At 43.9% G+C, this 57,671-nt stretch carries 59 protein-coding genes (1 of these 59 running past the window's edge); 10 read left to right on the top strand and 49 right to left on the bottom strand.

Annotated elements, in window-relative coordinates:
* Positions 1 to 641 carry the 3' portion of an alanine/glycine:cation symporter family protein gene (locus D5281_RS10730; RefSeq protein WP_160560154.1) on the top strand. Its footprint begins 685 nt before the window's first position, so only the last 641 of its 1,326 coding nucleotides appear in the window; the start codon falls outside the window, past its left edge; its stop codon occupies positions 639 to 641.
* Positions 642 to 774: 133 nt separating this feature from the next.
* On the top strand, positions 775 to 2,046 hold the full coding sequence (locus tag D5281_RS10725) for an MATE family efflux transporter (protein ID WP_160560153.1): 1,272 nt from the start codon (positions 775 to 777) through the stop codon (positions 2,044 to 2,046).
* 127 nt (positions 2,047 to 2,173) lie between these two features.
* Here D5281_RS10725 and D5281_RS10720 read toward each other — a convergent pair whose 3' ends face one another.
* The gene (locus tag D5281_RS10720) at positions 2,174 to 3,184 is read right to left on the bottom strand and encodes a biotin--[acetyl-CoA-carboxylase] ligase (protein WP_160560152.1); all 1,011 of its coding nucleotides are present in this window, start codon (positions 3,182 to 3,184) and stop codon (positions 2,174 to 2,176) included.
* 350 nt (positions 3,185 to 3,534) lie between these two features.
* Here D5281_RS10720 and D5281_RS10715 point away from each other — a divergent pair, with 350 nt between their 5' ends.
* Together D5281_RS10715 and D5281_RS10710 are read left to right on the top strand one after the other, a co-directional pair.
* Positions 3,535 to 4,269, top strand: a complete 735-nt coding sequence (locus D5281_RS10715; RefSeq protein ID WP_160560151.1) for a peptidoglycan DD-metalloendopeptidase family protein — start codon at positions 3,535 to 3,537, stop codon at positions 4,267 to 4,269.
* Between the two features lie 102 nt (positions 4,270 to 4,371).
* Positions 4,372 to 4,836: a bactofilin family protein gene (locus D5281_RS10710; RefSeq protein ID WP_160560150.1), complete on the top strand. Its 465-nt coding sequence runs from the start codon at positions 4,372 to 4,374 to the stop codon at positions 4,834 to 4,836.
* A gap of 118 nt (positions 4,837 to 4,954) precedes the next feature.
* On the opposite strand, the gene malQ (D5281_RS10705) is transcribed toward D5281_RS10710, so the two are convergent.
* The 8 genes from malQ (D5281_RS10705) to D5281_RS10675 all read right to left on the bottom strand — a co-directional run bounded on the left by malQ (D5281_RS10705) (position 4,955) and on the right by D5281_RS10675 (position 11,685).
* Positions 4,955 to 6,457, bottom strand: a complete 1,503-nt coding sequence (gene malQ / locus D5281_RS10705; RefSeq protein WP_160560149.1) for a 4-alpha-glucanotransferase — start codon at positions 6,455 to 6,457, stop codon at positions 4,955 to 4,957.
* 109 nt (positions 6,458 to 6,566) lie between these two features.
* Complete coding sequence (locus D5281_RS10700; protein ID WP_160560148.1) at positions 6,567 to 6,899, bottom strand: branched-chain amino acid transporter permease; 333 nt, start codon at positions 6,897 to 6,899, stop codon at positions 6,567 to 6,569.
* The gene (locus tag D5281_RS26550; protein WP_330584945.1) at positions 6,892 to 7,245 is read right to left on the bottom strand and encodes an ABC transporter permease family protein; all 354 of its coding nucleotides are present in this window, start codon (positions 7,243 to 7,245) and stop codon (positions 6,892 to 6,894) included. Before D5281_RS26550 ends, D5281_RS10700 begins: the two co-directional genes overlap by 8 nt.
* Positions 7,238 to 7,603 (bottom strand): AzlC family ABC transporter permease, encoded by a 366-nt coding sequence (locus tag D5281_RS26545; protein WP_330584944.1) that lies wholly within the window; start codon positions 7,601 to 7,603, stop codon positions 7,238 to 7,240. Before D5281_RS26545 ends, D5281_RS26550 begins: the two co-directional genes overlap by 8 nt.
* A gap of 276 nt (positions 7,604 to 7,879) precedes the next feature.
* Complete coding sequence (locus tag D5281_RS10690) at positions 7,880 to 8,545, bottom strand: flavodoxin family protein (RefSeq protein WP_160560147.1); 666 nt, start codon at positions 8,543 to 8,545, stop codon at positions 7,880 to 7,882.
* A 402-nt stretch (positions 8,546 to 8,947) separates the two neighbouring features.
* Positions 8,948 to 9,391 carry an immunoglobulin-like domain-containing protein gene (locus tag D5281_RS10685; protein ID WP_160560146.1) on the bottom strand — a complete coding sequence of 148 codons (444 nt, stop codon included), beginning with the start codon at positions 9,389 to 9,391 and terminating at the stop codon, positions 8,948 to 8,950.
* A gap of 157 nt (positions 9,392 to 9,548) precedes the next feature.
* Positions 9,549 to 11,315: an aspartate--tRNA ligase gene (aspS, locus tag D5281_RS10680; protein ID WP_160560145.1), complete on the bottom strand. Its 1,767-nt coding sequence runs from the start codon at positions 11,313 to 11,315 to the stop codon at positions 9,549 to 9,551.
* Positions 11,316 to 11,334: 19 nt separating this feature from the next.
* Positions 11,335 to 11,685, bottom strand: coding sequence for an Hpt domain-containing protein (locus tag D5281_RS10675; protein WP_160560144.1), 351 nt, complete (start codon positions 11,683 to 11,685; stop codon positions 11,335 to 11,337).
* Between the two features lie 548 nt (positions 11,686 to 12,233).
* Here D5281_RS10675 and D5281_RS10670 point away from each other — a divergent pair.
* Both D5281_RS10670 and D5281_RS10665 read left to right on the top strand, forming a co-directional pair.
* Positions 12,234 to 12,713, top strand: a complete 480-nt coding sequence (locus D5281_RS10670) for an RNA polymerase sigma factor (protein WP_160560143.1) — start codon at positions 12,234 to 12,236, stop codon at positions 12,711 to 12,713.
* 44 nt (positions 12,714 to 12,757) lie between these two features.
* A complete protein-coding gene (locus D5281_RS10665) occupies positions 12,758 to 13,285 on the top strand; it encodes a cell division protein FtsX (protein WP_160560142.1) in 528 nt (175 codons plus the stop codon).
* Between the two features lie 100 nt (positions 13,286 to 13,385).
* Here the strand turns inward: D5281_RS10665 and D5281_RS10660 are convergent, their stop codons facing one another.
* From D5281_RS10660 to D5281_RS10625, 8 genes are all read right to left on the bottom strand, one after another.
* Positions 13,386 to 14,693: an O-acetylhomoserine aminocarboxypropyltransferase/cysteine synthase family protein gene (locus tag D5281_RS10660; RefSeq protein WP_160560141.1), complete on the bottom strand. Its 1,308-nt coding sequence runs from the start codon at positions 14,691 to 14,693 to the stop codon at positions 13,386 to 13,388.
* A gap of 195 nt (positions 14,694 to 14,888) precedes the next feature.
* Positions 14,889 to 15,509, bottom strand: coding sequence for a hypothetical protein (locus tag D5281_RS10655; protein ID WP_160560140.1), 621 nt, complete (start codon positions 15,507 to 15,509; stop codon positions 14,889 to 14,891).
* Between the two features lie 32 nt (positions 15,510 to 15,541).
* A complete protein-coding gene (locus D5281_RS10650; RefSeq protein WP_160560139.1) occupies positions 15,542 to 16,876 on the bottom strand; it encodes an ABC transporter permease in 1,335 nt (444 codons plus the stop codon).
* Entirely contained in the window at positions 16,873 to 17,784 is a 912-nt protein-coding gene (locus D5281_RS10645) for an ABC transporter ATP-binding protein (protein WP_160560138.1), read from the bottom strand. Before D5281_RS10645 ends, D5281_RS10650 begins: the two co-directional genes overlap by 4 nt.
* Positions 17,785 to 18,067: 283 nt before the next feature.
* A complete protein-coding gene (locus D5281_RS10640) occupies positions 18,068 to 18,502 on the bottom strand; it encodes an RrF2 family transcriptional regulator (protein ID WP_160560137.1) in 435 nt (144 codons plus the stop codon).
* A gap of 25 nt (positions 18,503 to 18,527) precedes the next feature.
* Entirely contained in the window at positions 18,528 to 19,271 is a 744-nt protein-coding gene (locus D5281_RS10635) for a DUF554 domain-containing protein (RefSeq protein ID WP_277935296.1), read from the bottom strand.
* Entirely contained in the window at positions 19,256 to 19,849 is a 594-nt protein-coding gene (locus D5281_RS10630) for a hydrolase (RefSeq protein ID WP_160560136.1), read from the bottom strand. Before D5281_RS10630 ends, D5281_RS10635 begins: the two co-directional genes overlap by 16 nt.
* Positions 19,850 to 19,876: 27 nt before the next feature.
* Positions 19,877 to 20,128 (bottom strand): kinase to dihydroxyacetone kinase, encoded by a 252-nt coding sequence (locus D5281_RS10625; protein WP_160560135.1) that lies wholly within the window; start codon positions 20,126 to 20,128, stop codon positions 19,877 to 19,879.
* 212 nt (positions 20,129 to 20,340) lie between these two features.
* Between D5281_RS10625 and D5281_RS10620 the strand changes: the two genes are divergently transcribed.
* Entirely contained in the window at positions 20,341 to 22,899 is a 2,559-nt protein-coding gene (locus tag D5281_RS10620; RefSeq protein WP_160560134.1) for an MBL fold metallo-hydrolase, read from the top strand.
* 7 nt (positions 22,900 to 22,906) lie between these two features.
* Here the strand turns inward: D5281_RS10620 and D5281_RS10615 are convergent, their stop codons facing one another.
* The 13 genes from D5281_RS10615 to D5281_RS10555 form a co-directional block, all read right to left on the bottom strand.
* Positions 22,907 to 23,572: an NAD(P)H-dependent oxidoreductase gene (locus D5281_RS10615; RefSeq protein WP_160560133.1), complete on the bottom strand. Its 666-nt coding sequence runs from the start codon at positions 23,570 to 23,572 to the stop codon at positions 22,907 to 22,909.
* A 79-nt stretch (positions 23,573 to 23,651) separates the two neighbouring features.
* Complete coding sequence (locus tag D5281_RS10610) at positions 23,652 to 25,103, bottom strand: DUF6034 family protein (protein WP_160560132.1); 1,452 nt, start codon at positions 25,101 to 25,103, stop codon at positions 23,652 to 23,654.
* 117 nt (positions 25,104 to 25,220) lie between these two features.
* On the bottom strand, positions 25,221 to 26,597 hold the full coding sequence (locus D5281_RS10605; RefSeq protein WP_160560131.1) for a sensor histidine kinase: 1,377 nt from the start codon (positions 26,595 to 26,597) through the stop codon (positions 25,221 to 25,223).
* 52 nt (positions 26,598 to 26,649) lie between these two features.
* Positions 26,650 to 27,345: a winged helix-turn-helix domain-containing protein gene (locus D5281_RS10600; RefSeq protein WP_277935295.1), complete on the bottom strand. Its 696-nt coding sequence runs from the start codon at positions 27,343 to 27,345 to the stop codon at positions 26,650 to 26,652.
* Between the two features lie 281 nt (positions 27,346 to 27,626).
* Entirely contained in the window at positions 27,627 to 28,685 is a 1,059-nt protein-coding gene (locus D5281_RS10595) for a type IV pilus twitching motility protein PilT (RefSeq protein WP_160560129.1), read from the bottom strand.
* A 99-nt stretch (positions 28,686 to 28,784) separates the two neighbouring features.
* On the bottom strand, positions 28,785 to 29,192 hold the full coding sequence (locus D5281_RS10590) for a hypothetical protein (RefSeq protein WP_160560128.1): 408 nt from the start codon (positions 29,190 to 29,192) through the stop codon (positions 28,785 to 28,787).
* Positions 29,185 to 29,643 (bottom strand): hypothetical protein, encoded by a 459-nt coding sequence (locus tag D5281_RS10585; RefSeq protein ID WP_160560127.1) that lies wholly within the window; start codon positions 29,641 to 29,643, stop codon positions 29,185 to 29,187. Before D5281_RS10585 ends, D5281_RS10590 begins: the two co-directional genes overlap by 8 nt.
* Positions 29,640 to 30,119: a DUF4860 domain-containing protein gene (locus D5281_RS10580; protein ID WP_160560126.1), complete on the bottom strand. Its 480-nt coding sequence runs from the start codon at positions 30,117 to 30,119 to the stop codon at positions 29,640 to 29,642. Before D5281_RS10580 ends, D5281_RS10585 begins: the two co-directional genes overlap by 4 nt.
* Positions 30,116 to 30,436 carry a hypothetical protein gene (locus tag D5281_RS10575; RefSeq protein ID WP_330584942.1) on the bottom strand — a complete coding sequence of 107 codons (321 nt, stop codon included), beginning with the start codon at positions 30,434 to 30,436 and terminating at the stop codon, positions 30,116 to 30,118. The genes D5281_RS10580 and D5281_RS10575 overlap by 4 nt, the downstream gene beginning before the upstream one ends.
* Before the next feature lie 88 nt (positions 30,437 to 30,524).
* The gene (locus tag D5281_RS10570) at positions 30,525 to 31,565 is read right to left on the bottom strand and encodes a type II secretion system F family protein (RefSeq protein ID WP_160560125.1); all 1,041 of its coding nucleotides are present in this window, start codon (positions 31,563 to 31,565) and stop codon (positions 30,525 to 30,527) included.
* 56 nt (positions 31,566 to 31,621) lie between these two features.
* Positions 31,622 to 32,536, bottom strand: coding sequence for a transglutaminase-like domain-containing protein (locus tag D5281_RS10565; protein WP_160560124.1), 915 nt, complete (start codon positions 32,534 to 32,536; stop codon positions 31,622 to 31,624).
* 355 nt (positions 32,537 to 32,891) lie between these two features.
* Positions 32,892 to 35,555 (bottom strand): valine--tRNA ligase, encoded by a 2,664-nt coding sequence (locus tag D5281_RS10560; protein WP_160560123.1) that lies wholly within the window; start codon positions 35,553 to 35,555, stop codon positions 32,892 to 32,894.
* 516 nt (positions 35,556 to 36,071) lie between these two features.
* Positions 36,072 to 37,223: an MFS transporter gene (locus tag D5281_RS10555; protein ID WP_160560122.1), complete on the bottom strand. Its 1,152-nt coding sequence runs from the start codon at positions 37,221 to 37,223 to the stop codon at positions 36,072 to 36,074.
* A 240-nt stretch (positions 37,224 to 37,463) separates the two neighbouring features.
* On the opposite strand from D5281_RS10555, the gene D5281_RS10550 reads away from it, so the two are divergent.
* Positions 37,464 to 37,613, top strand: a complete 150-nt coding sequence (locus tag D5281_RS10550; protein ID WP_160560121.1) for a hypothetical protein — start codon at positions 37,464 to 37,466, stop codon at positions 37,611 to 37,613.
* Between the two features lie 203 nt (positions 37,614 to 37,816).
* Here the strand turns inward: D5281_RS10550 and D5281_RS10545 are convergent, their stop codons facing one another.
* From D5281_RS10545 to tig, 12 genes are all read right to left on the bottom strand, one after another.
* Positions 37,817 to 38,698, bottom strand: a complete 882-nt coding sequence (locus D5281_RS10545; protein ID WP_160560120.1) for an aldose 1-epimerase family protein — start codon at positions 38,696 to 38,698, stop codon at positions 37,817 to 37,819.
* Positions 38,699 to 38,719: 21 nt separating this feature from the next.
* Entirely contained in the window at positions 38,720 to 39,178 is a 459-nt protein-coding gene (locus tag D5281_RS10540) for an HIT family protein (protein ID WP_330584941.1), read from the bottom strand.
* A 52-nt stretch (positions 39,179 to 39,230) separates the two neighbouring features.
* Positions 39,231 to 39,821: an HdeD family acid-resistance protein gene (locus D5281_RS10535; protein ID WP_160560119.1), complete on the bottom strand. Its 591-nt coding sequence runs from the start codon at positions 39,819 to 39,821 to the stop codon at positions 39,231 to 39,233.
* Between the two features lie 128 nt (positions 39,822 to 39,949).
* Positions 39,950 to 40,453, bottom strand: a complete 504-nt coding sequence (locus D5281_RS10530) for a VanZ family protein (protein ID WP_330584940.1) — start codon at positions 40,451 to 40,453, stop codon at positions 39,950 to 39,952.
* Complete coding sequence (gene truA, locus D5281_RS10525; RefSeq protein ID WP_330584939.1) at positions 40,453 to 41,220, bottom strand: tRNA pseudouridine(38-40) synthase TruA; 768 nt, start codon at positions 41,218 to 41,220, stop codon at positions 40,453 to 40,455. The genes D5281_RS10530 and truA overlap by 1 nt, the downstream gene beginning before the upstream one ends.
* A 1-nt stretch (position 41,221) precedes the next feature.
* Positions 41,222 to 42,289, bottom strand: a complete 1,068-nt coding sequence (locus D5281_RS10520) for a D-isomer specific 2-hydroxyacid dehydrogenase family protein (protein ID WP_330584938.1) — start codon at positions 42,287 to 42,289, stop codon at positions 41,222 to 41,224.
* Positions 42,279 to 43,505, bottom strand: coding sequence for a sporulation integral membrane protein YtvI (gene ytvI, locus D5281_RS10515; RefSeq protein ID WP_330584937.1), 1,227 nt, complete (start codon positions 43,503 to 43,505; stop codon positions 42,279 to 42,281). Before ytvI ends, D5281_RS10520 begins: the two co-directional genes overlap by 11 nt.
* 43 nt (positions 43,506 to 43,548) lie before the next feature.
* On the bottom strand, positions 43,549 to 44,172 hold the full coding sequence (gene yihA, locus D5281_RS10510) for a ribosome biogenesis GTP-binding protein YihA/YsxC (RefSeq protein ID WP_160560117.1): 624 nt from the start codon (positions 44,170 to 44,172) through the stop codon (positions 43,549 to 43,551).
* Between the two features lie 95 nt (positions 44,173 to 44,267).
* Positions 44,268 to 46,661: an endopeptidase La gene (gene lon, locus D5281_RS10505; protein WP_277935294.1), complete on the bottom strand. Its 2,394-nt coding sequence runs from the start codon at positions 46,659 to 46,661 to the stop codon at positions 44,268 to 44,270.
* Between the two features lie 145 nt (positions 46,662 to 46,806).
* Positions 46,807 to 48,063: an ATP-dependent Clp protease ATP-binding subunit ClpX gene (clpX, locus tag D5281_RS10500; protein ID WP_160560116.1), complete on the bottom strand. Its 1,257-nt coding sequence runs from the start codon at positions 48,061 to 48,063 to the stop codon at positions 46,807 to 46,809.
* Between the two features lie 58 nt (positions 48,064 to 48,121).
* The gene (gene clpP / locus D5281_RS10495; protein ID WP_160560115.1) at positions 48,122 to 48,715 is read right to left on the bottom strand and encodes an ATP-dependent Clp endopeptidase proteolytic subunit ClpP; all 594 of its coding nucleotides are present in this window, start codon (positions 48,713 to 48,715) and stop codon (positions 48,122 to 48,124) included.
* A 157-nt stretch (positions 48,716 to 48,872) separates the two neighbouring features.
* A complete protein-coding gene (gene tig / locus D5281_RS10490) occupies positions 48,873 to 50,159 on the bottom strand; it encodes a trigger factor (RefSeq protein WP_160560114.1) in 1,287 nt (428 codons plus the stop codon).
* 436 nt (positions 50,160 to 50,595) lie between these two features.
* Between tig and D5281_RS10485 the strand changes: the two genes are divergently transcribed.
* Positions 50,596 to 51,162 (top strand): ECF transporter S component, encoded by a 567-nt coding sequence (locus D5281_RS10485; protein ID WP_160560113.1) that lies wholly within the window; start codon positions 50,596 to 50,598, stop codon positions 51,160 to 51,162.
* 66 nt (positions 51,163 to 51,228) lie between these two features.
* Here D5281_RS10485 and D5281_RS10480 read toward each other — a convergent pair whose 3' ends face one another.
* The 4 genes from D5281_RS10480 to D5281_RS10465 all read right to left on the bottom strand — a co-directional run bounded on the left by D5281_RS10480 (position 51,229) and on the right by D5281_RS10465 (position 53,328).
* On the bottom strand, positions 51,229 to 51,429 hold the full coding sequence (locus tag D5281_RS10480) for an alpha/beta-type small acid-soluble spore protein (RefSeq protein ID WP_120471362.1): 201 nt from the start codon (positions 51,427 to 51,429) through the stop codon (positions 51,229 to 51,231).
* A 193-nt stretch (positions 51,430 to 51,622) separates the two neighbouring features.
* Entirely contained in the window at positions 51,623 to 52,126 is a 504-nt protein-coding gene (locus tag D5281_RS10475; RefSeq protein ID WP_160560112.1) for a GreA/GreB family elongation factor, read from the bottom strand.
* 80 nt (positions 52,127 to 52,206) lie between these two features.
* Complete coding sequence (locus D5281_RS10470) at positions 52,207 to 52,647, bottom strand: CBS domain-containing protein (RefSeq protein ID WP_160560111.1); 441 nt, start codon at positions 52,645 to 52,647, stop codon at positions 52,207 to 52,209.
* Between the two features lie 123 nt (positions 52,648 to 52,770).
* On the bottom strand, positions 52,771 to 53,328 hold the full coding sequence (locus D5281_RS10465) for a DJ-1 family glyoxalase III (protein ID WP_160560110.1): 558 nt from the start codon (positions 53,326 to 53,328) through the stop codon (positions 52,771 to 52,773).
* Positions 53,329 to 53,586: 258 nt separating this feature from the next.
* Between D5281_RS10465 and D5281_RS10460 the strand changes: the two genes are divergently transcribed.
* Positions 53,587 to 54,078: a CYTH domain-containing protein gene (locus D5281_RS10460; protein ID WP_160560109.1), complete on the top strand. Its 492-nt coding sequence runs from the start codon at positions 53,587 to 53,589 to the stop codon at positions 54,076 to 54,078.
* On the opposite strand, the gene malQ (D5281_RS10455) is transcribed toward D5281_RS10460, so the two are convergent.
* The 3 genes from malQ (D5281_RS10455) to D5281_RS25610 all read right to left on the bottom strand — a co-directional run.
* Positions 54,079 to 55,554, bottom strand: coding sequence for a 4-alpha-glucanotransferase (gene malQ, locus D5281_RS10455; protein WP_160560108.1), 1,476 nt, complete (start codon positions 55,552 to 55,554; stop codon positions 54,079 to 54,081). It abuts the gene before it with no gap.
* Positions 55,555 to 55,765: 211 nt separating this feature from the next.
* Complete coding sequence (locus D5281_RS10450; RefSeq protein ID WP_160560107.1) at positions 55,766 to 57,076, bottom strand: alpha-amylase family glycosyl hydrolase; 1,311 nt, start codon at positions 57,074 to 57,076, stop codon at positions 55,766 to 55,768.
* Between the two features lie 396 nt (positions 57,077 to 57,472).
* The coding region (locus D5281_RS25610; protein WP_277935293.1) for a hypothetical protein at positions 57,473 to 57,671 on the bottom strand (199 nt) is incomplete at its 5' end.

Raw genomic sequence — 57,671 nt, 5'->3', positions numbered from 1 at the left:
ACCGTGAAGCCTTTTTACCTGCCATACATCTTATTCTTTCTCATGCCTTAGCACCCAGGGCGGCCATTGGCGGCGCAGCAGGCTCCTCCCTTATGCTCACGGCCCGCTATGGCATTGCAAGAGGTCTTTTTACAAATGAAGCCGGAATCGGCACTGCCGCAATCACTGCCGCCGCATCCGAAACCAGCCACCCTGCCTGTCAGGCCTACGTCTCCATGACCGCTGTATTTTGGGATACTGTGGTAATGTGTCTTTTAAGCGGTCTGGTTATCGTGACAAACATGCTTCTTCACCCTGAATCCACCCTAAATGTAAATGAAGCAGGGCTTACCGATGCTGCCTTTTCTTACCTTCCCTTTTTTGGAAATACATTTTTATCCCTCTGCCTAATCGCCTTCGCCATCACCACCCTGATTGGCTGGTCCTATCTGGGCGAACAGGCCTACTGCTACTTGACCGGCAACAAGGGAATCTTTCTATACAAAGTAGCCTATATTGTAATGATTTACATAGGCGCCGTCCTTCCCTTAAACCTGGTATGGGAATGCACAGATTTAATCAACGCCTTCATGGTCCTTCCCAATGTAGCGGCATTATTCCTTTTGCAAAAATACTTGTGTTATCAGGTACCGGACTCGTAACAGTCCGGCCCGGTACCAACCGCAAAATTCTTTTCATCCCCTTGCTTCTTTTCTGCACATCCACTATAATACTGTATCAAACACCTCAGGGTGAGAAATATTTTGCAGATGCTGCAGGAACAGGAGATTCATCATGAGAAAGAAATACATGGGATATATTTTCCCATCCATGCTTTCCTTTTTGTTAACAGGTATATATTCCATCGTTGATGGTATTTTCGTAGGCAGGGCCATGGGAGATCCGGGTCTTGCCGCTATTAATATTGCCTGGCCTTTGGTTGCCCTTATCATTTCTTTAGGTACGGGAATCGGCATGGGCGCTGCGGTAATCGTTTCCCTGAATAACGGCGCTGGAGATGAAAAAAAAGCAGCAAAGTCAGACGGCAATGCTCTTTTTCTGCTCTTTACAGGCTCTCTTATACTGACACTTGCTCTTTGGCTGTTTGGCACACCGTTTCTTTGGCTGCTTGGGGCAAAGGATGCGCTTCTTCCCCTGGCGCGTACCTACCTTCGGTTAATCCTTTTGGGCGGCATAATCCAGGTATTTGCCTCCGGCATGGTGCCCCTTATGCGTAATCGGGGGGCGTCCTTTTATGCCATGTGCGCCATGGCGCTTGGTTGCATTTCCAACATCTTGCTTGACTATTTCTTTGTGCTGGTCTTAGATCTTAAGCTTATGGGCGCTGCACTGGCTACCGTCCTTGGGCAGGTACTCACGCTGATTTTGTGCATTGCTTTTTATGTCAAAAAGAAAAACCGCATTGCTTTTAGCAATATACGTCCCGATAAAAGAACGATCCTTTCCATACTGAAAGTGGCCTTATCCCCCTTTGGGCTGACCTACCTGCCCTCCGTCACCATTATCTTTATGAATCTACAGGCTTTAAAATACGGAGGTGAAGAAGCAGTCAGCGCTTACGCGGTACTGGCTTACATAATCTCCTTTATGGAGCTTTTAGTTCAGGGAATCGGCGATGGCAGCCAGCCCTTACTTTCCTTAAGCCAGGGCAAAGGTGATAAGCAAAGCCTTAAGCTCTATACCAAATGGACTTTTTCTCTGGGGATAGGATTTGGCCTTATGGGCGCTATTATTTTTGTGCTGGTAAGGAATCTTTTGCCTGCTTTTTACGGCACTTCCCCCGGGGCCGGCGCCTACATCATTTATGCCACTCCCGCTTTTGCGCTGGTTATGGCCCTTTACGGACTGACCAAGCCCGCAGTTTCTTATTTTTATGCAACCCACCGGGTGGTGCGCTCCAGCCTTTTGGTATATGGAGAAATTGCCCTTACCCTGCTTTTCATCTTTGTATTGCCACTTTTCATGGGACTTGACGGCGTCTGGTATACCATTCCTTCCGTTCAGGCGATTCTGGGAATTTGCTGTATCCTCTTTTTAAGGAAATAAACCTGCCATTTTGTTTTTTGTTGCCGCGCTTTGCGAAGCTTGCTTATCTTAATAACAAATTCAGACAGGATGCACATCTAGCTGTGCATCCTGTCTGAACTTTAAAATTAGATTTGGGATAAAATTTTCATTCTACCTTAACACTAATCTCTCCGCTGGAGAGCTTCTCTACCACACCATCCTCATACTGAACCTCCAAACGGCATTCATCATCTATTCCAATCGCCCTGGCAAATTCTCGCTCCGGTCCCTTTTCCGCCTTCTCAGACACTCCTTCCGGTACAAGAATACGGACTTTTTTTCCAATGACAAAAGAACGTTTCCGGTATTCTTCCAGATAATCCTTTCCCGGAAATGCCTGGTAATATTTCATGAAATTCACCAAAAATTCTACTGCCAGCCGGTTTCGCAGATTTTCTCTTGAAAGATCATTGGTAAATACCGCCCCTGCTACATCCTTAAGCTCCGTTGGAAACCCTTCCGCCGGCTCATAAAGATTGATTCCGATCCCCACAATCACGTATTCCAGCTTGCCTTCCTCTAAGGACGCGGAACCTTCCGTTAAAATCCCCGATATCTTTTTGCCCCGCATCCATAAGTCATTGACCCATTTAATCTGCACCGCTTCTCCGGCAACCTTTTCAATTGCCTGGGCGGCAGCTACTGCGGTCAGCGTAGTCAGCATCGTGCCTCCCTCCGGCGTTGCGTCCGGGTGAAGCAGCAGGCTTAAGTAAATGCCCGTCCCCTCCGGCGAATAGAAGGAACGTCCTCTGCGGCCTCTCCCGGCGCTCTGCTCCTCCGCCAGCAAAACCATATCCTGCTTTTTCCCTGCCGTAACATACTGCTTTAATACATTGTTTGTAGAATCTACCATTTTTCCTACCCGGATTTCCAACGGAATCCCATTTTCCCTCAGCTTCTGTGCAATAAAAGCAGCAGAAAGCATATCCGGCGCTTTTTTAAGGGTATATCCTTTATTGTTTATGGCCTCAATACCATAACCATCTTTTTGCAGGGATTTGACTGCTTTCCAGACGCTGGCCCTGGTTACGGAAAGCAAATCTGCGATTTCCTGACCGGAAAAAAAATCCCCCCGATGATTTTCTAACAATAACAGCACCTCATCCTTTACGACCATACCTGACCCTCCATACAGCCAATTACCCTCTGGTTGAATCAGCCGCTTGAATTTGCTTACAACTTATACTCTCCCTCTAAAAGTATAACGAAATTTTAATACAATGTAAAGTTTTTCAGACAATTAAATTTTTCACGTTAATATTCGAATATTAGTCGAAATTCACAGATAATATATTCTGTTTTGTCAAACTTTGAATACTTTTAGATTATTTTTCATTTTTTTGGGTTCGAAATCTGACTTCACAATCTTGTCAAAAAGGTGTATAATCGTAAGGAATATTTACTTGTGGGCTGTGCCTGCGGTACTGAACAATAAACCGCCGTAAAACGGCAGAATGGAAATCAATTATGAAACAGCAAAGACATAAGCGCAGGGAATCTTTTTCTGTACTCCTTATCTCTAATGTGGATAGGAGCAGCAAGCAATTCAATATTTCCCTTACCTTCATTCGCCTGATTTTCTTCCTGATACTCCTTATTCTGGCTGTGATCGGGTTGCTGACTTTTTTGTTCCTTTCCGGAAACAAAGAGCTGAGCGCACTTCGTGCGCAATTAGATTCCCAGGCGAAACTGGTAGTACAATTGAATACCGAAAAGGATACCCTTGACAATGAAATCCAGGCACTGCGGGCAGAAAACAACGATCTGCGGCAGGTGTCAAAAATTATTACAACGAAAAGAGAAGAGGCTGCAGCGCAGGAAGCCCCTGCCAGCAATCCACTTCCCACACTTTTTCCTTCTTCAGGCTCAGGCATCCTGATTGAAACTTATTCTGAAGATCGCCCTTACCTTTCAATCAACACCCACTCAGAGGGTAAAATTGTTGCGACAGGTGACGGTACGGTTGTTACAGTCGGCTCTGACGATACCTATCCGCTCATCCTTGAAATAGAACACGAGAATGGCTACATGACACGCTATATGTGCGGCCAGGACGTGCAAGTTCAAACTGAGGAAGGAGCACAGGTGCTGGCCGGAGATCTTTTATGCACCGTTACCACAGATGATACCCAATTGGACTATCAAATCTTCTTAAACGGAGATGCAATAGATCCGCTTAGTATCATCGACGCAAAAGGATAAAAGGTGGAAACTGTGAAAAAGAAATAAATTTCTTAAACTTTTTCACAGAAAAATTTGTGCTGGCGCCCAAATTTGCAAGCGTTGGCAGAATGGAGGAATACTATGTTAGGAAAAAGCAAGAAGGCATCTTCCTCAGAAGATGCTCGGACAAACGTAAACACAATTATTGGGGAAGGCGCAGTCTTTGACGGCAACTTAAGCGCACCGGAAACCATCCGTATAGACGGAATTATTAATGGTAATTGTACATGTGAAAAGAAACTGATTCTTGGTGCTAATGGACAAATTAAAGGAAACATTTATGCTCAGGATTTAGTCATCTCCGGAAAGGTGGATGGTGACATTTCCGCTACTGGAAAATTAGAGCTTCTTTCCACAGGAAAAATAAACGGCAATATTATTGCAAGGTCTCTTGTGATTGATGAGAATGCTAGTTTTGATGGCAGATGTACCATGGCTGTGTCACTGCCGGATCATGCTTCTAATGATAATCCTGCCACTGAAGAAAAGACAGATGAAAAAACAAATGAAAAAGAAACATCTGAGCGTGAACATAGAAAACATTAAAAACACAACGGCGAATCGTTTGTTTTGCAGCATAACATATTTTGTAATGAGAATCATGATACTTTGTAAAACAACTAAGCAAAGATGGGGCTGCCAATCAGGCAGCCCCATCTTTGTCTTAAATGCATCGTCCATAAGTCACTGTTAATTTCTTTATCTCCTCTAACAGTTGGTCCGTAATTTCTCCTTCCCGCAAGCGCCACTTCCAGTTCTTCCCTAAAGTTGATGGGGTGTTCATCCTTGCCTTATTTGTATACCCCAGATAATCCTGGATTGGAATAATACACGTATTCGCCACACTGCGCATAGCCAGGCAAATCATCTCTTTATAAATCATGTTATCCGCAACCTGATCGTTATGAATGTACTCCCTAACCATCCGCCGTTCTTTGGCAGTAATCTTTTTAAACCAGGAACACAGGGTTTCATTGTCGTGGGTTCCTGTATATACCACACAGTTCCTGTCATAATTATGGGGAAGATAATCGCTGGCGCTTCCCGTATCTCTGCTGTCAAAGGCAAATTCAAGCACCTTCATGTTGGGAAATCCGCTTTCCCTTACAAGCCAGCGCACGGAATCTGTTATGAAACCAAGATCCTCTGCTATAATATTCTTCTGGCCAATCCTTGCACGAACCGTATGGAACAAATCCATTCCCGGCCCCTTTTCCCAATGTCCGCGCTCAGCCGTGGTATCTCCATAGGGAATAGAATAATACTCGTCAAAGCCTCTGAAATGATCAATCCTCACCACATCATACAACTCAAAACAGACGCTAAGCCGCCTGATCCACCAATCATACCCCTGATTTTTATGGTAATCCCAGCGGTATAAAGGATTTCCCCACAACTGCCCTGTTCTTGCAAAAGCATCCGGCGGACAGCCTGCAACCGCCAACGGCATGTTTTCCTCATCTAACTGAAAAAGCGCAGGACTTGCCCATGTGTCCGCACTGTCAAAAGCAACATAAATCGGAATATCCCCAATGATGCTGATCCCCTGTTCGTTCGCATAGGCTTTCAGCTCTATCCACTGCTGCCTGAATTTAAACTGAATATATTTATAAAACTCAATATCAAAGTATAATTCCTTCCGGTAATAATCCAGAGCATTGTTCCATCTGAATCTGATATCCTCCGCCCACTCAACCCAGCTTTTTCCTCCAAAGCAGTCCTTCATCGCCATAAACAGCGCATAATCGTCAAGCCACCAGCTATGCTCCTCACAAAACCGCCGGAATTCCGGATTTTCAAAAATTTTACTCCGCTCATACGCTTTTCTAAGAAGCTTAAAACGTTCCTTATACAGCTTTCCATAATCTACAGATGCAGGTCTGCTTCCAAAATCCACACTGTCACACTCGTCCTTATCAAGCACCCCTTCCTCAATCAGCGCCTCTAAACTGATAAAATAAGGATTCCCGGCGAAAGTGGAAAAAGACTGATAAGGTGAATCCCCATAGCTTGTAGGCCCCAGAGGCAAAATCTGCCAGTAGCTTTGTCCCGCCGCCTTTAGTTGATCAACAAATGTATAAGCGCTTTTTGAAAAACATCCAATCCCATACTTTGAAGGCAGACTGCTGACTGGAAGCAGTATGCCACTTGCCCTTCTTTCCCCCATAATATCCTCCTTTGCCCTATGGGCATAGCCTGTAAACATAGCCTGCAGGCATTCATTTTCTACAGCAACATGTTCTTTTCATACTAAAACAATTCCTACTTGGAATAACTCATACGCGAAATACCACCTGCACAAGCAGCATATAGATAATCGTGCCAAGTGCAATGCTAAGCAGCGTATTCCTTTTCCATAAATGCAACAATACGACCGCTCCTACCCCGAGAATTTCAGGCAGGCCATGTGGCGCCGCTAAAAGCTGTACACCGCGAAGGCAATATACAACCAGCATCCCGATAATTGCATAGGGCAACACCTCCGACAGATATTGAATAAAAGCAGATGTCTTTTTCTTTCCTCCAAAAACAAGAAAAGGCAATCCGCGCAAAAGCAAAGTGACCAGAGCGGTCACTACCACTACTAACCTGGAATGTATGCTATGCATTTGTATCACCGCCTTTTTCCTTTTCGTCCTGCTTACTGACAAGTCTTCCTCTCAAAACCGTAAGCGTTATTGTGATGGTAAGCATGGAAGGAATCAGAAAGCCTTCTGCACCAAAAATCAAAAGGCAGATGAAAGATGCTCCTATGCCAATTAAGGCACTTAAATGGTTAGAGGTTCCCTTCCACTGCTCAATCAATACCACAATAAACAGAGCCGTCATGGAAAACTCAATCCCTGCTGTATTAAAAGTAAGCAGACTTCCTATCAGGGAACCGGCCACACTGCCTGTAATCCAATAGCTTTGGTTTAACAAAGAAACGAAAAAAAAGTACCGATTCTTATCCACCCCCCTCCGGCACATCCCCACTACAGACAAGAGAATAGGTTTCATCCGTAAGTGCAAAGACAAGGTAAGGCTTTTTCGCACCTGTCTCCTTATACCTATCTATCATAGAAATACCATAAAAAAGATGCCTTGCATTAACCATTAAAGTCATTAATGCTGTTGCAAGCAGCGAAGCACCGCCTGCAAGCAAATCAACTGCAACATATTGCATAGAACCGGCATAAATGAAAAGACTCATACAAAAAGCCCACCCTGCGCCGTATCCTTTAGCCTCGAGAAGTATTCCAAATCCCATTCCCAATACCAGATAACCTGCCATCACGGGAAGGGAACGTTTAAATGCATATCTGATGTTCATCTGCCACTTTTACCCTGCCGTATTTATCATATTAATTTCTATGCTTCCAGCGGCCCACCTCTTTGGGCACAGGCACAAATTATAATGTGTAAAATTATTTTTCACATTATTAATTATAAGAATAGCATACTAAAGATAAATATACAAATCTAAAATTACACTTATTTTTGTAACCTGTAAAGGGATGACATACCACTTAACATGTCATCCCTGCCTATCATAATCTATTTATCTGTACAATCACTATGGCTAATCATTGCAATCGTAAATCTCCCATTAGCATATCGCATACAAAGATTTCGAAGTCTGCACAATTATTTCCACATACTTTCTTACTTCTTCTTCAATTTTCCTCCAATCATACTCCTGCACAGGAAAAATCCCTTTTTTATCCAAAACTCTCTCCACCGGCAGCGAAATCCCCGTATTCCACTCTGAGCTAAAAGGAACCGTCCGCATCTGAACCGTATCCAATGCATTGGAAATTGTGTCGTTTACCATCTCCTTATAGCTCTTAAGAGCTCTCTCATCCCCACCTCCGTGGGAAATAAGACCTGCCAGTGTACCGCAAAGCTCTGACTGATAAGTATGATCTCTCCACCAATGTATGAAAGTAATCTGTTCCATTTTTTCAAGAAGCGCACACAGCTTAGCCGGTATAGGGGCATAGTGGGGCGACACAAAAAAAATATAATCGGCCTTTGTCATTTCTTCATAAATATGATTAAAATCTGCATCATGTGCACACCTTTTTTTCTTATAGCACCCTCCGCATCCCGTACAAGGAGAAAAAATGTATTCTCTTAAATCCAATATTTGGCATGAAATTCTTTTTTTAGCCATCCATTTAGATATGATTTGACATATACGATAAGACGTACTTCTATCCTGGCTTCCCATCATGTTAGAAGCTGATATGCATATCGCTTTTTTATCTTTCACTTTTGTTCATAGCCCCTTTTCATTCCCAGAACAGCGGTAAACATACTCTTATAGCTGCCCTGAAATTTTGCTCTGATATCTCTAAACAGATTCTACATTTTGTAGACCGCTCTGTCAACCAAAAATACATGCTATATTTAGAAAATTTGTCGGTATTGCGTAACAGCATCTTCTCCACACTATCCTCCATGATTCCGCTTTGCGGAATCTCAAATCGGTGCGGAGAATGCCCGTATTTTAGGCATTCTCCTGTGTGAGACTTAGTACTTCTCCACGAAACAGCCCCTGCTGTGAGTGGCTAGAAGTACTTCTCACACTAATCCCCATGCATATCGCAAGCCTGCTTGCGATACTGCTTAAATAGAAGATTGATAAAATCAGCCGCCAGGATGATTTTTCAATCTATTCCAGAGTAAATTCTCCTGCCAGATAATACCCGTTCTCATTATCTGCAAAATTTTTTAAAATTCTGTAATGTCCTGCAGGCAGTTTTCCGTAAGCGGCATCCCAATTAATCTCCAGGGTCTCTGAACTTCCGGCCGGAACCCACAACAGTTCCATCGTAACAGCCACCGGATTGGCCGGGGAGAGCTGATACCACTTGCCTTTTTCTTCTTTTTGCAGGCTGTAATCCTGCCCAAAATTTAAATCCGTCTCCGACTGGTTATCCACCGTATAAGTGATTCCCTCGGAACTAACTGATTCCTCGTCAACCGTAAGCGTTGCTCCCTCAAGCGTATTTACTTCCTCCGTAAACTCCTCCCCAAGCTTCGCACCACATCCAACAAGAGAAACCAATAATACAGCTCCTATTAACATTGCTGCCGCCTTTTTACACCTTTTCATTTTCATCCTCCTTCTTTACCGACAATTCGTAAATTGAACGTGTATAAGTTACGTTTCAAGCCAATATGATTTATGGCAAAAAATAGAAATAGATAAAAAACCGGGCAGGAAACGGGTACTGCCTATGGTAGTATCCATCTTCTGTCCGGTTATCCTGCTATTGATTTTCCTCAGGCAGTACAATCTTAATGTGCACATCACGAAGCTGCTTCTCATCCACCTCCGATGGCGCTCCCATCATCACATCCTGTGCTGTTTTGTTCATAGGGAAAGGTATAATTTCACGTATACTTTCCTCTCCTGCAATCAGCATAACCATTCTGTCCACACCAGGAGCAATTCCCGCATGGGGAGGCGCCCCATAACAGAATGCATGATACATAGCTGGGAATTTAGCCTTCACTGCCTCCTCACCAAGCCCTACAATCTGGAATGCCTTTACCATAATTTCCGGGTCATGGTTTCGAACCGCACCTGAGGAAAGCTCCACGCCATTACATACAAGGTCATACTGGTAAGCGTATATGTCAAGAGGATCCTTATTGAGCAATGCATCCATCCCCCCCTGCGGCATTGAAAAGGGATTATGGCAAAATTCCAGCTCACCGGATTCTTCTCCAATCTCGTACATAGGAAAATCCACAATCCAGCAAAATTCATAGCATTCTTTCTTCCTATGCGCTTCGCTGGCATTCCCTAAGAATTTACGCAACACACCGGCTGTTTTTTGCGCATCATCCTTTTTCCCTGCACATAAGCCTACAAAATCGCCATTCTTTAAACCAAGGGCTGCAATTACTTTATCCTTCCTGTCCTGTAAAAACTTGGAAATGCCGCCTGTCAGCTCGCCTTTTTCATCTACCTTAAACCAGTAAGCCTTCCGGCCGCTTTGTACCTCCACATCTGCGCAGATTTTATCAATCACTTTCCTGGTTGGCGTAAAATTATCCACCACAATTGCCTGTACATTTTGTCCCTCAAAAGGTCCAAAACCGCAATCTGCCATACATTCGGTAGCATTCTGTAAGGTCAGGTCAATTCGCAAATCCGGCTTGTCCGAACCATATTTTTCCATAGCGTCCCTATAAGAAATCCTTGGAAAAGGCGCACCGGATGCTGTCTTATATTTCCCATATTTCGCAAAAATAGGGGGCAGCACATCTTCAATTACCCCAAACACATCCTCCTGGGTTGCAAAGGCCATCTCCATATCCAGTTGATAAAACTCGCCGGGAGAGCGGTCTGCTCTTGCATCCTCATCCCGAAAACAGGGGGCAATCTGAAAATACCTGTCAAATCCGGAAGTCATAAGAAGCTGCTTAAACTGCTGCGGCGCCTGAGGCAGCGCATAAAATTTACCCGGATGATTTCTGGAAGGAACCAGATAGTCTCTTGCACCTTCCGGTGAGGAACAGGTTAAAATCGGCGTTGTAATTTCCAAAAAATCATGTTCTATCATTCTTCTGCGCAGCTCGGCTGCAATTTTGCTTCGAAGCACGATTTTTTCTTTCACTGCAGGATTACGCAAATCCAGGTATCTATACTTTAACCTAACGGCCTCATCTGCCTCCTTCGAACGGTTCACCTCAAAGGGAAGCTCATTGTAAATACATTTGCCAAGAACCAGAATGTCCTCCGGCACTACTTCAATCTCGCCAGTTGCAAGCTGGGCATTTTTGCTGGAACGCTCACGCACCACACCGGTTATTGAGAGCGTTGACTCATTGTTAATTCCTGACAGCTTCGCCATCATTTCTTCTGTTTCCACCACTACCTGTGTTACGCCATAAAAATCACGCAAAATCAGGAATCCAAGGTTCTTGCTGACCTTTCGCATATTATCATACCAGCCTACAATTGTGACTTTATTTCCCACGTCCTCAATTCTAAGCTGATTACACGTATGCGTTCTTGACTGTACCATACTCTACCTCACTCTATTCCTATTGATATTTTTCTATACAGGCAATAATCTGCTCCTGTACGGGAAGAATTTCTTCTACCTTTTTCTTTGCCTCCTCAGGCTTATCTGCCCTGAGCAAATTCACTGCCTCATTGTATGCATTAAAAAGAGGTTTAATTGACAGATTTCCTGTCACACCTTTCAGTGTATGCGCATTATTAAGAGCCGCTTCATAGTCTCCCGCTTCTAAATGCTGTACAACCTGCAAATCTTTCACTGCCGGCGGAAGCTTCTTGATCATTCTGTTAAAAAGCCCTTCATTTCCCATAAACCTCTGCAATGCATCCTCTACATCAACGCCCAATTCCCTAAGTTCGTTTACCATACTCATTTTAACAAATCTCCTCCATATCATTTTTTAAGCGGCCTCGGATATAATGTTGCAGGCGCCCTCTTACATGAATCTTATGACCGTAGCAGTTCTGTCAAACTGAATTGTTACGTTAAGCCATTCATTGATTGATTATAAAATTTATATACTTCCACCTTACACAAAGAACCGCTTTGTGTCAAGTATCCTAAAAAAAGCCATTGCTTTACTAGTTGCTAAATTGTTTTATCATCTGCCGCCTCCACATATTTGATTGAGATTTTATGATTTTTATAAAGAAACAAAATCACATAAAACATTATAACACAAAACAAACGGATATGCTGCGTAATTCTGACTTTCATTTTATAAATAAATCAAAAAAGATTGATTTCGGTCACTTTTCAAGCTTTTGAAACGTGTATATGATAGATAGTCAGAAAACCTGGACTCTTAAATTTATCAGACTGTGCACATCTGATACCTGAAGTCAACACCCCGCTACAAGTAACAAAACAGCACGCTGACGGGGCATCAAACTTGCAACGCGGCAGTATGGAGGTTAAAATTTGAACTGCAAAAATGAAGAACAAATGAGAGATGTGATTCAAACCTATGGTGACCTGCTTTACCGAACAGGCTATGTGCTTCTTGGCAATCCCCATGACGTACAGGATATTTTGCAGGAAGTATTCATCAAATACATGGAAAAGGCGCCCTCTTTTCATGACAAAGAGCACGAGAAAGCCTGGCTCTTAAAAGTCATGGCTAATACCTGCAAGGACTGTCTGCGCTTTAGAAAGAGGCACACCCACAGCAATTTAGAAGACCTTAAAAATGTATGTGCAGTGCCTTCGGACGCAAGCCTTTTAATGGAGCTCCTTGCCCTTCCCCTGAAATACAAAACGGTTTTGCTTTTGCATTATGTGGAGGGCTATCAAATTGGAGAAATTGCCCACATCACCGGTCTTTCGGAAAATGCGGTAAAAAAACGTCTGCAACGAGGTCGTAACGCATTAAAAGAACTGTTGTCAGATGGCGGTTACTAAAATTTATCGTCATCCTGTTTAAGAAACAAGAATGGAGGATTCTCATGAAAGAAACAAAATTAACTCAAGTAGTCAAAAACATTACCATGCCAGCTCAAATGGCCGATGCATTATTAGAAAACTGTACCCACCAAAAACCAGCCGGTTCCACTTTACTCATACGCTCAAGGCTGGCAGCGGCGGCAATTGCCCTTGCTTTGCTGACAGGTATCAGTACGACATCCTATGCCGCATACAACCTTTATCAGGTAAAGAATGTAAATGTATTTTTTGAGAAAGATATCTCTGTTCAGCAGCTGATTGCCATTGAAGATATCTTAAATACCATAGACGGTGTTTATTCTGTACGCTACGTAAGCGCTGATGAAGCATGGGATAATTTTAAGCTGGAATATTTAGATGAGAGCATTGCCGGACAATTTACGGAAAATCCCCTTAAAGATTCTTCCAGCTACCGGGTTACCATAAAGCTGGATGCCGACACGGATGAAGTGCGAAACCAAATCAGTCAATTAGAGGGCGTGCGAAAAGTAAGCAATCTTTATGAGTCAAAAGAAGACTCAAATCCCTAATATGAGATGACCCGCCACATGTTTTAAGCGGCACTTCACAAGAAATCCCTGATTCTAATTCCATCAGGGATTTCTTTTTATGTGAAATGAAACTCGCAGGTTAAGAGACAGCCAAAAAAGCCTCCTCCAAGTCCTCGATAATATCATCGATGTTTTCAGTTCCTATGGACAGGCGGATGGTATTGGGCTTAATTCCCTGTTCCGCTAACTCCTCCGCATTTAGCTGCGAGTGCGTGGTAGATGCCGGATGAATCACCAACGATTTCACATCAGCCACATTTGCCAGAAGGGAAAACAGCTCTAAATTATCAATGAATGCCTTTGCTTTATCCGCATCTCCCTTAATTTCAAATGTGAAAATAGAACCGCCCCCATTGGGAAAATACTTTTGATAAAGAGCCTGCTGTACTGGGTCATTCGATACGGCAGGATGGTTCACCTTTTCAACCTGCAGATGATTGTTTAAATAATTTACCACCTTAAGCGCGTTTTCCACATGGCGTTCTACCCTAAGAGATAAGGTTTCCAATCCCTGCAGGAAGAAAAAGGCATGGAAGGGAGAAAGAGTAGCACCCGTATCACGCAGCAAAATCGCGCGGATTTTTGTAACAAAAGCTGCCGCTCCCACCGCCTTGGTAAAGCTGATACCATGATAGCTGGGATTGGGCTCCGTAAGGGAAGGGAATTTACCGCTTGCCTCCCAGTCAAATTTGCCGCTGTCAATGATCACACCGCCAATAGTGGTGCCGTGCCCTCCTATGAATTTGGTTGCCGAATGCACCACAATGTCAGCGCCATAGGAAATAGGACGGACTAAGTAAGGGGTTGCAAAGGTATTATCTATCACCAGGGGAATCTTATGGGCATGCGCAATTTGGGCTGTTTTTTCAATATCGACCACATCTGAATTGGGATTTCCAAGCGTTTCAATAAACACTGCTTTGGTATTTTCCTGTATAGCGCCTTCCACTTCCGCATAGTCAAAAGGATCCACAAAGGTTGTGGTAATTCCGTATTCAGGCAGTGTATGTGCGAAAAGGTTATAGGTTCCGCCATAGATATTTTTTGCAGAGACGATATGTTCTCCCCCATGGGCCAGATTCTGTATTGTATAGGAGATTGCTGCCGCACCAGAAGCCACAGCTAAGGCTGCCACACCGCCTTCTAAAGCTGCAATTCTTTTTTCAAACACATCCTCCGTAGGGTTTGTCAGCCTTCCATAAATATTACCGGCATCGCTAAGCCCAAATCTTGCTGCCGCATGTTCACTGTTTCTAAACACATAAGAAGATGTCTGATATATTGGCACCGCCCTTGCATCCGTAACCGGATCCGGCTGTTCCTGCCCTACATGCAACTGTAAGGTTTCAAATTTTAAATTTCTTTCCGCATAGGTTTTTTTACTCATAATTACTCCTCCATTTTGGTAATTTCTCGCTTATCCGTAAGCTTAAAATTTATTTTATTTCATCAGATAATAAGAATATATTTCCTATCTGATTACCATGAAATGAGCATACCGCATCTATTTATAGAAGTCCAATATGGATAATCATGGACTGGTGATAGATAATACCTATTGCAGATTTCAGTAAAGAACGATTTAGAAGCGCATCTTCTCACGCGCCAAAATACCGCCGCTCAGCAATACCGCCGCTCCAAAAAGCCAATACGTCCAGGTGCCATATTCCCCCTGCATCATCTTAAACAGTGCAAACCTTCCCAAGAATTTTCCTCCGCCTATATTAACTGCATAGTAAACCACAGCGGCCATATACCCTATTACCACTTGATTGGTCACTGCCGAGGCAAAAAAACCGATGCTTCCTAAAAAGAGAATTTCACAGCACGCCCCTCTCAAAAGAATACCGGCATGAAAATGCCCGCCGCCTTTTTTCATAAGACCTACAAACAGTAAAGTAACCAAAACACAAACCAGAAGCGCTAAAAGGACACGGGGCAGGTACACTTTCCACATGGATGTACTTTTGCTCCTTTCTAAATTCCAGATTTCTTTATCCTGCTCCGGCATGAAAAGAGGTGTGAATAGAAGAATTCCTGTAAAGGTTACATACATTTCCATCACCTTTGCCGCCTGCGGTTCCTCTAATGCTTTAAAACTAACAAATCCTCCTGAAAAAACAATCAGCAGCAGTGTAAGTAAAAGATGAGGATAGTACTGCCTTTTTACAAAGCTAACTGTCAATTTCTTATATTTTTCCATAATAACCCCTTTCTTGCCAACAGCCCGCAAATTTAAAGCGCTTTTCCAAAGCTTTCTTCGAAAGGATAATGGTTTCGCTTCAAATTTGTTCCCATTTTACGTTTTATCTCATAAATAATCACAGTCATAAGTACGCAGATAACCGCAAGCAAAAAGTAATATCCCCTGTTAAGAAAAAGCTCCTCTTTCAGAGTGTCATAAAGTTCGGCACTGCCAAAGGTATTCCACCTTGCCACCAGCCTAAGGCCAAAATTTCCAACTAACGTGGATGCGCCGAAAAGACTTGCAATACCCCATGCCACTTGTATAAATATTGCCGCAATAGAATCGGTAAGCTCTGTAATCAAAAAGGCGAATGCAAGCACAATCATAACTTCCGGCAAAAGCCAAACCCCGGGCACGGTCAAAAACGCCCACATATCCCCCTGTACGCCAAACTCCTTTGCCTTATCATAGTAGGGCCTTTGTTGTAAAAAGGCGACAATCACCACCGGAAGAATCAACATAACCAGATTGGCAAGGTATCGGCTTACCACAATCAGCGCACCGGATGCCGGCTTTGAAAACATAACCTGCTGCACTTTTGCCCTTTTATCCCGCAGCGCTCCGGATACACCTACGAAAATTGGCAAAATAGCAAGCACAATTCCGGCATAGTCACAGAAAAGGCGTATATAAGCACGTGTCAGATTATCCTTTGTACATAAAGCATCAAATTCCTCCCTGGCCTGCTCATAAGTCATTGGTACATAAACCCTGTTTTCGTAGCTCTCTTTTTCATAGAAGGAACCCCTGCCCACAAGATGGCAAACCTCCTCCATCGCTGTTTCAAAATCCTCATACGTAAATCCTTCCTTCACCGGCACCCTGTAGCTTGCCGCAGCCTCCATCCTTACTTCCATACCATTTTGAGCATACCCGCCAAAATGTTCTTCCATTTCTTCTTTCAGCTCATCCATACTTTTTCCCGTACAGTTCTTCAAAATTTCTTCGGCCTGCTCTATTTCTTCGGCAGTAAGGTTTACCCCTTTATAAAATCCCAGTGGATAGGTTGCAAAAGAATTATGGCAGACATCCTGTACCAAATCCGCCAACGTACCTTCCATGATCAGGGTTTCATCCTGCGTCACGGTTTCCCCGTAGTAAGTCTGTCCCGGTACCGGCTCCTGCAGTTCTTCCACGCTTTCACTACTCATCTGACTGTTTATAAATAAAACAAAAACCACAACATAAATATAATAAACCAGACTTTTCAAAACCTGTCTGCATTCTTTCAAAAACAATGCTCCAAACATAGCTTTTTTCCCTTCCTTTTTTTCAGACTTTTTCCAAACTCCTTTGGCGAAATAACCCACATCTATTTTCATTTCTTATGCATCAAATACATATAGGCATCTTCCACATCCGGCTTCACCTGCTTTGCCGCTGAAAATTTCACTTCCGGAAGCTTTTCCTCTGAAATCTTTTCCTGCAAAAAGGGATTTTGGTCAGATATGATTTTTATATTTGCCGTACTCCCTGTTGTAAGGATTCCCGTCACCAAATATCTTTCTTTTGTTTTTTCCAAATCCGCCGCCGCTATCTCTGTACGATATACTTTCCCCTCCACCAGAGAAAGCAGTTCCGTTACCTTGCCCTGAAAGCAAATTTCCCCCTGGTTTAGTATGGCAATGTTTTCGCAGGTTGCTTCAATATCTCCTACAATGTGGGTGGAAAGAAGGACAATTCTGTCCTTTGCAATCTCACACAGCAAATTCCTGAATCTCACTCTCTCCTCCGGGTCAAGTCCTGCCGTAGGCTCATCCACAACAATCACCTTGGGATCATGTATAATTGCCTGGGCAATGCCAAGACGCCTTTTCATTCCTCCGGACATGGCCCTTACCTTCACCTTTCGTTTTTCCAGCAGATTGACCTTTTCCAGCATTTGGGGAACTTTTACCTTCCTCTCCGCCTTGTTCATTCCTGAAAGCACCGCCAGATAGTCCAATGCTTCATATGCGTTCATGTTTCCATACATGGAAAAATCCTGTGGAAGATACCCTGTCATATTTCGTATTTTTCTACTATTTTCAAGAGGCTCTCCACAAATCCTCACTTCTCCCTTTGTCTTTTTAACTAAAGTGGTCAATATCTTCATCAGCGTTGTTTTTCCAGCGCCGTTTGGCCCAAGCAGTCCAAACATTCCCTGTGGTATCGATAGATTTACGTCCCACAACGCCTGTTTTCTTCCATAATTTTTTGTCAAATTACGAATTTCAATTGACATGTCCATTTGTCATCATTCTCCCTTCCTAATATCCTTGCTGAAAATAATTGCAAAGTCCATAAAATGATTCCTATCGTTCCTTACTATAAAGGGAAAAACTTTATAAATTCCCTACATAAAACAAAAGAATTTCTAAAGCTTATTCTAAATTTATCTTGGCAGATCCGACTATTTTCTGAAAGGTTCTAACTCAAAATAAAACGCTGAAAATCTGCAAAATACAGACATTCAGCGTTCTTATCTTCTATTCAAACTCTGTTATACTTTTAAGTCAATCTAACAAACAGCCTTAAATGACATACTGGTCAGACTTTTCCATCTGCCACTCAACCATATCCGCCAATGTAATATGATCCACTACACCGTTAATCGCTTCGTTTAACTGCTCCCATATCCGAACTGTCACACATCCTTGTCTGCGCTCGCATTCCATTCCATCCGCTTCTACACAGCTTACCGGAGCTAAATCTCCTTCCGTCAGCCTTAAAATTTTACCCACCGTGTACTCACGGGGTTCCTTTGTCAGCATATACCCTCCCTGAGGGCCGCGGATGCTCCGCACAAATCCTGCCTTATTTAATAATGAAATAATCTGCTCCAAATATTTTTCTGAAATCTGCTGCCTTTTCGCCACATCCTTTAAGCTGATAGGCACACCTGTGTTGTAGATGGCCAAATCCAACATCAATCTTAAAGCATATCTTCCTTTTGTAGAAATTTTCATCTGCTTCCTCTCTCCAATACAAAATCTAATTCATGACAGGATATATAAGCTCATAAATAATGGGCACAGCAAGGGCGGGGAGCATATTCCCCACCTTAAATTTCTTACCAAATCCAATGTTTATGCCCACACAAAAAATAAGCGCAGAACCTATAAAGGATAAATCACTGACAATAACATCACTGACAAAAGAACCCAAAAATGCGGCTGCCAATGTAATCGCTCCCTGATACACCAAGATAGGAACCGCAGAAAACACCGCTCCAATTCCATAGACGGCGGCAAATACCACTACAATCACGAAATCCAGAATTGCTTTGGCAGTAAGGAGGGAATAATCTCCTCTGATGCCATCCTGAATCGCTCCCACGATTGCCATAGCCCCAACGCAGATAATCAGCGACACATTAACAAATCCCTCCACAAACAGGTTATCCTTTTCAGCCTTCACTGCCTTTTTGATTTTCTCACCGAGGATATCCATTTTCTTTTCAATATCAATCCATTCTCCTAAAAGAGAGCCTAATACAAGGGAAAAAATAAGAAGCATTGTTCCCTGCGTCTCAAATTTGCCATCCTGAAAAACAAGCATTTTCGACAAAGCGCCGCTCCCGCCAATAAAAATAGTTGCAACACCGCACGCCTGCATCAAAATAGCCTGCATGTTTTGCTTGATTCCATTTTTTAACTTCAGACCTATCAGACCACCGGCGACTACCGCCGCCGTGTTGATGAGCGTTCCAAACCCTATCATTACATGCTGCCCCATGTTGCTATTTCTTCCTGAATCTGTTTTTCACAAAAGCGCATTGCGAGGATTGTCTTTTCAAACAAATCGTTCATCTCCCAGCCTAAGCTTTCCGCCCCTTTGTTTATTACATCCCGTGAACACCCGGCAGCGAATCTTTTATCCTTAAATTTTTTCTTTACGCTGGAAACCTCCATATCTATCACGCTCTTAGATGGCCGCATCAGGGCCGCCGCACCAATCAGTCCGGTAAGCTCATCCACTGCAAAGAGAACCTTCTCCATCTCATGTTCCGGCTTCACATCACAGCAAAGGCCATATCCATGGGAACAGATAGAATGAATCATGTCCTCTGACACCCCGCCCTCTCGCAGCAATTCAGGCGCCTTTATGCAATGTTCTTCCGGATACAGCTCGAAGTCTATGTCATGCAGCAGGCCGGTAATGGCCCAATAATCCGCCTCGTCACCGTAACCTAACTCATTGGCATACCACCGCATAACACCTTCCACCGTAAGTCCATGCTGAATATGGAAAGGCTCCTTATTGTATTTTTTTAAGAGCGCAAGCGCTTCTTCTCTTGTTAAATTGTTTTCCATAAATAGTCCTCCATTTTATTTTTCACCCTAGCCTTTTAAGCCTCTTGACTGGCGGTCCATATCCTCAATCACGATATCATAAATTTCGCCTAAGGCCGCACAGTATTCCAGTACCTGCCACGGCTCATTGGTGTGAAAATGAATTTTAATCAATTCCTCATCTCCCACTGCAAGCAGACAATCTCCCTTAAAATTTTCCGTAAAGTATTCGGAAATTGCATCCTCATCCAAATCCTCGCCTTCAATCAAAAGCTGTGTGTCATATTTAAATTCCAACATAGTTTCTCCTTTCCAAAATTAAGAGGGCCTTGAAGCCTGTAGAAAACATGGTATACAATACAATTATAACTTACAGCATGCACTTTTTCCAGTGAAACAATTCGGTCCGGTTATGGAAATCCACTCCTTTTCATTGTATAATGAAAAAAACGCTAACTTTTCAGGAATGACTTATCAGATAAACGAATCAATGATACTAGTAGAAAGGATTCATGTCAGTGAACTTACATTTTTTAGGCGGCGCTATGGAAATTGGCGCAAGCTGCATTTACCTTAAAATAGCAGGCAAGGGCATTCTTATGGACTCCGGAATCCGTCAGTCCGGCTCAAAGGATCCTCTCCCTGACTTTCGCACCTTACAAGAACAGGGCGGCCTTGATGCCATCTTAATCAGCCATGCCCATATGGACCATATCGGTACCCTCCCGCTTGTCAGCAAAGCCTATCCAAACGCTCCCATTTATATGACTGCCATGACTGCAGACCTGACCCGGGTGCTTCTCTATGACAGTTTAAAAATTATGAATAACCGTGAAGGAGAAATTCCCCACTATTCAGAGCAGGATGTTTTGGCTATGCTAGGACGGATATACCCTGTTAGATTTAAGACTCCTTTTCCTATCCTGGATGATTTTACCCTAACCTTTTATCCCGCCGGGCATATTGCAGGAGCCGCCTGCATCTATCTGGTTACAGAGGAAGGCAGTCTGTTTTATTCCGGAGATTTTTCCACCTTTTCCCAGCGTACCATTGAAGGTATCGGCATTCCAAAGCTACGGCCTGATGTTGCCATTGTTGAAACCACCTATGGTAACCGCCTTCACTCTAACAGACAGGTAGAAGAAAAAAGACTGGTAGAACTGGTACGGGACTGTATCTTGCAGAAGAAAAAAATACTGATCCCTGCTTTTGCATTGGGACGAGCCCAGGAAGTTTTGCTGATCCTGCGCACTGCCATTCAGAATCAGGAAATTCCGGCAGTTCCTGTCTACGTAGACGGTATGGTCCGGGATATCAATATCATGTATACACGAAATCCCACTTACCTGAAAAATGCTTTAGCAAAACGCATTTTAAAGGGCAGTGAGCCTTTTTATACGAAAGAAATCCAGGCTGTGGCGACCATGCAAAAGAGAGAGGCGTTATTGTCCGGCAGCACCCCTGCCATTTTCCTTTCCAGCTCCGGAATGCTCACCGGCGGTCCCAGCGCCTTCTACGCCCAGCGTCTGGCATCTTCGGAGGATGCCTGCATCATCATCACAGGCTATCAGGATGAAGAAGCGCCTGGCCGCCAGCTCCTGAATCTTTTGGAACATCCTAAGGACGGTACTCTGTCCTTAAACGGGAGCTCGATTCCCGTTAAATGCCGTATTGAACAGGTGGGACTTTCCGCCCACGGAGATAAACTTGAAATTCAGGGACTATTAGAACGTCTCTCCTCCCGGCATATATTTCTGGTACACGGAAACCGGGATGCCATGGAAGAATTAGGCCAGGAGCTAGCAGCCCAGGACTATCGCAGACAGGTATATTTGCCTGAATGCGGACAGGATTATGAAATTTCCATGCACAAAAAAAGAAAGCAGGCAGCCTTTATCCCTGCTTACACGCTTCAGAAAGCGCAGCAATATGTTCCGGCAGATGAAAAGTCCTTCTGGGAATACCTGCGGGAGCATTACCCTGAAAGGCACTTTAGCATCTCTGAGCTTGCCTACATCTGGTATGGTAAACCCATATCAGATGAAGCCATCCTAACTTCTATGCAGGAAGCCCTTCAGGAAAGCTGCTATTTCACCCCCAATGCCCGGCGGCTCTTTCTCTGGGATACCACTACCCCGGAAGATCTTGCCGCAATGCTGGCCCCTAAGGAATTGACCCAACAGGAGCTCTCTGCGCAGATTGAAAAAGTATTCGAAGGCTTTCCCTACCGAAAGATAGGTTATCACTTTGACCGCAAGGAAATCACCATGCAGTTTGACTATCCGGATGCACAAAATCAAACGGCTTTTCATGCAGCGGCCGCCGTTTTTGCCGAGGCCTTTGGTTGGAGTGTTTGTATGAATCCGTCCACAAACCATAACGCAGTATCCCTCCTGCTCGCCGCTCTGTTTCCTGATGGCATCACCAAAATTTCCTATCGTGCGGATAAAAAGAACTATATTATCACCCTTTCCGGGACTCCTAAAGATGAGATGGTTCAAAAAGCAGCTGCGGAATTTCATCATGCAACCGGCTGGATCCTTTCTATCAACGGACAGCTTTCTTCCCCCCTGCCCTCCCGCTCCCCTGACAGTTCCTTGGCCGATGTCTCAGATAAACAGCAGAAAAGCTTTTTCGTCCCCGAAAATACATCTGTAAAAACAGCTGAGCAAAACACAGCATTTAACTGCATTGACCAGACTTTCGCTTCGCTCCCCCACAGGCCGGACAAAAAAAGCTTAAAGCATGATATAATCGGAAAATATTTGGAAATCAGCTTTATCTCACCTGCCATCGGCCATCGTTACCATGATGTGCTGCAAACTCTGGCTGACCAGACCGGCTGGCGTATCGGTATTGCTGATAAAGTGAACCAAAATGAATTATTTAAAATTGCACAATTACTGTGCATCAAATACGAAATTCCTCTGGCCAAGAATCCATCCTACCTTCCTGAACGCAGAGTGGTTCAGTTAAAAACAAGCTCTGTCATGCAGCCTCAATGTATTGCGCAGGCGGCGGCAGACTTTCTGGAAAAAACCGGATGTGAATGTATTTTTGTAAGCTCGTGACAATTCCTTAACAAATTGCATGCAGCGACTTGGAGGTCTGCACAATGACCTCCACATATCTTCTGACAGACTCCTCCATCATTTTCCAGTCATGTTCTTTGACCAGGAGAGTCTCATTTCCTGTAGGTATATTTCTTACGGTAAGCGATATGCCGGTATTCCATTTTGAATTATAGGGTACTATTTTTAGCCCAAGGGCGCCCAGTATATTGCTAATCGTATCATTAACCATTATTTTGCAATCCTCAGGCGCCCATCTATCTCCTTTACCATAAGTAATGATACCTGCTAATTTCCCACACAGTTCGGATTGATCAATATAGTTTTCCCTTTCCTGCAAAAAAGTAAGCTGTTCCAATTTTTCAAAAAGCATGCACAGCTTTGCCGGTATGGGAATGCTTTGGGGTGACACAAAAAAGACATAATCCGCAAGGCATAGTTCCGCATAAATTTGGTTAAATTCTTTATCCTTTCCACATCTTAACCCCTCACGACATCCCCCACAGCCAACGCACGGGAAGAAGGTATAATTCCGCAGATTTAATATTTCGCAGGAAACTCCCTTTTTGTTTAATACAGCGAAAATCATTTTACAAATATAGTAAGAAATACTTTTCCCTTGTTCTTCCATTCTATTTGATGCCAAAATGCATATCGCTCTTTTGTCTTCCATTTTAATCCCCCATTCTTGCCGGCAACCCGCACAATCCGAACTGTTACTTGCGGAAGCCATTCTCTTTCTGCCGCGCCCTTTAATATCCTAAATCTCTGTCAATAATTGTGCCATCTATAGCATTAATCGTAAGACAGCTGGTATAGGGGGCGTTATTTGTGTAAGTTTCACCATCATGATTGCATATCGTTTCGCTCCCAAAAAAATCCCACACCGGAATCATAGTTCCCTCCATAACATTTCCCTTGTCCATAACCCTCATATACCCCAGATGCACCTCGTCAATCTCAAGAGACAACTCTACGTCAGAAGCTTCAAGAAAATCATCATATTTCTTAAAAATCATCTCCTGAAAAATACCTTGAATATCGGAAAAAGGAATCAAAAATACCGTTTCATCAGACAATTTTTCTATACTATAAGGATTCGACCATTTAAAATCCGCAATTCCTTCCGTATCAAAAATAATATCAAGCTTTTCATAGGGCCATGAGGTGTCAGCGTTATTTTCCATGGCAGTGCCTTCGCTGTTCGTATAGGTTACCGGTATCCCCTCCAGTGTTCTCGTAAAGTGGAGCCCATACCCGTCCTGGTTATACTCCGACAGGGCCTCTAATTCTTCGTTCCATGCATAAGTTCGAAAAAATTCATCACCTGCCGCTGTAAATTCCGTAAAACCCATGTCCGCCATCATCTTTTCCGCCTCGTCTTTCAGCTCCTTTATGGGAAATTGTTCCACATCCACACCAGTCTCGTCTCCCGCGACAACAGGCGTAAAGTTTCCCTTTGACCTTTCCGCACTTACCTCAAAGGTAATCCAACGCCAGTCATCCCTCAGATTATTATCAACCGAAACCAAATAATTTTCTCCATCCACCGTAGCGTATCCTGAAAGCCTATTTTCCTCTGAATACTCTTCACCAGGACTATATGAAACAACTGACGGAACATCTATTATAATTGCCTCCTCTGGTGCACCCTCTCTAAGCGCCTCCCATTCCCTGATTACCTCGTCATAGTCTACATTCTTACCCGTATTTTCATACTTTCCGCCATTGGCTTTATTGGCTTCAAAATTCGCAATCGCTTCATCTATTTCCTCCCTTGTAAATCCATGGGATTTTTCCATCTGCTCATAATCCCGATCCCAGAGCGTTGCGCCCTTCAATATAGTTTGACTAATTCGGTCGTAATCCTCCTGGGTATAAGTTCTGGCAGTCACCTGAAAGGTTTTAAACCCCTCCCCTTTCGGAACGATAACAGGAGCGTTCACTTTTACGCTGATCGTATCACTGTTTTCCTCCCACACATAAGTTTCCGGTGCCTGGACCTGCTGAGCAATTCCTTCTCCATTCTCGTCCGTGCCTTCCACTCCTTCCTCCTGTCCGCCCAAATCTCCTGCATCTTCTGCTTCTTCCTCCTGTTTAGGCGTAACAATTTCTTCCTCTGTCTGTACATTGTCATTACAGCCTGAAACCAACAGCGCTGTCATTACTGCAATGAAAAATATCATTCCCTTCCTTGCTTTCACTTTCATCCTCTCCTTTCTTCCACTGGAATGTTGAAAGTATACTGCTCTATCCCGTAAAAGGTATACAACAAATTGTAAACATTTTATAAATGCTCCTCTTCAAACAAAAATTTTCTTTCAAAATATAATGGAAACGTTTGTGCCTTTTCCCACTTCACTTTCTATCACCAGCTTCGCTTCATGAAGCTCCGCAATCATGCTGCAAAGGGCAAGTCCAAGTCCACATCCCCCGGCTTTGCGGCTTCTTGCTTTATCCACCATATAGAAGGCTTCTGTTACCCGCTTAATTTCATCTGCCGGGATTCCGCATCCTTGATCTCTTACGGTAATCCGATTATCCTGCCCCGTAAGGAAAATAACCGTTCCTTCACTGCTGGCCTTTATCCCATTATCAATCAGGTTTACCAGCAGACTCTCAAACAAATCCCTGTCAATCTGTCTGCTGCCCATGGTACAGAAAGATTCCAGTCTGATTCCCTTTTGCTTTAGATTATATTCCTCCAGGCTTACCACCTGCTCAAATAATTCCTTCATGGATACTTCTTCCATACAAATACTGTCATTGTCATATAACCCCATTAAGCTCATCAGCTTACTGCTAAGCCGCTCTAACCGCCTGCATTCCTTGTAGATGTGCCATAAAGCTCTTTCCTGCTGCTCTTTTTTTAAATTTACATTGCGTAAGGTATCTGAATAACCGATAATTGAAGTCATGGGGGTTTTTAATTCATGCGTCAGGCTTCCCAACATCTGCCTGCGCCTTTCCGATACTTGGGAAAGCTCCGTAACCTGCGCTTCAATGCGGCCTGCCATGCTGTTAAACGCTTCGGCCATTGCTCCGATTTCATCCTTTGTACGCACATTGGCCCTTCTGGTTAAATTTCCTTCGCTAATCTCCTTCGCGGCCTTTTGTAACTCACGCAGCGGGCGCATGATTCTTTTTGTGAGCAAAAAGATTAATACCACGGAAATCACCGAAGCGCCTAAAATAAAGGTCAAACTAAAATAAACCTGTTTACGGATATCCCCATAAAGCTCTGATATATCCTGCACAAGTACCAATTTATATTCCACTTTTCCAACTACCGGCACTTTCTTGCCCGAAATCAAAATGTATTGCTCTCCTCTGCTTTGAATGATACTGCAAATCTCCGCACCTCCCCATCTTTCATCCTCCGGATTTGTCAGCTCAAATGGCGTCAGGTTACATACTACCTGATCATCTTCAATCAAAATATACTCTGAGGCGCCATATTTTTTTATTACGAAATTGATATAGGAATTTCGGGTAACTCCACTATAGCCCTGTAAAAGGCCGCTTTCCAAATCTTTTCCAATCGCATAAGCGATTGACTTAAGCTGCCGTTCACTGCTTTCGATTGTTTTTCTCTGGTTGTATTCCATGGAGCGGTAAATAACCGCAGCTCCTGATGCCAGCGTTGCCGCCGACAATATTGTTACTGTTACCATGGATAATTTTTTCCATAGTTTCATTTGTGCTCCTCCATGTGAAACTCTTTTTCACAGACACACAGGCCAAAGCTATCTAGTCCAAATCCTCCAGACGGTACCCTGTCTTCGAAATGGTGCGAATCACATCATGAAAATCCAGTTTTTTCCGAAGCTGTCCAATATGCACATCCACCGTTCTGGTTTCTCCCATATAGTCACATCCCCAAATTCTATTCAGCAGTTCTTCCCTCGAAAAGGCCACGTTTTTACTCCCTGCCAGTGTTACCAAAAGTTCATATTCCATTGGTTTTAAAGACACTTTTTCTCCGCCTTTGGTTACACTATGCTCCAGTAAATCAATGACAACATCCCTGACCTGTATTTTCGCCCGTCCACGTCCCGTTCTCTTTAATACCTTTTCCATACGGACCAAAAGCTCCAACACCTCAAAGGGTTTTACGATGTAATCCTCCGCTCCGGCCTTAAGTCCGTGTACCTTGGAAACCACATCGTCTTTGGCTGTCAGATAAATGACCGGAATTTCTTCCTTCTGCAAATCCTCCATAAGTGCAAAGCCGTCTTTTCCGGGCAGCATCACATCCACCAATGCCAGGGCAATCTCCTCATGCTCCGGATCCCTTAAAAAGGCTTCCGCCGCTGCTCCATCCATAATCGCCACGATTTTATACCCTGCCGCTTCAAGATTCATACAAATCAACTCTGAAATCGAACTATCATCCTCTATCACCAGTATTTTTGCGTTTGTTCTTATAAACTCATTTGTTTTCAAAACACATCCCCCCCATTTAACACCAATCTTATCACAAAAAACATGCAAAAAAAGCATCAAAATGTAAACAAATGTAACTGTCCCTTACTTTTCACGGGTCAGGAATGCGCATTTACTGCGCATTCCGTGAGAACGTGATTCAGGTGTGAGGGGCGATTTTTGCGGTTTCAGAATGCGTACAGGCTCATATTTTGTAGAACATGATTCGATAACAACTCATGATCAAAAGGGCCGCTTGCAAAGCAAGCGGCTCGATCTAATTTTAAAAAACATATTGATTTTTAACCTAAACGTCTGGCAATCTGCTCCGGGTGCTCTGAAAACCTCAGGGCTGTCTCCTTGGAAATCCTTCCCTGCTGATACAACCCCAGGATGGACTGATCCATCGAAATCATTCCTTCCCCTCCACCGGCAGCAATTGCATTATCAACCTGATGACTTTTATTTTCCCTGATTAGGCTGCGGATTGCATTGTTCATATGCATAATCTCATAAGCCGGCACCAAATCTCCATCTATACCAGGTAAAAGCTGTTGTGAGACTACGGTATGTAATACCATACTCAGCTGAACACGAACCTGCGCCTGCTGTCCTGCCGGGAACGTATCTACGATACGGTCAATGGTATTTACCGCACCGTTCGTATGCAGTGTGGCAATCAAAAGATGTCCCGTCTCCGATGCGGTAAGGGCCGTACGGATTGTTTCATGGTCACGCATTTCTCCAAGCAAAATCACATCGGGAGCCTGTCTTAAACAAGCACGCAGGGCTGTCAGATAATTCTCCGAGTCAATCGCCACTTCTCTCTGGCTGACAATACTTTTCTGATTTTTATGAAGAAATTCTATCGGATCCTCCAATGTAATAATATGGCATCCCCTGGTGCGGTTAATCCTGTCAATGATACATGCCTGCGTGGTGGATTTTCCGCTGCCTGCGGTACCTGTCACCAAAATCATTCCGTGGGTAACATCCGCCAAATCCATAACCCTTTCCGGAATATTTAATTCCCTAAAGTCCGGAATATCAAACACTACCACACGGATTACAACAGCCATAGAGCCTCTCTGGCGATAGGCGTTCACTCTGAATCTGGCAAGTCCCGGCAAAGAAAGGGAAAAGTCATCATCCCCCCGCTGCAAAAAAACCTCTATAGGACGATTCGCTCTCACATAAAGCTCCGTAATAAGCCGCTCTGACTCCTGCGGCGTCATCATATCCTCACTGATGGGCTGCATAGTATTCTCTACCTTTTCTGTAACCCGGCCGCCGGCCACAATAAATAAATCAGACGCCCCATCGTCCACTGCACGCTTTAAATAATCTTTTAATTCAGCCATCTATAACCTCCAACTACAATTTATCTTGGCTCTTTTACTTATATTACGTTTATTTGATATTCTTATTTTGCAAATATTATCTTTATAATTGCATCGTTTTTAAAAATCCGACCCGCCATCCCACACATTTAAGCCATCTTCCAAAGTAACCGCCTGATTAGAAACTGCCTGCCATCGCAGAATCGTATAGTCAGTTCCCTTAAGGCGTACTTCAACCATCAAATCCTGTGTCTCAGAAATCGGGCAGCTATATGAATAAACATCACCTGCTGCCGCAACACCATCCGGTACTGTTCCAATTCGCAGCAAGGCTAATATATTCATCGCCTCACAATCCGCCTCATAATAATCCCTCACCGCATCAATAGACGCATCCATCAGACGCCCGTTGGCCTGCACAGTGGCAAGGCTCAGCAGTGCAAACACTGTCAGGCAAAGGACTGCAAAAGATACAAGTAAAGAGATACCTCCCGTTGCCGGTGGGAAAAACCTTCTTTTATCATTCATTGATATCCTCCTCAATCCATGCCACTTCTATTGCAAACAGGAGCCCGGACTTTGCGTCATCACCTGCCATGCTGTTATTATCAAACACCTGTACCGATGCCTTCTGCAAACCGGGAATATCTGTAGGAATACCGGCAGCTTCCAAATAAAAGGAGCCTTCTTTCTCTGTCACAGCCCAATCATCATCATAGGAAATGCGTATCTTCCCATCCTTCGGCACCGTTCCTAATAATTCTCCTGCTCCGGCTAATGCATGTTCTAAATCTCCGCCGCAATGCTGAATCGCTTCCGCTGTATTTTGAGCCTCCAAAGCCGCCTTGCTTCTGTTTCCATTCTTGAAAGATATGGCATCTGACTTTACAAATGCCTGAAGACAAAGGGCGGACGCTAAGGCAAATACCAGCAGCATCACCATCTGCTCCATCAATGCCAAGGGCGCTTTGCTCCTCATACAGCCACCTCCCCTTCGCCGTACAATGACAGCATCAATTCTTCTGTTTCTCCTTCTTGGTCCGTAATGGTGATAAACAACATCCCATCCTCAAGGGAAAAAGAAAGGCCGCCTGCTTCCATGACCTTTTCCCCGGCCTGCGGGCCTAAAGCGGAATTTTTTTCAGAGTATAACTCCATCAGATAACCATCATAATAATAAACACGGGTAACATAATTTCCATCAGGAAACACCAATGCATCTCCTTCACCAAAATCTTCTATCTCTATTGCGTGGGCATCCTGCACCTGACGTACTTTAACTGCCACATACTGTGCACATGTACGGTTCTCATAGAACACATTGTTTCGGAAAGTAAGCCGCCGATATGCATTCGCACCGGTAAACAGCACTGCCATCAGGCACGCTGCAAAAACACCAAACAGCAAAAGAGCTATTAACCCATCTAAATGATATTCCATTGTTCTTTTTTTCATGGTTTGTTCTCCAATACTGTAATATCCGGCATCAGGTTTTGGGCAAAGAGATTATAATATACCGTATATTTTTCTTCATCCACATGAACACCGTAATGGTTTTTCAAATATTCCAAATCTGAAGGATAAGTCCCTTCTGCGGCATAACAGGCCACACAGCTCCGGCGTAAAACATCCTCAAGCTGCGCCATCTCCTCTGACTCCCTCCCCGCCTCAAGGCTATTTAACGCAACTGCAAAGAAAAGCAGCACAGCTATCACCACACAAGGAAGAAGCAGTGCACGTAGAAGGCTTCCTATTGTTCTTTTTTTTCTCACTATTAATCCTCCATGACTCCAATCGCTCACAAATCAGTACGGAGAATGCCCGCCCTTTAGGGCGTTTTCAAGGCATTCTTTCTTCCTACTAACCTATAGCCGCCATGATATGCATCAAGGGCAGCATTACGGACAACAAAATAAGTCCTACAAGTACGGAACATACTAAAACCAGGGCAGGCTCCACCCGGCCCACTGCATCTTCCAAAGCAGCCTCACTGGCCTCTGACATATCTCTGGCAATTTTTTCCATAGCAGTATCCCCTGATCCGCTCTTAAATCCAAGCTCTAACAAACGGCAGGAAGCACCCGGCAATAACCCGCTTTCCTTTAAAGCATTACCCAATTTCTCTCCCTGCTCCAGGCGTTTTCTGCAGTCTGCACATCGATTTACAGCATCCGGTACATCCTCCAGCAGTTTTGCTGCCAGAGAAATAGCTTCCTCCGTAGCCAGACCACTTGTCATACCCATAGAAACAGCCTGGGCTATACGGGCGGTATTCATTTTCTTGGAAAGGCCGCTATCCCCATGTGTTTTACGCCACATCCCCATCAGTTTTTCACGGAAATTCTCCGACACTGCAAGGGCTGCAAAAAATACCACAACCAACGCCATAAGTACCCATAAAACCGGCATAATCTTATCCAGCCAGCGCCCCAAAGTAAGAAGTCCTCCTGCAACACCGGAAAGCCTTCCTCCCAAAGATCTGTATACATCATCAAAAATAGGCAGTACTTTTACCAGCAGCACACCAATCACCAATAACATCAAAAGCAGCATAACTGCCGGATACAAAAGAGAGCTGCGAATACGCCTGTCTAAGCGGACTCTGTACTCATAATACCGTGAAAGAGCGCTAAGCGCTTCCACACTGCGGCCTACCTGCTCTCCCACTTCCAACAGTCCTGAAACATAAACAGGAAACCTGCCGGTATTTTTAAAAGCCGTTGAAAGAGAGGCGCCCTGGTCTACTTCATCCGCCATAGCCTCCAAAAGCTCCTTATACTCCGGATCACTGTCCTCCAAAAGCAAGGCCAGCGCATCCCCTGCTCCTACACCTGCCTGAAGCAGTAAGGAAAGCTCCAGACAAAGGGAAGATATTCCCTCATGTGAAATCATTCTCTTCATTTTTTACCCTCCGCGTACCGCAAGTCATACCTGCAATACCGTATTAATAGATATTTTTAATACAAATACTTCACTGTGTAATTGCTTCCATCACCAATATATTTCATGATATCCGCACTTCCACCACTAGCAGACGCAAAAGTAGGATCCATCCGATGCCATGTAGTCCCATCAAAGTAGATCACATCGTTCAGCCATCCTGCTTCTTCCGTCCACACGCTAATCCACGCATGATATGCTGTTCCTGCATACCCCACCACCAGTCTACATGGAATACCCTGACTGCGCAGCATACCTGTCATAAGGGCTGCATAGTCAAAACAGATTCCTTTTTTGGAAGCAAGCACGCTGTCTAGCACCGGAAGATAACCGCTGCGGACCGTAGCCGCCTTGTTCGTATCATACGTAATATTTCCTGTTACAAAATCGTATACCTTAACAATTTTCTTGAGGATATCTTTTTCTCCGCCTATCAGCTCTGCCGCCTTGGCCACAGAAGAAGGCGCATTGGCATAATCAACATACTGATTCGGACGGAGGAATGGCGCAAGCTCACTGCTTAATGTCACCTGGAAAGAACCGGAAAGCATGGTAGCGTACTTAGAGCCTTCCACATTTTCAAAGACCGTTACTTTATACCCTCCGTTTCCGTCTGACAGGGGAAATGTAGTCCATACCCCGGCCGGCAGATCATAAGTATAAGTAGTCTTCGGACCAGTTACCTGCACCTTCAGACGTTTGCTGGTGGAAGCCGTATAATCCACCATTATATACCCGTCCGCCGTGTTTGAATAATCAATCACTGCATACTCATTTTTAGCTACCTGGGTGCCAGAAGCTGTGGGCATCGCTGCCGCAAAAGAAATCTTCGCACTTCCAATTCCATCCGTGAAGGCCGACACATGCCCTGCGCAGCTATTCCACAGCAATGCCGATGCCAAGAATGCAGTAATCCATCTTCTTTTCCCCATTCATCTACACCTTCCTTTCTTTTCACATTCGGGCATTTTATATGCCTTTTGGGTTCTAAACTCTATCACAAACAATGAAATCCGCTCTTGTAGAAATTATCCTTTGTTTCAAGTCAAACTATATGCCCATTAACTTCTATATATTCATTTTTCAAACACACCATATCATGAAAAATGCCGCATTTCAGGTATCCGTGATGAATCCACGCTCATTATAGCAATTTAATCCTTACTTTACAATATCATTTTCCGAATTGATTTAGAACAATCCGGCTCCTTAGACCATGGCCCAGACCTGCACAGGCGCTGTCAAAGGAGCCGTCATGCTGTCATATCCTATATTTCCCTGCTTATTTTATGCCTGCCCCTTAAGCTGCGTGAGTCTTTCCTTCACTTGCTCCATCATGTTGGTATATTTTTCCAGCTTTGCCCGCTCCTCGGCAATCTTAGCCTCAGGCGCTTTGGACATAAATTTTTCATTGTTTAACATTCCGTTTACACGTGCAAGTTCTCCGGTAAGACGTTTCTCCTCCTTCTGTAAACGCTCTATTTCCTGCTTAATGTCAACCAATTCTGCAAAAGGAATATAGACGGCGGCACCTGCAATCACCACCGACACCGCGTCCTTTGCTATGCCTGCTTTATCCTTTTGAACGGTAACCTCCGAAGCGCCGGCTAAAGATGCGAAGAACAGCGCTCCTTCCGTAAAAGCCTTCAGGGCATCCTCATTTTCACTTACCACAAACATCTGGGCCTTCCTGCCGGGAGCCACATTCATTTCCGTGCGGATATTCCGGATGCCTCTTACCGCCTCCTTTATCATCTCAATGTCCTTTTCCTCCTGGTCAAAGCGCCATTGTTCCTGATACTCCGGCCATTGGGAAACCATGATGGATTCCTCCTGCGACTGTAAGGTACAGAAAATTTCCTCCGTGATAAAGGGCATATAAGGATGAAGAAGCTTTAATGCGTCAATCAATACCGTCTTTAAGGTCCAAAGGGCCGCTTTCTTTGTACCCTCGTCCGTTCCGTACAGACGGGATTTTACCATTTCAATATACCAGTCGCAAAATTCATCCCAAATAAAATCATAAACCTTCTGGACTGCAATCCCCAGCTCGAAGTTTTCCATATTGCTTGTAGCCTCACGGATCAGGGTATTGAGCTTTGAAAGAATCCACTTATCAACCGGCTCTAACTTAGGTTTTTCTTCCCCAACTCCCTCCTCTGGCATATTCATCATAATAAAGCGGGATGCATTCCAAATCTTGTTGGCAAAATTTCTGCTTGCCTCCACTCTTTCATAATAAAAACGCATATCATTGCCCGGCGCGTTTCCGGTAATCAGCGTAAGGCGCAGCGCATCCGCACCGTATTTGTCAATTATTTCCAGCGGGTCAATGCCATTGCCAAGAGATTTGCTCATCTTGCGCCCCTGGGCATCCCGAATCAGCCCATGGAACAGTACGGTTTTAAAAGGCTTTTCTCCCATATGCTCAAAGCCTGAAAAAATCATACGGATAACCCAGAAAAAGATAATATCATAACCTGTTACCAGCACATCCGTAGGATAAAAATACTTAAGGTCTTCCGTCTGCTGCGGCCATCCCAAAGTTGAGAACGGCCACAGGGCGGATGAAAACCATGTGTCTAACGTATCCGGGTCCTGGGTGAAATGCTCACATCCGCACTTAGGGCATTTATCCGGCATTTTGGCGCTTACCACGGTTTCACCGCACCCATCACAATAGTAAGCCGGAATCCTGTGTCCCCACCAGAGCTGTCTGGAAATACACCAGTCGCGGATATTGTCTGTCCAGTTAAAATAAGTCTTTTCCATACGCTTGGGAACCAGCCGGATATCTCCGCTTTTAACCGCACGGACCGCCGGCTTAATCAGATCTTCCATCTTCACAAACCACTGCTGCTTGATCATAGGCTCAATGGTGGTCTTGCACCGGTCATGGGTTCCTACATTGTGGGAATGATCCTCTATCTTAACCAAAAGCCCCATTTCATCCAGCTCTTTTACAATGGCTTTCCTGGCCTCATACCGATCCATGCCGCAGAATTTGCCGCCCATTTCGTTGATGGTCGCATCATCATTTAAGATATTGATTTCTGGAAGGTTGTGACGCTTTCCAACCTCAAAGTCGTTGGGGTCGTGAGCCGGGGTAATTTTAACCACACCGGTTCCAAATTCCATATCCACGTAAGAATCCGCAACTACGGGAATTTCCCTGTTAACAATAGGGAGCATCAGTTTCTTTCCTATGATATCCTTGTACCTGTCATCCTCCGGGTTGACCGCAACTGCGGTATCACCCAGCATCGTCTCCGGCCTGGTGGTGGCAAATTCCACAAATCTTGTCTGGCTTACGCTGCCGTCCTTTTCAATGACCGGATACTTAATATGCCAGAAATGCCCCGCCTGCTCCGTATACTCTACTTCCGCGTCTGAAATGGACGTGTTGCACACCGGACACCAATTGATGATACGGCTGCCCTTGTAAATCCAGCCTTTTTCGTGCATCCTGCAAAAGACCTCCGTTACCGCCTGATTGCATCCCTCATCCATGGTAAAGCGCTCCCTGTCCCAATCGCAGGAGGAACCCATCTTTTTCAGCTGGCTGATAATGCGCCCGCCATACTCCTTTTTCCAGTCCCAGGCACGCTCCAAAAAGCCCTCCCGTCCAAGGTCTTCCTTGCTCACACCTTCTTCCTTCAGCTTTTCGATGATCTTTACCTCCGTTGCAATGCTGGCATGGTCTGTACCCGGCTGCCAGAGCGCATTGTAACCCTGCATCCTCTTAAAACGAATCAAAATATCCTGCATGGTATTATCCAGGGCATGGCCCATGTGCAACTGTCCTGTGATATTTGGCGGCGGAATCACAATGGTAAACGGGGTTTTGGAATGATCCACCTCGGCATGAAAATATTTTTTGTCCATCCATTTTTGATAAATTCTGTCCTCAATTCCTTTGGGATCGTAGGTTTTTGCTAATTCTTTACTCATTTTTCCTCCATTTCCGTAAGGCAAGTCTGCTCATTGTAACAAACCCTGATGCGCTTCGCGGGCTGGCCTTACATAAAAAAGCCCCTTACAGACAATCTGCCTGTAAAGGGCGCATTCTCTTTAGAGACTACACGGTACCACCTTCGTTTATCACTCTGGGGCTGCTGACATCTGCAAATCATGACCGCCCGCATAACCTAAGCGGCGGCTGCTTGCGCCAAAAGCCCTATCCTGTAACGTGGATAAATACGTGAAAGCTTACTTATCATTTCAATGCCGGTCTTCTTACCTTACACCTACCATTGCAAATATGTTCGGCTCTCCGGTTCCAAAGCTACCTTCCGCATCCCTTTCCCAAAAAACCTTTCAGCGCCGTGGAGCGGATGGTAAATGCTCCATGGGGTTTTATCTCTGACAGGCAGGAAACGCGTACTCCTCTTCTTCATCACCTTTTCTGAATTTCAATTGATTTTATCTTAGTTGCACTTATTTTATTTGTCAAGCCCCTTTTAAAATTTACCAATGTGAAAAAACAATTCCCGCAAGGGGCGATGCCACAATCATAATCATTGAAAATGTAAAAGACTCAATAGAAATAAGCGTTGCTCTCTGCTCGGAGGGAAACATATCCTGTAAAATAGTGTTTGTCCTCACCTGAAGCGCATCATCGCTGCAGGCGGCAAGAAATCCGCCCAGCGTCATAAGAACATATACACCTGAGTGCTCCACCACCACCCCCAAAGCTACAAGCAAAGCCGTAAGGATGAACACGCTCCTGTATCTCAGCCCCTTGCATTTGAGTATGATTTTGGCTCCCAGCACACCACCCATTTCCATAAAAAACAGGGCAAAGCCAAGGGCCCACTCCGGCAGGCCGGCCTCCCGCAGCTTTGCCTGCAGGAAAAATAACAATAAAATATCCACGGCTCCAACCAATGAATTTGCAAGCATTAAGGCTATGGTTTTTCTCTTATTTTTTATAAAGGACAAGCTTTCTGAAAAGCAGTTTACAAATTCCCCTCCAATAGAGCCAATCACATTTTTATACGCTCCGCCTGCCGCAAGCTTTGCTTGTGGTACTGCCGCCAATTCGCCTTTTTTGTTATCCTTACCCGCATATACTTCCCGCAGCGGTATCAGGGTCCCTATCTGCATAGCGCACATGAAAACGTCCGCTCCGTACGCGGTTTTGTGCCCGATAAGCAGCGCAAATCCCGCACACAGGGTTGATACTCCTCCGCAAAAGCGGTAGAGAATCAGCTGGTTTGACGCGTACTTCTCATAATAGCTCTCTCTCCCCGCTAATTTAAGAGAATCGTAGGCAAGAGCGTCCCCTGAGCCAGAGGAAAAATTATAGCTCATGGCATAAAATGCAAGGGCGGCGCAAACCATGAATAAATTGCCGGAAAGTATCATGATAATATTGCCGATTATTTTCATAACCGTACTGACAATCAGCATGTTTTTCCTTCCAAACAAGTCCGCAAGAATCCCTGAAGGAATCTCAAACAGTAAGCTTGTAATGTGAAAAACCGTTTCGGCAAAGCCGATTTCCACAAGGCTGTACCCTCTGGCCGCCAGGATTGCCACCCACGCGCCGGTCAGTGATAAATTCCAGAGCGCAGTGGATAAATATAATCTTCTTATTTGTTTTTTGATATTTAGCATAATAAAATCTCCTTAACTTTTTATTGAATAATCGTTAAGGAGATAATACGCCAATTCTATCAGATTCGCGAAAAGACCATCCCGGACTTTACCAACTAGATAAGACCATACTCATGTCCGTCTGTCTGTTCTCTATCCAAATCTTCCTGAAAATGGGCGCACTATCCCCCTGAAGGGATAAAATAGCACCTTTTTGCAGTTGAAGATTTGTCATTTTCCAGCACATATATTCAGCCTCACATGAAATACTTTGTACTTGATTATACGGTAATTGGGGTAGAAAGTCAACTATTACTTTACGCCTACTCACAAAACCGCTATAATAAAGTTGTATCAATCAAGTCATCCATCGAAAAGGCGGTGAAAGGATGGCAGCAGATATGGGTATGACCAACAAACAATTTCAAGGTTTTATATGACTTGCTTTAGAATTAATTGACAAAGTTTTAACGAAATCGCCGGACAATGATGATCTGCAGAAATTAAAAGAAATTTTTCAGTCAATGTTGGAAGATGGCACCTGAAAATAATCAAATATCCATAACCGGTTTTCCCGGTTTCACAAAGCCGGGTGGCAGCTCTCTGCCCCCAGCTTACACATATATCTGGTAAGATGCTTTCCACACCTTCCCCGGCTCCAACAGATTTCCCCATTCCCTGCCTTTTAAATCTCCCTCATAACCTACCCGGTCACACCTGCCATACCAGGGTTCAATGCAGATAAAAGGGGCATTCCTTTTCGGCGGAGACCATACACCAAATAAGGGGGCCTCCATGGTCACCGTAAGGTAAGCGCTCCCATCCGGTTTACACAGGGCTACCTCCTTTGCCTGTTCGTTTTCAATCACCAGCGCATCCTTGTCAAATAAATGCTCCGTGATTGGCAGATAGCCATCCTTTAGAGGGTAAACGTCTTTTTCATCCGTATCTGTTGCAAGACCGTTTTCATTGATTCTGGTGCTCATTATTTTTTCCCTGGCATCAAACCGAATCAGATAATCCTCCCTTTCAGCACCCTCCTCAATGGGGCAGTAAAAAGCAGGATGTCCGCCAATAGAAAAGGGCAATTCCTCATCACTTTCATTCTCCACCTGCCAGCAGACCTCTACGCCGCAGTCAAGCAGCCGGTATCCCAATTTCAGCACAAATCCGTAAGGATATATTTCTCTTGTCTGTTGACTGTCTCTTAACACAAACCAGATTTCATCCTCTGTTTGAGAAAGCAGTTCAAATTCCATATCTCTTGCAAAACCGTGCTGGGTCATGGAATAGGTCTTTCCCTTGGTCCGAAACTCATTGCGGTCCGTCTTTCCCACAAAGGGAAACAAAACCGGCGATGACCTTCCCCAGAAAGCCGGATCTCCCTGCCATAAATATTCCGTTCCTGTCCCCGGTTTTCTAAGGGACTTTAGTTCCGCCCCCTTAGAATGGATCCGGATGGCAACTCCATCATTTTTTAGTTCATATACCGCCATAACGCCCTCCTTTTTCGTTTGTTATAATAGTTTGTCTAACTCTTTGTTCAATTTCACCTTCAATGTCTCTAATTCTTCGCCGGTGGGATTATATTTTTTATCCGTTAATTCCTTTCCAAGCTGCCAGACGGGGCCGGCTACAGGCATATCACCCTTTCTTCTCGGATGTATATGCCAATGCATATGTAACCCCCGTCCAACGCCCAAAAGGGAATAATTCAATTTATCCGGTAAAAATGCATGATATACGGCTTCTGATACCACTGCCATTTCATGCAGAAACTCGTCTCTGTAGTGGGGTTCTAATTCATGCAGCTCATATGCGTGCTGTTTACATAGGAACAAACTATATCCCTCTATCCTTTGCTGATCGCCTATTACAACATATCCCGTATGAAGCTCCCGGACAAAGTACGGATTCTTATTCTCTTTTATCAATGCGATTCTTTCACAGATTAAACAATTATCCATATTATCCATATTTTCCTCTATTCCAAAGCTTTTCGCCCAAGGGAACGCCTATTTGGTAAAATCAATCGGCATCCTCCACATCCACATATTCCACATCAATGATTCTCTCTTTATCCTTTTTCACTTTAAACACTCTTGACAAAATCCAGATATCCGACCCTCCGTCATACACAAGAAATACTCCAATCAGTCTGACCACTGTCTCCACGGCCTCAAAAGGATTCATAACCAGCACACCGCCGGCTCCCACCGTTAAAAGGCCAAAAATAAGCGCAAGCCACCATTTCTCATATTCCTCCTTCTGCAGGGTCATTGCCTGAGCAACATTGTGCAAACCATGTATTACAATCAATACCCCTATTATCACCGGCACTGCTTTAATGATGATATCAGGTCTAAAGAAAATCCATGCTCCAAACACCGCGCATATAATCCCCAGCACCAAAATCCCCTGGGAGATGACGGTCCTTTCTTTGTTAAACAGATAAAGAGTAATCTGTACAATACCGTAAATCAGCAATATGGTTCCCAGCATTTTGCACACAATCTGTGTGGTTGTTCCCGGCCATATGATGAGCACCAGCCCGAAAATCACGCACAATATCGCCGATGCCATATAATTTGCTTTTAATTCCTTCATAAATTTTACCATGTCAGTCCTCCTTTTCTCCCGCATAAATTCATACCTGGTATCCCCGGTCTTAGGCCGGACCGCTGCCGGATCCGGCATTGGTAATCCGCCGTCTGCAAAGGGCAGGATACCAGTTGTCTTATCCTTTCTTATCCTTTCTTTTTCTTCGTCCTGTTCCTGCCGGCACGCTTTCTATAGCGCTCAAGTCCCAAATAAGCCAGATACCCTATCACCGCCCCGAAGCAGTTTAGCAGAATATCATCCACATCAAAGGCGCCAAAGGCGCTGAAAAGCTGAAAAACCTCTATTCCTACCACAAAGATAAACGCATGCATAAGCATCACAAGGAAATTACTGCCCCAGTCAATCACATAGGGCAGCAAAAATCCAAAAGGAATAAACACCACAATATTTCCCACCAGGTTTTCAAAGCTGTTGAGCCGGTCGGAATAATCTATATACATACGTATGGTCTTAAACAACGTAAAATTGGCCGTATCCAGCCCTTCCAAAATCACGTCCTTTTCCCAGCCTGCAGCAATTTCCCTAAGCTGCCAAAGGGGATATTTAAAAATTATGACCTTTATTACGATAAGCAGATAAAAAAAGAAAATGAGCCTGACATGTTTCCTGCTAAACAGTTTATTGTCCACTAATAACGAACCTCCATCAAAATAAGTCCTTTTGCAGGAACAAGCTCTCCGGCGTTTTCCCTAAGGCCGGAGTCCAAAATTTCCGCTACTTCTTCAGGTCTTCTCTTATGTGTCCCCACCTCTAAGAGCGTGCCGGTCATGATTCTCACCATGTGGTACAAAAATCCGTTGCCGCTGTAAACAAAGCGGACCTCATCCTGTACATTCTGCATTCTCATAGAAGCGCTTACAGTCTTTTTAATTTCAATTCTATCGATGGTCCGTACCGTAGATTTTTTTCCTTTTTTGCTTGAGGTGAAAGCTTTAAAATCGTGGGTCCCCGCCAAAAATTCCGCCGCCTTTTGCATCGCGGCAACATCCAACTCCTCTTTCATGAAATATGCATATTTTCTGTCAAATAAATGGGGCACCTGGCTGTTTACAACGCGATAACAATAAGCTTTTCCCTTTACATTCAACCGGCTGTGGAACCGCTCGGACACTTCCTTTACGGAAATCACCGAAATGTCCTCCGGCAGGTAAAAATTCATGTAGTCCAAAATCTCCCGGGCGCTCATTTCCGTATCCGCATGGAAATTCGCCACCTGCCCTAAGGCATGCACCCCTGCATCCGTTCTGCCGGAGCCTGTGATTTCAATTTTCTGTCCGGTCATTTTGGAAAGAAGGGCCTCAAGCTTTCCCTGAATAGTATTTTCCGTGCTGACCTGTCTCTGCCATCCCCTGTATCTGGTGCCTTCATACTGCAAAACAATTTTAAAATTATGCACCTTAGACCTCCCAGGGATTTTCCCTGCCCTCCATAAAGTATTTACAGCCAAGCAGAGAATCTCTCACTACCGTCACAACATAATCATCCGTGTAAAAAGCCATGTGATGGCTCACCGTCACATTGGGAAATCCACGAAGGACTGCAAGCTCTCTGTTATTAAGTATATCTGATTTGTGGTCATAATAATACAATCCAAACTCATTTTCCACCACATCCAGGCCTGCGCCGCCTATTTTTCCGCTCTCAATACCGGCAATCAGGGCCTGTGAGTCAATCAGTCCCCCTCTCGCCGTATTGACCAGCATCACCCCATCCTTCATTTTGGCAATTGCCTGCTCGTTGATCATGTGGTAATTGTCGTTGGTCAACGGCGCGTGCAGGGTAATTACATCCGCCCTGCGCCACATCTCATCTAAGGTTACATAAGGCACTCCGGCCCCTTTCACTTCATCATTTTCATACAAATCATATGCTATCCGGTTACACCCAAAGCCGGACAGGTTTTCAAGAACTCTTCGGCCAATTCTGCCTGTGCCGATGACTCCTACGGTTAAATCTTTCAGCTCCCTACCCTGAATTCCTTTCAGAGAAAAATCCTGAATATTTGTGCGCTCTATGATCCGCTTCATTTTACGAATGGTCATCAGAATCAGCATCACCGCATAGTCCGCCACGCCATATGGGCCATAGGGCGCGTTTGCCACCGTCATTCCCAGCTCTTTTGCCGCCTTTACATCAATGTGGTCGTAGCCTATGGTTCTCGTTGTAACATACTTCACCCCCACCTTGGCGAAAGCTTCAAGAAGCTCCCCTGGCATTGGTGAAGTAATGATATCAATGCAAGCGCTGCCCTTCGCCAAAGCGGCGTTTTCCATATCCGGGGCATCCGGGCAAAGTACCAGCTCCACCCCCATCTCTTTTCCATATTTTTCAAACAGTTCCTTTTCATCAAAGGCCCTGCAATTGTATACGGTAACTTTCATATTTATATCCATTCCCTTCGCTTCGCCCAAAGCGCCATGAAAAATGATTTTTCTCCTTTCAGAGTGCAAAATTTTATTTTTCACGCTTTTCCTGACTGCTTCGGTCTTCTTCTTTTTGCTTTTTATCAATGCGCTCTTTTTCCCTGTAAATACGCACCGCTTCCATATCATCTTCATTTAAATGTCTGAAATTGCTTACACTTGCATACAGAATTTTCAAGCTGTCCAATGTAGTCTCAAACACGCCTTCCTGGTACATATTCAGGATAATGATTCCAATGGGAACAGCCAGAATCATTCCCACCACTCCTCCTGTTTTATAACCGATATACAGCAAAAAGAGGGTTGGAATCGGTGAAAGCCCTACGGACTCCCCCACGATTTTAGGCTGAATCAGCTGTCTTGCAAGCTGTCCCACGCCCCAGATAATCAAAAGCCCCATCACCAGTGGATAATCACCGCTTAAAAACTTAATAACCGCCCAGGGAAGTAAGACTGTTCCGGTTCCAAAAAAAGGAAGGAAGTCCAAAAAAGCCACGCCAATCGCAATGATAAACGCATACCGGATTTTCAGCACACTAAAGCCTATACAGAGAAGAACATACATCCACAATTCAATTTTGATCTGCGCTTTGAAATAGCCTCCAACCGCATGCTTTAGTCCTCTTTTTATCATTCCATAGTGTTCGATAATGGATTCCGGCATAGCCTTTGAGAGAAGATTCGGCAAATACTCTCTGTCAGCCACAAAAAAGTAGGCGGACAAAAGACACATAATAATTCCTATCAAAATAGACGGCAGATTCATAGCAAAACGGCTGACGGCCTCAATTGTAGGCATACTCAGATCTCCAAAAAAGCTGCCCAGATATTCTGTCACATTTTCCGTAAGATTTTTCAAAGTCAGCTGGATATCCCTGGGAAGATATTTGCTCATCAAATCCAGCTTTTGCTCTATCTCCGTCAAATCCTCCTGGGCCCCTTCCCACATCTTAGGCAGTTCGCCGATGAAGTTAACTATCTGCTCCGTCAGTCTCACTCCCAGAAAATAGCCTGCAAGTATCACCAGTGCTATTACGGTAATAATCACGAAGGCGGAGCCCGCCATTCTTTTTATTTTTAATTTCTTTTCAAAGAACCGGACCGGAGGGCTTGCAATCCATGCAATCACCCAGCCCAGGACAAAGGGCATAAAGTAAATCACTACTTTGGGAAGCACAAACATGCACAGAAGCAATATAACCAGCATAATTCCCAGATTTACAAATACCTTTAAATAAGTTCTATGTTTCCCCTTCACTTATTCCTCAATGCCTCCACGCCGCCATCAGACTTAAATGCGGCTAAATTTGTTTATCTGAATTTTCTTCTTCCATATTCCGGTTTTCCAGATAGGAATCCAAAAGTGTATAAATTTCTTCTCGCCCCTGCTTTGTCATAGCCGAGTAAGGAATTATGACCGTATTTTTTACCACCTTAAGGCCTTCCCTAATCATCTTAACATGATTCGGTACCTGGCTTCTTTTAATTTTGTCCAGCTTAGTCGCTATGATGACCGGTTCAAATCCCTGTTTTAAAATCCAGTCGTACATGAGCCTGTCATTACCTGAAGGCTCATGGCGTATGTCCACCAAAAGAAATACCACCCGAAGCTGCTTCGATCGGTGCAGATAATTTTCAATCATTCTGCCCCACTTTGCCTTTTCTTCCTCGTTAGCCTTCGCATAACCGTAGCCTGGCAAATCCACAAAATACAACTGGTCATTGATATTATAAAAGTTAATGGTCTGTGTTTTTCCTGGCTGCGCACTGGTTCTGGCCAGCGCTTTCCGGTTCATAAGACCATTGATCAAAGAAGATTTTCCCACATTGCTTTTGCCGGCAAAGGCAAATTCCATATGCGCATTGTCCGGAATGGCGCTTGTGATGCCGCAAACCGTTTCAAGACTTACATCCTTTATTACCATAGGAACCCTCCATGTTTCCACTACCCCCAAATAGTATGCATGCAAAGCATGATTGTAAACACAAGTTTATTTCTGTTTCACACATATCCCGCCTTTTATTTCTTTGTTTCTTTAACCGACTCGCCTTTTAGCAGCGCATGCTTTAAAACTTCCTTCATATCCTTCACATAAGTAATCGTAAGTCCGTCTTTAATTTCCTGTGAAATTTCTTCTATATCCTTCCTGTTTTCCGCCGGAACAAGCACCTCTTTAAGACCTGCCATCTTTGCCGCAAGGATTTTCTCCTTAAGGCCGCCTATGGGGAGCACCCTGCCCCGCAGGGTTACCTCTCCAGTCATGGCAATATCGCTGCGCACCAGCTTGCCTGTGATTGCCGAAAACAATGCGGTTGCCATGGTGACACCGGCAGAAGGCCCATCCTTAGGTACGGCCCCTTCCGGGATATGTATATGGAAATCATTTTCCTTGAACATTTCAGGCGAAATATGATGCTCCTCCCCAATAGAACGCACATAACTCATTCCAATGATGGCGGATTCCTTCATCACATCTCCCATTTGACCGGTAAGCTCAATCTCACCCTTACCTGGCATCCTGTTTACCTCTATCTGTAAAGTATCGCCGCCCACACTTGTCCATGCAAGGCCCCGCACAATTCCCACCTGGGGCTCCTTGTTTGCCTTATCCAGAGTATATTTCCTCTTGCCCAAATATTTATCCAGATTAGCAGCTGTTACCTTAACCTTTAGATTCTTTCTATCTTCCTGCTCCCCATCTGCTTCACGGGCCTCCAAAATTTCTTTTGCACTCTTTCGGCAAATATCCCCAATCTTTCTCTCCAGCTCCCTGACGCCCGCTTCCTTTGTGTAATAGGTGATGATATTCTTAAGCGCCCCGTCCTGAATCAACATCATCTGTTTTGTAATTCCATTTTTTTCCATCTGCTTTCCCAGCAAATGCTCCTTCGCTATATGGAATTTTTCATTTTCCGTATAGCTGTTCACTTCAATGACTTCCATTCTGTCAAGGAGAGGTCTTGGAATGGTTGTTGTGGTATTCGCCGTTGCGATGAAAAGCACCTCTGACAGATCCAGCGGAATCTCTACATAGTGATCTCGGAACCTTACGTTCTGTTCCCCGTCAAGAACCTCCAAAAGCGCTGAAAAGGTATCTCCCTTATAGTCATTACTTACCTTATCAATTTCGTCTAAAAGCATAAGAGGATTCTTTACCCCGGCCTGCTTTAGCCCCGCTGCAATCCGTCCGGGCATAGCCCCTACATAGGTTTTTCTGTGTCCTCTTATTTCCGCCTCATCTCTGACGCCGCCTAAGCAAATCCGTACATACTTTTTGTTAAGCGCCCTGGCAACACTTCTGGCAATAGAAGTTTTGCCGGTTCCCGGCGGTCCCACCAGACAGATAATCGGGCTTTCCCCTTTTCTCGTCAGGCAGCGCACCGCCAAAAATTCCAGAATCCTTTCTTTTACCTGGGAAAGGCCGTAGTGCTCCTTTTCCAGAATATCCTTGGCCCGCTTCATACTCTCGTTATCTTCCGAAACCTGATCCCATGGAAGTTCTAAAAGCGTCTCAATATATGCCCGCTCCACGGCGCTTTCAGAACTGCTCCCCATCACATTCCTGAAACGGGTAATTTCCTTCTTAATCTTTTCTTTTACTTCCTTGGAGGCTTTTAGTGCCTTAAGCGCCTCCTCAAACTGGTCCGCATCTGAAAAAGAGCCTTCTTCCCCAAGTTCTTCCCTGATATAACGGAGCTGTTCCCGCAACAGGTATTCCTTTTGGTTTTTATCCACCCGCTCCCGCATTCTGCCTGCCAAATCTTCTCTCACTTTGGCTATCTCTATTTCATTTAACAGATGGGTACACAGAATTTCATAGCGGTCTTTGATAGAAACAGTTTCCAAAATTTCCTGCTTTTTCTCATAGCCCACGGGAAGATTGGTAGCAATCTGATCAATCAGTTTTCCAATGGAATGAATCTGGGCGTATCTCTGCACCGCATTTTTATCCAGCTTGGGGTAATGTGCCGCAAACGCGGCGAAATATTCCCGCAGCTGCCTTAACATGGCTTCTTCCCTGGCTTCTTCATCTTCCTGCCATACATCGGAAACCTGTTCTAAATATCCTTCTATAAACTTTGTATTGTCCTTGTTGATTCCGTGTAAAGTTCCCCGGCTAAGTCCTTCCACCAATACACGGACTATTTTGTTGGGCAGCCTTGTAATCTGCTTCACCGCACAAATCGTCCCTACCCGGTAGAGATGCTCCTCCTCGGGCGCATCCACACCCGGGTCCTTTTGCGTTACCAGGAATATTTTGCCGCCCTTCATCATGGCATACTCTAATGCCTGCACGGACTTCTCTCTATTTAAATCAAAATGTATTACCATATTTGGTAAAATAGTCATCCCACGTAAAGGGATGATGGGCATTCTTAAAAGCCGCTCTGTCTCTGTTATCATTTCACTCATAAATTCATCCTCTAAGTTGGGTTATCTCAATATCTTCTGTAATAAGAAACGTAAATTGACTCCGCCTTCCTGCCTATCGCAAACAAGCGCCGTCCCCCTTCGCATGTCATATTGTAACAAAATGCCGCCTTGACGGCGGCACTTTCTATCTGACCTTGCGCATTATTTCACGATGTATTAACAGGGGTTCACTGGTACCTTCTACCGCGCCTTTCGTAATAACGCACTCTTCAATTGTATCATCTGACGGAATCTGGTACATCACATCCATCATAACCTTTTCCATAATAGAACGCAGTCCTCTGGCACCTGTCTTGCGCTCAAAGGCTTGACCGGCAATAAGGCGTACCGCATCCTTCTCAAAAGTAAGCTTCACATCATCAAACCGAAACAGCTTTTGATATTGTTTAATCAGTGCGCTCTTCGGCTCTGTTAAAATTCTGTAAAGCGCCTTTTCATCCAGTCCCTGTAAGGATACATTAATAGGCACACGACCTACAAATTCAGGAATCAGGCCAAATTTCACCAAATCCTGAGGTGTTACCTCAGCAAGCATTTTGCTGATTTCCTGATTGCCTTTCTCTACAATCTCCGCCTCAAATCCAATGGAATTGCGGTTTAATCTGTTTTCAACAATCTTCTCCAATCCATCAAAAGCGCCTCCACAGATAAACAATATATTGGAGGTATCTACCTGAATCAGCTCCTGGTGTGGGTGCTTTCTTCCGCCCTGGGGCGGCACGCTGGCCACTGTTCCTTCTATTATTTTAAGCAGCGCCTGCTGCACGCCTTCTCCGGATACGTCTCTGGTGATAGATACATTTTCGCTTTTTTTCGTAATCTTATCAATTTCATCAATATAAATGATACCCAGCTGGGCACGCTCCACATCGTACTCGGCTGCCTGTATCAGTTTTAGAAGAATGTTTTCCACATCCTCCCCTACATAACCGGCTTCCGTTAAAGTGGTGGCATCCGCTATAGCAAAGGGTACATTGATAATCTTAGCCAATGTCTGGGCTAAATAGGTTTTTCCCGAACCGGTAGGCCCTATCATGATGATGTTGCTCTTTTGAAGCTCCACACCATCCATATCCTGAGGGGCTGTCACTCTCTTGTAGTGATTGTATACAGCCACGGATAATACTTTCTTTGCTTCCTCCTGCCCGATGACATAATCATCCAGAAATTCCTTGATTTCCACAGGTTTTAAGAGGTTTATCGTAAATTCTTCCTCTTCTTGCATTTCTTCCTCGTATTCTTCTTCCACAATGTCAGCGCAGATTTCAACGCATTCATCACAGATATACACGCCTGCCGGACCTGCAATTAATTTCCTGACCTGATCCTGTGTCTTATTGCAGAAAGAACATCTGATGTTATCGGAATTTTTTCCTGCCATCCTTCTACCTCTTATCAGTTATCTTTAAAAACAATTTAACTATCTAAACCGTACGATCTTACTTATTATCTGCCCGCTTGTAGAGCACCTTGTCAATTAAGCCGTATTCCTTCGCTTCCTCAGCGTTCATCCAGTTGTCTCTTTCCGTATCTGCAGCAATTACCTCATAATCCTTTCCGGTATTTTCTGCCAGCATTCTATTTAACTTTTCCTTGGTTTGCAGAATATGCTTTGCCGCAATTTCAATTTCAGTGGCCTGCCCCTGGGCGCCGCCAAGAGGCTGATGAATCATAATTTCAGCATTAGGAAGTGCCAGTCTCTTACCTTTTGCACCACCTGCCAACAGGAATGCGCCCATGCTGGCTGCCATTCCCATACAGTTGGTAGCCACATCGCATTTAATATACTGCATGGTGTCATAAATTGCCATACCTGCTGTCACGCTTCCACCAGGGCTGTTAATATAAAACTGAATATCCTTTTCCGGATCCTCTGCTTCCAGAAAAAGCATCTGCGCCACTATCAAGCTCGCTGTCACCTCGTTGACTTCTTCCCCCAGAAAGATAATCCTTTCCTTTAAAAGTCTTGAATAAATATCGTAGGAACGCTCCCCCCTGCTTGTCTGTTCAATGACATAAGGCACCAAACTCATTTTAATCCTCCATTCTTACCAATTACTCCCAAATTTGGACATGCGCACAAATTTGTTGATTGAAAAATTGAAACAAACATTACAAAACTTGTAAATAAAGTGAATCTTCTCCATTTTTTTCGCAACTGTCCGAATTTATATCCAGACAAAATAATACTTATTTTTCTTTTGCCTTCTCCACAGCAAACTCGGCAGCCTTTTTGACTGCAATATCTTCCTTAATCTGTTCTGCATTTTTCTCCGGAAGGGACTCCTTAATTTTCTCCACTTCCATCTGATAAGCTTCGGCCATCACTTTTAATTCTTCTTCAAATTCTTCCTCTGAAGCCTTGATATTCTCAGCTTTCACAATAGCCTCTAACACCAGTCTGGATTTGATTCTCTTTTCAGCCTGAGGCTTAATCTGTGCAAGCATGTTATCATAGGATGTGCCTGTAAACTGAAGATACTGGTCAAAAGACAATCCCTGCATCTGGATTCTCTGGGCGAACTCATTCACCATCTGCTCCTGCTGAGTGGAGATCATAGCCTCAGGAATCTCCATATCGGAATCATTTACAATCGCTTCAATGACCGCAGCTTCCTTTGCATCCTTAGCTTCCTTTTCTTTCCTCTCTGTCAGTGTAGCCTTGACACTTGCTTTATATTCTTCCAGGGTATCAAATTCTGAAACCTCACTTGCAAACTCATCATCCAGTTCCGGAAGCTCTTTTTCTGTTATTTCTTTCACCGTACATTTGAATACGGCTGCTTTTCCCTTCAAATCCTCTGCCTGGTAATTCTCAGGGAAGGTTACATTTACTTCCATTTCCTTGCCGATTTCCGCCCCGATTAACTGCTCCTCAAATCCGGGAATAAAAGCACCTGAACCAATGGTCAGCGGGTAATCCTCACCCTTTCCGCCCTCAAACGCTGCGCCGTCCACAAAACCCTCGAAATCCAGAACAATTTTATCCCCGTCTTTTACCGGTCTGTCCGTAATCGCAATGTTTCTTGCGTTGTTTTCTCTTTCTTTGTTAATCTCTGCGTCTACTTCTTCATCGGTGACTACACTGTCAACCTTTTCAATCTGGACGCCCTTATATTTTCCAAGCTTCACCTCCGGCTTAATTGCAACCTCCGCCGTAAAGATAAAAGGCTTGCCTTTTTCAATTTGTGTTACATCTATTGTGGGCCTGGAAACAATATCCTCGCCACATTCTTCCACCGCATTTTCATAGGCGCCGGGAATCAGCTCATTAGCCGCATCCTCATAAAAGATTTCCGGTCCATACATTTTCTCTATCATCTGACGAGGTACTTTTCCTTTGCGGAAACCAGGAACACTTATTTTATTCTTGTTCTTTAAAAATGCATTCTGCAATGCTTTTTCCAATTCCTGCTCGGAAACCTCAATTGTAAGCTTTGCCATATTTTTTTCCAGTTTTTCTACCTGTACACCCATTGTAGTACATCCTCCTTAAAATCCTCTATCCGTTTATCAATTTGCTGTTTTGGAATTGTTTTGACATAAAGATACGATTAAATTCCATAAATACCCACAGTCATTATCCGATTATAGCATACCTATAAAAAAAATACCAGATTTTTATTTCGGTTTTCCGTGTTTTCAGTGTTGCTTTTTCTTCTTTGCGCTTTTATACTGTTTAATGGCTCTCAATTACGTTGGTGCCAGGCTTACAGAATCCTGGCAGCATACAAACATAGAAAATAGATTGAAAAATCAAAGATTTTTCAATCTTACAAATTTGTGCTTGCGCCCAAATTTGAAGGCTGCTGGACGCATGGAGGGATAGATTGAAAAATCAAGGATTTTTCAATCTTACAAATTTGTGCTTGCGCCCAAGTTTGTGGGTTGTTGGCAAGAATGGAGGATTATCATGAAAATTTCAACAAAGCAATTCATTCAAACAGCGCTGCTGCTTGCCATTTGCATTGCAAGTCAGTTTTTTAAAAACCTTTCCGTATATTTGACCGGACCCATTGTCAATACCACCATTATAATTGCGGTGCTGGCCGTTGGGCTGTGGAGCGGGCTTTTCATCAGTATCATAGCGCCCGTCACCGCCTTTTTTATTTCAGGTTCGCCTATTATGTCAGCCATACCCCTTATGTTCCCTGCCGTTATGGCTGGAAACACTGTTTTAGCAGTCTGCGTATGGTACTTTCAAAAGCATTTCCATTTTCGCCATAAGCTCCCGGTCGGTTTCATTGCAGGTTCCCTGCTCAAGGCCTCTTTCATGGGAATCGTGATTGTACTTATATTGCTTCCTTCCTTTGGCGGAAATATAGCTTCACATCTTCCAAAACCGGAAGCTCTGCCGGTGGTTTTAGCCACCGCACGGATTACCTTCTCCATTACGCAGCTTATCACGGCTCTTACCGGCAGTCTTCTTGCCTATATCATATGGATACCCCTTCAAAAATATTTGAAGAAAGAAGATTGATTATCAAAAACAGCCCGCCTGCTTTATGCAGACGGGCCATTCTTTTTTCTTTCATTTAAGAAAGTGTTATTTCATAGATTCTTCTTGCTTCTTGATCATTCTACGAACCATCTCACCGCCAATGGAACCGGCTTCCTTTGAAGTCAAATCGCCGTTGTAGCCTTCCTTCAGGTTAACACCAAGTTCAGAAGCAACCTCTGTTTTGAAACGATCCATAGCTGCCTTAGCTTCAGGAACTTCTACTCTATTAGATTTGCTGCTAGCCATCTTTTTCACCTCCGTTATTATATTTGACTGCCTGTTGCAGCCCTGCTTCAAGATAAGCGTTTTGGACTTACGCTTATCTCGAAGTTTCCTCCGTTCAAAGCGCTGTCTTTATCACTTATCTTGTTCATAGTATTAACGGTGTTCGTGAAAATATTATGGTAAGTTTTTCCGCTTATTTATTGCATCATGATTTTTAAAAACTTCGTATTTTATCGCTGCCAGTATCTACAGTGTTTTCTATGGAACGGACTATAATATAGTAGCCATAATCAGCATTTACCTGCACATAAACCCTATCGCCCACTTTATGTCCCATAAGGGCTTTACCGATTGGCGATTCAACACTTACCAGCCCTTCTAAGGAGTTTCCACGCATGGTTGTCACGATTTTATATTTTTCAATAGATCCATCTTCCTCAAACTCTACTGCTACCGTATTGTTCATACCGATTTCATCCTCTTTGGAATCATCCGATATAACCTCCGCCGTTTTAATCATCCGCTCCAAAAAACGAATACGGCTTTCATTTTTGTTCTTTTCCCTTTTTGCCGCATAATATTCAAAATTTTCACTTAAATCGCCATGGGCCCTGGCCTCCTTGACGGATTCTAAAAGTTTGGGACGTATTACCAGCTTTCTTTCCTCAATCTCAGCCTCCATAGCCGCAATATCTTTTTGTGTTAACTGATTAAACATTTTATAACCATGCTCCCTTTCCAACTTGCCAATTTGTGCGTTCAAGCATAAAATCAGGGCTGAAAGAATATGGTCCTTTCTTAGCCAATGCTCATTCCGCCTGCCTCAAGCTGAGCCTTTACCAGTTTCTTACAAAGATACTGAATCAGGTCCTTTCTGGTAATCAGACCTATAAAATGTTTCCTGTCATCCACCACCGGAACAAAATTCTGGTTCATGGCTTTGTTGAGCAAATCCTCCATATTGACATCCACTTCAACAGGCTCATTGTCACGCATCCGAGGAACCTCCGTCATAAGAATTTCCTCCGCATCCCGCAATGATAAATCGTCCTGATCTTTGATGTACCATAACAAGTCGCCCTCTGTCAGGGTGCCTATGTAACTCCCGTCCTTCCTGGCAATGACAGGAATCGCGGAATACCTGTGGTTTTCCATTTTTTCCAAAACCTGACGCAGCGTATCCGTGTCATAGACATAGGCCACTTCACTTTTCGGCGTTAAAAAAAATAATATATTCATAAAGTATTCATTTGTACCCTTTCCGGTTATTTCTAAAAGTGCCTTAGCGCCTGCGAAAAATCATTCCTGCAAATCAATATACCGGTTCGCAGAAAAGCGTTTTCTGATATGTTCAGGCCGCCGTTATCGCTTTGGTCCGTAAACAATTTTCTCCGCCATAGCCGCGCTGGCTTTGCTGTCTGTCAAATGTGCAAGCAGCGCCAGTCCAAAGGCAATGGAACATCCCATGCCTCTGCCGGTTATAATATTTCCATCCTGCACTGCCGGCTCGCAGGTTACAGTTGCTCCCTCCAGCTGATCTTCCATACCCGGATAGCAGATTGCCTTCTTTCCTTTTAAATGGCCTCTGTGTCCTAAAATAGTGGGAGCCGCACAGATTGCGCCCACTGCCTTTCCTGCCGCTACAAAGACATCCACCTGTTTCATCAACGCTTCACATGCCTCTAAATTTTTCGTTCCGCCAAGGCCTCCGGGAAGTACAAGCATATCCACTTCGTTAAAATTCACATCTTCAAGCAGCTCATCCGTTATCACCGGAATTTCATGGGAACCTATCACTGTCTTATCCCCCATAATGGAAACCATTTTCGTATCAATTCCCTGCCTGCGCAAAATGTCAACTACCGTAAGAGCCTCAATTTCCTCAAAACCTGTTCCAAAAAATACACATACTTTACTCATGCTATAAAACCGCCTTTTTATTCAAATTTTTATTCCATAATATTTATGTTACTATGAATATTGGCAATGGTTCGGTCAAGCTGAACCTTTCTTATATTTTACCATTGAATATCCAAAAATTCCAATTAATGATTTGTAAACTTTCTTAAGGAATACTATAATTCATATTAGAAATAATTTCCAAAAATTTATGAATCATTTGTTTCAAATCACACCCTATACATTCATAATATTTATATAAGGAAAGGAGCCTTCACTATGGAAATTGAACGCAAATTTTTAATCAAAGAACTCCCCTGTAACCTTGACGCTTATCAATGCCTTCTGATTGAGCAAGCTTATCTGAATACCGATCCCGTCATCCGCATCCGAAAGCAAGATGATACCTATTATCTAACCTATAAGGGAAAGGGACTTATGGCCAGGGAAGAATATAATCTACCCTTAAATAAGGAAGCTTATCATCACCTGCTGAAAAAAGCAGACGGCAATATCATCACCAAAAAAAGATATCTGATTCCAATTGAAAATCCATCATTTTCCGACCACTATGTGCCTTTGCATGGACCTGTAGAGCTCACGGTAGAACTGGACATCTTTCATGCGCCATTTGCGCCTTTAAACATTGCGGAAGTAGAATTTCCCAGTGAAGAAATGGCAAACGCCTTCCTCCCTCCCCCATGGCTGGGCGAAGATGTAACCAATGATACTGCCTACCACAATTCCACTTTATCCCAAAAGATATTTTAATTAAGCCCTTCCATACAATTTGCAAAGTGCATAAATCTTTTTTGCAAGCTCCTCATTTGCCTGCCCCTTCACCATCCTCCATTTCCAGTTATTTCCTATGGTGGAGGGCAGGTTGATCCTGGCTTCATTTCCAAGTCCCAAATAATCCTGCATGAGAATCACCGCCGTATCAGACACACTCGCAATGGCGGCTCTAATAAAGTTCCAGCCTATCTCCTTCCCACCTTTGAAATTTAAGTACGTTTTTGCAAACCTTTTGTCCTTTCGACTTAACGAGTCAAACCATCCAAGGGTAGTGTCGTTATCATGTGTTCCGGTATAAACAATACAATTCCGGGAATATTTGTGAGGCAAATAATCACTGTCTCCCTCTGCATCAAAAGCAAACTGCAAAACCTTCATACCAGGATAACCGGTTTTCTTTACCAATTTTAAGACCGAAGGAGTCAAATATCCCAAATCCTCCGCAATCACAGGCTTATTCCCGATTTCCTTTTTCATGATCCGGAACAAATCATAGCCAGGTCCTTTTTCCCATCTGCCAAACTCAGCTGTTGTGTCTCCAAAAGGAATGTTGTAATATTCATCAAATCCTCTGAAGTGGTCGATTCTCACCACATCATAAAGCTGATAGCAGTAAAAAATTCTCCGCATCCACCAGGCATAGTCCGTTTCCTTGTGATAATCCCAGCGATACAAGGGATTTCCCCAGAGCTGTCCCGTAGCCGAAAAAGCATCCGGCGGACATCCCGCTACCCCTGTGGGCATCCGATTTTCATCAAACTGGAAAAGTTCCGGACTGGCCCATGCATCCGCACTGTCAAAAGCCACATAAATAGGAATATCGCCAATAATCCGAATCCCCTTATCATTAGCGTATTTCTTAAGGCGTGCCCACTGTTTGGCAAACAGATATTGCTGAAATTCATAAAAAAGAATTTCATCTTTCAATTCTTCCTTGCATCTGCTGAGCGCTGCCGGTTCCCTAAGGCGAATATCCTCATCCCACTCTGCCCAGCTTTTTCCCTGATAGGAATCCTTCACCGCCATATAAAGCGCATAATCCGGAAGCCAGTAATCATTTTCTTTCACAAAATCCTGAAATCCTTCTTCACGTTCTATATCGCTGTTTCGGAAGGCTTTTTTTAATACCGTAAATCTTGACCGGTAAATCTTTTCATAATCAACATAGGCTTCACTTCCGCCCCAATCGCATTCTTCACACTGCTCTTTGGACAAAAGGCCTGCCTCAATCAGCTCCTCTAAATCAATATAATATGGATTTCCCGCAAATGTAGAGAAAGATTGATAAGGGGAATCCCCATAGCCGGTAGGGCCTAAAGGTAAAATCTGCCAATAGGTCTGGCCTGCGGCTTTCAAGAAATCCACAAATTCATACGCTTCCTTTGAAAACGTTCCAATCCCGTAGGCGGACCAGATACTAGATATTGGTAATAAAATGCCACTTGCTCTCATAATATTCCGTCTCCTTTTCCTAATGAAATTAACTATATTTTCGCCGTATATTTCATAAAATAAAAATAACATTTAGCACCATAATTGACAAGCGATATTTTAGGGCAGTCCATTGTATCATAAAAAGGGCGCCTGCTTCCAACGCCCTTTTCATCAAAAGTACCTTATGCCATTTATAAATGCTGCATTTCATTACAGGAAAAATGACTTTTTAACGCTCCATTTTCCAAAAAGCCGCACTGTAGGGCGGCAATTCGCTTCCACCGCCAAAATCATGCAGCTTACCGGTGATCAAATCAACCGCTTGTCCGCACCCTGCATCAAAATGGGCCACATAAGGCTCACTATCCGCATTGATGGCAACAAGAACCCTTTCTCCCTCTGCCTTTCTTTCAAAAATACACTGCTTATTGGTCAAAACCACTGAGCGGAAATCACCGTAATTTAACGCCTCTGACTCCTTCTTGGCCTCAGCCAGCTTACTTATCCACTCTGAAAGCTCATTAAACACCGGTTCCTCAAAGCTCACGCGCAAAGCCGGGTCTCCCTCGCTTTTATTGCCCTTTGTCCCCCATTCGCTTCCATAATAGACGCAGGGAATACCTGGCATACCAAAGCACATTGCATAAATAAGCGGAAGATGCTTTTCATTGGTAAGAATGCTTGCCACTCTTGTAACATCATGGTTATCCACAAAGGAAAACATATGCTTACCCTTATAAAGTGTCCAGTTTTCCGGTCCAAACTGTCTGAGCAGAGAATGGACGATCTCAAACATATTCATGCTGTTAAAGCTGGAATACAAGCCTTTGTAACACTCATAGTTGGTTGCCGAATGGAGCATCCCGTCATTGACCATACGGTTATAGTCTCCATGCAGCATTTCTCCAAGCAGGTAAAATTCAGGTTTCAGGCCTTCCGTAAAGCTGCGCAGTCTTCTCACAAAATTTTCATCCAGGCAGTAAGCCACATCCAGCCTTAATCCGTCAATGTCAAACTCCTCCACCCAGCAGCGTACCGCATCTAAGATATGATCTACTACTTCACCATTTTGGAGATTCAGCTTAACCAAATCATAGTTTCCTTCCCATCCTTCGTACCACAGTCCATCATTATAATGAGAGTTTCCTCCCAAATTAATCCTGAACCAATCCAAATAGCGGGAATTTTCTCTGTTCTTTACTACATCCTGAAATTGATAAAAGCCTCTGCCCACATGGTTAAACACTCCATCTAAGACTACCCTGATGCCGTTTTCATGCAGCTTTTCACAAACCTTCTTAAAGTCCTCATTGGTTCCCAAACGGGTGTCAATCTTCTTGTAGTCCCTTGTATTATAGCCATGGGTATCGGACTCAAATACCGGAGAAAAATAAATTGCGTTTATCCCCAACTTCTTCATATGAGGAATCCATTCCTCCACCTTTTTGATTCTGTTTATCAACACACCATCATTCTCAAAGGGTGCCCCACAGAATCCCAAAGGATAAATCTGATAAAAAACACTTTCATATGCCCACATACGAATCCTCCATTCTTAGCAATAGCCCGTAAATTTCTCCCCTTTCACATCGGAGTTGAGCTAAACCTTAGTTTACCATATTTTCACTATATTCGCAATAAATCCTCCCACTTTGTCCAAACCTAAAAGTAAAGTAAGCTCCTTTTCTATGAGCAGTTTTTAGCCGTGAACAGCAATGACGAATCCGGTCAATTTCATTGTTATTTCCATTGACTAAACAAGTATTTTTTAGCTTTTGAAATTTTCTACTTTCAATTTTTAACTAAAAACCATCCACATGATTTTTGTCTAAAAAGTTCAAATTCCCAAAGAAATCCCCAATTTCCACAGAGTTATCCACAATGACATGATTGTCATTTATTATGACTTCTTCATCTTTTCATCAAAAACGCGGCGTCATTTCCTGTAAAATCCTGCAATTTTCTTCATTTTCCCAATTTTGGTCTGCAAAAATCCAGCAAAAATAGAAATCCACAAAACGAAAGGGCACATGGAGTTATCCACATGCCCTGGTATATTTATATACTCAAACTTCGCACTTGAATAAGTGCCTATGCACCTTGAAAATTCAATAAAAACTGGCAATAAAATAGCA

It is taken from the genome of Parablautia muri, assembly GCF_009917485.1.
Classification (GTDB): domain Bacteria; phylum Bacillota; class Clostridia; order Lachnospirales; family Lachnospiraceae; genus Suilimivivens; species Suilimivivens muri.
This window is presented reverse-complemented; position numbering and strand designations above follow the sequence as displayed.

Coding starts and splice junctions, on each gene's coding strand:
- D5281_RS10720 (WP_160560152.1), bottom strand. CDS start 3,184: ATGGTCGTAAAGGATGAGGTGCTGTTATTGTTAGAAAATCATCGGGGG.
- D5281_RS10470 (WP_160560111.1), bottom strand. CDS start 52,647: ATGAATATATTATTTTTTTTAACGCCGAAAAGTGAAGTGGCCTATGTC.
- D5281_RS10665 (WP_160560142.1), top strand. CDS start 12,758: ATGAAAGAAACAAAATTAACTCAAGTAGTCAAAAACATTACCATGCCA.
- D5281_RS10535 (WP_160560119.1), bottom strand. CDS start 39,821: ATGGTAAAATTTATGAAGGAATTAAAAGCAAATTATATGGCATCGGCG.
- D5281_RS10645 (WP_160560138.1), bottom strand. CDS start 17,784: ATGGACATGTCAATTGAAATTCGTAATTTGACAAAAAATTATGGAAGA.
- D5281_RS10615 (WP_160560133.1), bottom strand. CDS start 23,572: ATGGAAGACAAAAGAGCGATATGCATTTTGGCATCAAATAGAATGGAA.
- D5281_RS26545 (WP_330584944.1), bottom strand. CDS start 7,603: ATGAACATCAGATATGCATTTAAACGTTCCCTTCCCGTGATGGCAGGT.
- D5281_RS10640 (WP_160560137.1), bottom strand. CDS start 18,502: ATGAAAATTTCTACAAAAGGAAGATATGCTTTAAGATTGATGTTGGAT.
- D5281_RS10485 (WP_160560113.1), top strand. CDS start 50,596: ATGAAAATTTCAACAAAGCAATTCATTCAAACAGCGCTGCTGCTTGCC.
- lon (WP_277935294.1), bottom strand. CDS start 46,661: ATGAGTGAAATGATAACAGAGACAGAGCGGCTTTTAAGAATGCCCATC.
- D5281_RS10450 (WP_160560107.1), bottom strand. CDS start 57,076: ATGTGGGCATATGAAAGTGTTTTTTATCAGATTTATCCTTTGGGATTC.
- D5281_RS10540 (WP_330584941.1), bottom strand. CDS start 39,178: ATGGATAATATGGATAATTGTTTAATCTGTGAAAGAATCGCATTGATA.
- D5281_RS10595 (WP_160560129.1), bottom strand. CDS start 28,685: ATGGCTGAATTAAAAGATTATTTAAAGCGTGCAGTGGACGATGGGGCG.
- malQ (WP_160560149.1), bottom strand. CDS start 6,457: ATGGGGGAAAGAAGGGCAAGTGGCATACTGCTTCCAGTCAGCAGTCTG.
- D5281_RS10660 (WP_160560141.1), bottom strand. CDS start 14,693: ATGAGTAAAAAAACCTATGCGGAAAGAAATTTAAAATTTGAAACCTTA.
- D5281_RS10545 (WP_160560120.1), bottom strand. CDS start 38,698: ATGGCGGTATATGAACTAAAAAATGATGGAGTTGCCATCCGGATCCAT.
- D5281_RS10555 (WP_160560122.1), bottom strand. CDS start 37,223: ATGCTAAATATCAAAAAACAAATAAGAAGATTATATTTATCCACTGCG.
- D5281_RS10630 (WP_160560136.1), bottom strand. CDS start 19,849: ATGGAAAACAATTTAACAAGAGAAGAAGCGCTTGCGCTCTTAAAAAAA.
- D5281_RS10475 (WP_160560112.1), bottom strand. CDS start 52,126: ATGTTTAATCAGTTAACACAAAAAGATATTGCGGCTATGGAGGCTGAG.
- D5281_RS10635 (WP_277935296.1), bottom strand. CDS start 19,271: ATGGGGCAGCATGTAATGATAGGGTTTGGAACGCTCATCAACACGGCG.
- D5281_RS10655 (WP_160560140.1), bottom strand. CDS start 15,509: ATGGAAAAATATAAGAAATTGACAGTTAGCTTTGTAAAAAGGCAGTAC.
- yihA (WP_160560117.1), bottom strand. CDS start 44,172: ATGGTAATAAAGGATGTAAGTCTTGAAACGGTTTGCGGCATCACAAGC.
- malQ (WP_160560108.1), bottom strand. CDS start 55,554: ATGAGAGCAAGTGGCATTTTATTACCAATATCTAGTATCTGGTCCGCC.
- D5281_RS10605 (WP_160560131.1), bottom strand. CDS start 26,597: ATGAAACTATGGAAAAAATTATCCATGGTAACAGTAACAATATTGTCG.
- D5281_RS10580 (WP_160560126.1), bottom strand. CDS start 30,119: ATGAAAAAAAGAACAATGGAATATCATTTAGATGGGTTAATAGCTCTT.
- D5281_RS10570 (WP_160560125.1), bottom strand. CDS start 31,565: ATGAAGAGAATGATTTCACATGAGGGAATATCTTCCCTTTGTCTGGAG.
- D5281_RS10710 (WP_160560150.1), top strand. CDS start 4,372: ATGTTAGGAAAAAGCAAGAAGGCATCTTCCTCAGAAGATGCTCGGACA.
- D5281_RS10675 (WP_160560144.1), bottom strand. CDS start 11,685: ATGAGTATGGTAAACGAACTTAGGGAATTGGGCGTTGATGTAGAGGAT.
- clpP (WP_160560115.1), bottom strand. CDS start 48,715: ATGAGTTTGGTGCCTTATGTCATTGAACAGACAAGCAGGGGGGAGCGT.
- D5281_RS10480 (WP_120471362.1), bottom strand. CDS start 51,429: ATGGCTAGCAGCAAATCTAATAGAGTAGAAGTTCCTGAAGCTAAGGCA.
- D5281_RS10585 (WP_160560127.1), bottom strand. CDS start 29,643: ATGAGGAGCAAAGCGCCCTTGGCATTGATGGAGCAGATGGTGATGCTG.
- D5281_RS10625 (WP_160560135.1), bottom strand. CDS start 20,128: ATGTTGGAATTTAAATATGACACACAGCTTTTGATTGAAGGCGAGGAT.
- D5281_RS10550 (WP_160560121.1), top strand. CDS start 37,464: ATGAAATACTTTGTACTTGATTATACGGTAATTGGGGTAGAAAGTCAA.
- D5281_RS10725 (WP_160560153.1), top strand. CDS start 775: ATGAGAAAGAAATACATGGGATATATTTTCCCATCCATGCTTTCCTTT.
- D5281_RS10590 (WP_160560128.1), bottom strand. CDS start 29,192: ATGAATGATAAAAGAAGGTTTTTCCCACCGGCAACGGGAGGTATCTCT.
- D5281_RS10650 (WP_160560139.1), bottom strand. CDS start 16,876: ATGAAAATAGATGTGGGTTATTTCGCCAAAGGAGTTTGGAAAAAGTCT.
- D5281_RS10565 (WP_160560124.1), bottom strand. CDS start 32,536: ATGGGGAAAAGAAGATGGATTACTGCATTCTTGGCATCGGCATTGCTG.
- D5281_RS10465 (WP_160560110.1), bottom strand. CDS start 53,328: ATGAGTAAAGTATGTGTATTTTTTGGAACAGGTTTTGAGGAAATTGAG.
- D5281_RS10715 (WP_160560151.1), top strand. CDS start 3,535: ATGAAACAGCAAAGACATAAGCGCAGGGAATCTTTTTCTGTACTCCTT.
- tig (WP_160560114.1), bottom strand. CDS start 50,159: ATGGGTGTACAGGTAGAAAAACTGGAAAAAAATATGGCAAAGCTTACA.
- D5281_RS10685 (WP_160560146.1), bottom strand. CDS start 9,391: ATGAAAAGGTGTAAAAAGGCGGCAGCAATGTTAATAGGAGCTGTATTA.
- aspS (WP_160560145.1), bottom strand. CDS start 11,315: ATGGTACAGTCAAGAACGCATACGTGTAATCAGCTTAGAATTGAGGAC.
- clpX (WP_160560116.1), bottom strand. CDS start 48,063: ATGGCAGGAAAAAATTCCGATAACATCAGATGTTCTTTCTGCAATAAG.
- D5281_RS10460 (WP_160560109.1), top strand. CDS start 53,587: ATGGAAATTGAACGCAAATTTTTAATCAAAGAACTCCCCTGTAACCTT.
- D5281_RS10620 (WP_160560134.1), top strand. CDS start 20,341: ATGTCAGTGAACTTACATTTTTTAGGCGGCGCTATGGAAATTGGCGCA.
- D5281_RS10700 (WP_160560148.1), bottom strand. CDS start 6,899: ATGCATAGCATACATTCCAGGTTAGTAGTGGTAGTGACCGCTCTGGTC.
- D5281_RS10560 (WP_160560123.1), bottom strand. CDS start 35,555: ATGAGTAAAGAATTAGCAAAAACCTACGATCCCAAAGGAATTGAGGAC.